Origin of the sequence: Acidocella facilis ATCC 35904 (genome assembly GCF_000687875.1) — a bacterium.
GTDB lineage: Bacteria > Pseudomonadota > Alphaproteobacteria > Acetobacterales > Acetobacteraceae > Acidocella > Acidocella facilis.
Map to the genome: position 1 here is coordinate 281,184 of NZ_JHYG01000001.1, position 56,592 is coordinate 337,775.

Consider the following 56,592-nt stretch of genomic DNA (forward strand, 5'->3'; position numbering starts at 1 on the left):
CCCCAGGATCGGGTGGCCGGCGAAGGGGCCGAAGCGGTGGCGATCGATCATGCCTTGCGGATGCTCGATGCGAAAGCCGATGGAGAAGGGCTTGGCCTCCATGAACACGCCGCGCTGATGCAGCCGGGCGAAACTGTCGCGCGCCGAATGGCCGATGGCGAGGATGACATGGTCGGTCTCGATCCGCTCGCCGCTCTCCAGCAGCACGGCGCGGATCTGGCCGTCCTGGATCTCGAAATCATCCACCCGCGTGTCGAACCGGTATTCGCCGCCCAGGGCGGTGACTTTCGCGCGGATCGCCTCGACCATGGAGACCAGCCGGAAGGTGCCGATATGCGGCTTGGCGATATAGAGGATTTCCTCCGGCGCTCCGGCCTCGACGAATTCCTCCATCACCTTGCGGCCGAGGAAGCGCGGATCCTTGATCTGGGAATAGAGCTTGCCGTCCGAGAAGGTGCCGGCCCCGCCCTCGCCGAACTGCACGTTGGAGGCGACGTTGAGCTCGCCGCGCCGCCACAGGCCCCAGGTATCCTTGGTGCGCTGGCGGACCAGCTTGCCGCGCTCCAGCACCAGCGGGCAGAATCCGGCCTCGGCCAGGATCAGCGCCGCCAGGATGCCGCAAGGGCCGGTGCCGATGATCACCGGGCGTTTCGCCGGGCGCGCCTGGGCGATGGCGGGGAATTGATAGCCCATATCCGGCGTCGGCATGCCGGTTTCAACCGCCCGGTCCAGCACGGCATCGACCGTATAGACCAACATCACCTGGGATTTCTTGCGGGCATCCCAGGCCCGCCTATGAACCTGCCAGGAAAGGATAGCGCTGTCCGGCACGCCGAACCCTTCAGCGATGGCGGCGATGAGCGCGGGCGGCTCATGGTCGATCGGCAGGCGCAATTCGGTGAGGCGGCGGGAGGGGAAGGATGTCGGGGCCATGGCAGATGTGGCGTCTAACCCGGCGCGGCGCATCCGCCAATCGTCCCGACGCGGATTTTATCCACAGCGCTCTTGATAAGCCTGTGGAGAAGCGTGTGGATGAAGCGCAAAGCGCGGCGCCTGGGCAGAGACCGGCACGGTTTGGCGCCGCGATGGTTGACCGGGATGCGGATCTGGGTTTCGGATAGGCAATAATCCGGAGGCCGCATGACGAAATTTCACTGGCCAGAGCTTGGACTTTGCGTGGGCGGGCGGGGGTGAGCCTGGTCATTGATCTGCGCTGCCTGCAGGACCCGGCCTACCGGGAGCGGGGCATCGGCAATCATGCGCGCAATCTCATCCGCCATGCGCCGCCGGGCTGGGTGGGGGTGTATGATCCCGCACTGCCCGCGTTGCCGGAGGCGGTGGCGGCGCAGGCGGGGCGGCTCTCGCCGCATGGCTACGTGCCGGGGGCGACTTTGTTCCTCAACCCCTCGCCCTTCACGCCGAACCAGGAATTCTGCGCCCGGCTGCTGACCGATGCGCGGGTGCGCAAGGCGGTGTGCGTGTATGATTTCATCCCGTTCGACGAACCGGGGCGCTATCTGCGCACGGCCGGGGCGCGGCTGGATTATTACGCCGCGCTTGCCTGGCTGCGGCAATATGATCTGTATTTTCCCATTTCGGTGCCCACCGAGGCGCGGTTGCGTGAGCTGTTCGGCGCGGTGGAAAGCGTGGTCACCGGCGTCGGGCTGCCGCCTTTTCTGCAGGCGCTGTCGCCGGCGGTGCCGCGCCATGTGCTGATGGTGGGCGGGGATGATCCGCGCAAGAACCCGGAGCTGCTGCTGCGCGCTATGGCGTCCAGGCTCCGCCTGAGCGAGGTCGAGCTGGTGATCACCGGCGGATATGACGAGGCCACCGCCGCCCGGCTGCGCGCGATCCGCCCGGTGGCGTTGCCGGGGCGGGTGAGCGATGCCACGCTGGCTCAGCTCTATGCCGGGGCTCTGGTGGTGGTCACGCCGTCCAGGGCTGAAGGGTTTTCGATGCCGGTGGTGGAGGCGTGCCGGGTGGGCGTGCCGTCCCTCGCGTCTGACATTCCCGCGCACCGGGCGCTGCTGCCGACGCGCTTCCTGTTCGGGCCGGATGACGTGGAGGGGCTGGCCGCGCTGCTGGAGGAGACGCTGCGGGCCCGCGAGGCGGCAATCGCCGCGCAAGCCGGGCTCGCGGCGCCCTTTGCCGAAGACGCGGTGGCGGCGACGCTGTTTGCCGCCCTGCCCGCGCCTGTGCCACCGACATCGCGGCGGCCACGCATCGCCTTGCTCTCGCCACTGCCGCCCACCCGCAGCGGGGTGGCGGACCATTCCGCGGCCTTGCTCGCCGCCTTGCGCAAGCTGGCGCAAGTCGATGCGTTTTGCGGCCCCTATTCGCGGCTGGCGGTGCAGGATGGCGCCTATGACGCGGTGCTCTGCGTGCTCGGCAATGCGCCGCTGCATGATGAGATTTATCAGCTCTGCCTGCGTTATGGCGCTGCCTGCCTGTGCCATGATGCGCGGCTGCTGGGGTTGGCGACCACAAACGGCCTCGCCCCCGCCGCCGTGCTGGCCAGCGAGGAGTTGGGGCGGGTGGTCAGCGAGGACGAGATCGCCGCCTGGGCGGCCGATGAGCGCCAACGTGAGGCGAGTTTTCTGGGGAGGCTGGCGCGCGCGGCGCGACCGCTGATCTTCCACGCGCCGCAGCCGGTGCGGCTCTGCCAGGAACGCTTCGACGTGCAGGCGCAGGCCCTGCCCTTCCCGATGATGCGGTCCCATGCGCCTGTCACGCCCGAAGAGCGCGAGGCGGCACGGGCGGGTCTGGGCATCGGTCCGGCGGAACAGCTCATCGTCTCTTTCGGGTTTCTGGTGCCGGCGAAAGCCATCGGCGCGGCGCTGGCGGCTTTCGCTGAGCTGAAACGCGAGCGCCCGGCGGCGCGGCTGGTCTTTGTCGGCGAGGTGGCGATGGATCTCGCCGCGCTGCGCGATGAGGCGGCTTCGTTGGGGGTGACGCTGGGCACCGGCTTTGTCACGCCTGCGGATTATCGCGCCTGGGCGGCGGCGGCGGATGCGGGGCTGCAGCTGCGCATCGGCCAGGCGGGCGGAGTTTCGGCGGCGTTGCAGGATGGCATCGGCGCCGGGCTGAACATGGTGGCGAGCCGGGATCTGGCGGAGACGATCAATGCACCCGATTACGTGCTGCGGGTGGCGGATATGCCTGACCCGGCGGAGATTGCCGGGGCGCTGGCGCGGGCCTTGGCGGCGCCTGGGCCCGATGAGGTGATGCGGGCCGCTTACTGCGCCGCGCATGACATGCAGGCTTATGCGGTGCGGTTGCTGGAGATGATTCTCTGAGCGACCAAGCTGCAACACCCAACAAACCGGGATCAACATGGATCCGTCAAATGTTTCGATCCCGAGTCTCCTCGTATTTTCTCTGTGATCGAAACATGGTGATCCCTCAAGGCAGGAGCGGCGATTTTGGAAACCGCCCCGGCGTTTCCCCGCTTTGTCTAGAGCGTCAAGCTTTTAGCTTGATGCTCTAAATTTTGTTTTAGCGAGCAATTTCATGTGTTTAGATTGACGCTGGCGCGTCAACCTAAAGACCTATTGCTCTAGGCCGGCTCGCGGTTGGCCAATGCGATGGTGAGCAAGGCGCCCTCCATCTGCTTCGCCAGCTCGTTATCCTTCGCCTGCGCCGCCGCCAGCTCGGCCCGCAGCGCCGCCAGCTCCTCGCGCAGCACCGCCAGCTCCGCCGCCATGCGGTCCTGCGCCGCCGTCACGTCGGCGGCCATGAACTGACGCAGGCGCTTAAGCTGGGCCTTAAGCATGGCGGCGCAGATCCAGGCAGCGAGGGAATTCCGGCCCCTCCACCGGCAGCGGCAACGGCGCTGGCCCCGGCGTATGGCCAAAGGCCCAGAAGCGCGAGCGCCGCCTGGCCTCGGCCGCGTTGGAGTTGATCGGGAAATCCTCATAAGCGCGCCCGCCCGGATGCACGGCGTGATGCGTCATCCCGCCGATCGAGCGGCCGGACCAGCTGTCATACACGTCGAACACCAGAGGAGTCTGCACGCCGATGGTCGGGTGCAAGGCCGAGTACGGCGCCCAGGCCTTGAAGCGCACCCCGGCGACATATTCGCCCTGTGTCTGGGTCCGCTGCATCGGCATCGCCGCGCCATTGCAGGAGAGGATATAGCGCTCATCCACCCAGCCATTCACCTTCACCTGCAGCCGTTCGGCGGAGCTGTCCACATAGCGGGCGGTGCCGCCGCTGCTCTGCTCCTCGCCCAGCACGTGCCAGGGCTCCAGCGCGTGGCGCAGCTCCAGCTGCATGTCGCGCACCGTCACATCGCCCAGCTTGGGAAAGCGGAATTCCAGATGCGGGGCGAACCAGTCCGGATCGAGCGGGAAGCCGAGCCCGGCCAACTCTTCCAGAGCGTCCTTGAAATCCTGCTCGGCATAGTGGGGAAGCAGGAATTCATCGTGCAGGCGCGTGCCCCAGCGCACCAGCCGGCGCTCATAAGGCCGCTCCCAGAAGGCGGCGACGGCGGAGCGCATCAGCAAAATCTGCGCCGCGGACATCTGCTCATGCGGTGGCATCTCGAAGGCGCGGAATTCCACCAGCCCGCGCCGGCCGGAGGCGCCGTCCGGCGAGTACATCTTGTCGATGCAGAATTCCGTACGATGGCCGTTGCCGGTCATGTCGCAGAGGATGTTGCGGAACAGCCGGTCCACCAGCCAGGGCGGGGTCTGGCTCTGGCGGCCGACCTGGCGGAAGGCGATTTCCAGCTCGTTGATGCTGTCCTCCCGCGCCTCGTCGATACGCGGATGCTGCGAGGAGGGGCCGATGAACAGGCCGGAGAACAGGAAGCTGAGGCTGGGATGGTTGTGCCAGAAGCCGAGCATGGATTTCAGCAGATCCGGCCGGCGCAGAAAGGGGCTGTCAGTGGGGGATTTCGCCCCCATCACCACATGATTGCCGCCGCCGGTGCCGACATGGCGGCCATCCAGCATGAATTTCTCCGCCGCCAGCCCGACCTCGCGCGCCGCCTCATAAAGCTGGGCGTTGCGGGTGGTCAGCTCGGCCCAGCTGGTGGAGGCGGGGATGTTGGCCTCGATCACGCCGGGGTCCGGGGTGACGGAGAAATTCACCACGCGCTCATCCTCGGGCGGCAGATAGCCTTCCAGCACCACCTTGCGGCCGAACTCGGCGGCGGTGGCCTCGATGGCCGCGGTGAGTTCCAGCCAATCCTCGACATCGTAAAGCGGCGGGTAGAAGATGTGGAGCTTGCCATCGCGGGCTTCCACGCACAGCGCGGTGCGCACCACACCCGGTTCCTCGCGCCCCACCACCGGCAGGCTTTGCGGCACCGGGCGGAAATTCTCGATCGCCCCCTGCCCTTCCGCGGCGTGCGGCCGGTAGCGGGCGAACTGCAAGGCATCGCGGCGCGGCAGCGGAGCTTTCGGGGCGAACGGGTCGGTTTCGTATTCCTGCTCGATGCTCGCATCATCCGCCCAGGGCAGGCTGTCCAGCGGCAGACGCAAGCCGATCGGGCTGTCGCCGGGGATCAGGAACATCACATCGTCCTTGAAGAACCAAGGGCCGGATTGCCAGCGGCGCTGGCCATCCATGATGACCCGGCGCAAAGGCAGCACCGAGCCGACATTCGAGGCCAGCCCCTGGCCGAAGACCTTGGCCAGGCGCGCGCGTTCCAGCGGGTCGCGCAGCTTGGCATCCTCGGTGACGACATTCGCCGGCAGGCGTTTTTCGCGCCAGAGGTAATAATGGATGTCCTCATGGGCGGCGTTGACCAGGTCCGGATCGACTTGCAGCCGCTCCGCCAAAGCGCGGGCGAAGATCGCGGTGTCGTCGGCATTGGCGTTGTCGGTATCGTCATCGGAAGCGAGCAGGGACGGGTCTTTCCAGACCGGCTCGCCATCCGCGCGCCAATGGGCGTGGATGGCCCAGCGCGGCAGCTGCTCGCCGGGATAATGCTTGCCCATATTGTAGGTCAGCGCCGCCCCCTTGCCCCAGAGCGGGGTGAGCTTGCGGATCAGCCGGCCAGCATAAGCGCGCTTGGTCGGCCCCAGCGCGTCGATATTCCATTCCGCGCCCTCATGGTCGGTGGCGGAGACGAAGGTGGGCTCGCCGCCCATGGTCAGGCGCACATCGTTGCGCAGCAGCGCATGGTCGACGCGCGCGCCACGGGCGAGAATGTCCTGCCATTGCTTGTCAGTATAAGGCTTGGTGACGCGCGGGGTTTCCTTCACCCGCTTCACCTCCATGTGGAAGTCGAACTCCGTCTCGGTGCCGTCCTCGGCGATGAAGCCGCCGGAGATGGGGGCGGCGGATTGCGGGGATGGGGTGGCGGCGAGCGGGATATGGCCCTCACCGGTGAGCAGACCGGAGGTGGCGTCCAGCCCCACCCAGCCGGCACCGGGCAGATAAACCTCGGCCCAGGCGTGCAGATCGGTGAAATCCGCTTCCGGGCCGGCGGCACCGCCATCGACGGGTTTCTGGTCGGCGGTGAGCTGGATCAGATAGCCGGAGACGAAGCGCGCGGCGAAGCCGAGATGGCGGAGCAGATTGACCAGCAGCCAGCCTGAATCCCGGCAGGAGCCCTTGCAGAGTTTCAGCGTTTCCTCGGGCGTGAACACGCCCGGTTCCATGCGCACCACGTAGGAGATGCGCTCACTCACCATGCGGTTGATCTCGACCAGCATGTCGGTGGTGCGCGGCTCCTGGTCCTTGAATTTCGCCTTCACCTCGGCGATCAGCGCCGCCAGCAACGGGCCGGGCTTGCTCAGCAGCCGGAAGGGCGCCAGCTCCTCGGCCAGCACCGGGTCATAGGCGAAGGGGAAGGTTTCCGCGTCCGGTTCCAGGAAGAAATCGAACGGGTTGATCGTCGCCATGTCAGCGACGAGATCGACGATCACCTCGAAGCTGGTGACGCGCTCGGGGAAGACGACACGGGCGAGGAAATTGCCTTGCGGGTCCTGCTGCCAGTTGAGGAAATGCGGCTTCGGCGCGATCCGCAGCGAATAGGAGATGATCGGGGTACGCGCATAAGGGGCGGGACGCAGCCGGATGGTCTGCGGCCCCAGCGACACCGGGCGGTCGTATTTATAGGAGGTGCGATGAGTGATGGCGGCGTGGATCGACATGCAGGCTCCTTGGATACGCTTTCAGCCCAGCATGCGCAGGGCTGTTTCGCAACGCAATAGCAACCAGAGGGGAAAGCGCGCATGACAGTGGCGTGATTGTCAGCAGCCGGGCGGGGTGCGAACATGAATCAGGCAAGCTGCTGATTTTGGTGGCAAAAGGCGTGTGGGAGCGCACGGGCATGGGCGAGCGCAAGGCGGTGTTTTTCGCGGCGGATGCGGCCTATCTGCCGCTGGCCTGGGTGGCGGCGCGGGATGTGGCGGCGCAACCCGGCCGGGATTTCGATGTCTGCCTGCTCTTGCCCGAGGATGTCGCGGCCCCGCCACCGCCGGGTGTGCGGGTGTTGCGGGTGCGCCTGCCGGAGGTGTTGGCGCATGTGGCGGGGCCGGCGCATATGTCGCCCTTCGCCTATGCCAGGCTGGCCGCCCCTGCCCTCTGGCTCAGCGATTATGACAAGCTGCTTTATCTGGATTCGGATATCAGGGTGAGCGGCGATCTTTCGCCTTTGTTCGCGCTGGAGATGGGCGAGGCGCTGGCGGCGATGGTGGAGGATTGCGGGCGCTATCTGGGCGCTGCCGGCGGGCGGGAAGATTGGGATGAGTACCGGACCCGCACCGGCTTGCGGCTCGACGCCCCTTATTTCAACAGCGGGGTGATTTTGATGAATGCGGCGCGCTGGCGGGCGGAGGCGCTGTGGGCGCAGGCGGCTTCCTTCATCGCGGCGCGGGGGGCGCAATTGCGGTTCATGGACCAGGATGCGCTGAATGTGCTGGGCGGGCGGATCCTGGAGCTTTCACCGCGCTGGAATTTCTGCACGCATTATATGGGGCTGGGGCTGGAAGGCGTGGTGGTGCCACGGGTGCGGCATTATCTGAACGTGCTGAAACCCTGGCGGGATCCTGAATGGGCGATTTTGTACGGTAAGGCGGATGTGAAGGTGTTTGGCGCGGCGTTTGCTCGCTCGCCCTGGCCGGGGTTTGTGCATCAGGGGCTGGTTTCGGCCCTGCCCTGGCGCAAACGCGCGGCGCTGGCGGCGGCCAAGGCGGCGCGGCATGTGCCGGAGGCGGCGCTGGCAGGGCATATGGAAAATTTCATCGGGCTGGCGCCGAGGCTGTGGCGCGACGTGCGCGCCGGCTTCGCCGAAGGCGCCAAAAGCTACGTGGATTTAAGCTCGGAAGAGGCAGCCGCATGGAAAGCGGCACTGACCTGAAGGCGCAAAAGTTTTTAGGGGGTCCAAGGGGGGATTTTTTCAAAAATCCCCCCTTGAGGTTCACCCTTCTCGTTTGATGAGAACGTGCTGCTTCTTGCCCACGGAAAGCTTCTGCTCAGCCTTGGGCGCGATCATCTGCGCCTCATCGGTGATGGCGACATCATCCAGCTTGGCACCGCCACCGCGAATGAGCCGACGCGCCTCGCCATTGGAAGCGGCCAACCCGGCCTTCACCAGCAGCGCGAAGGCCGGCAGACCCGCGCCAAATTCGGCGGCGGTGAGGGAGATCGACGGCAGGCTGCCGGCGGCAACACCTTCGATGAAGAGCTTGCGCGCGGTCTCGGCGGCGTCCTCCGCGGCGGTGCGGCCATGGGCCAGCGTCGTCGCCTCGGTCGCCAGGATGATCTTGGCGCTGTTGATCTCGGCCCCGCCCAAGGCTTCGAGGCGGGCGATTTCGTCCAGCGGCAGATCGGTAAACAGGCGCAGGAAGCGGCCGACATCGGCGTCCTCGGTGTTGCGCCAGAATTGCCAGTATTGGTAGGGGCTCAGCTTTTCGGCCGAGAGCCAGACCGCGCCCGCCGCGCTCTTGCCCATCTTCTGGCCCGACGCCGTGGTGATCAGCGGGGTGGTGAGGCCGAAGACGCTCTTCTGGTCGGTACGGCGCACCAGCTCGATGCCGGAGACGATATTGCCCCATTGGTCGGAGCCGCCCATCTGCAGCACGACGTTGTTGCGGCGGTTGAGCTCGCGGAAATCATAGCTCTGCAGGATGGAGTAGTTGAATTCCAGGAAGGTGAGGCCCTGCTCGCGGTCCAGCCGGCTCTTCACGGAATCAAAGGAGAGCATGCGGTTGACGGAGAAATGCACGCCGACTTCGCGCAGCAGGCCGATATAGGAGAGCTTGTCCAGCCAGTCGGCATTGTTGACCAGAATGGCGTCGTTCGGGCCGTCGCCGAAATTGATGAAGGCTTCCAGGTTTTTGCGGATGCCGATGAGGTTTGTGGCGATCTGCTCATCACCCAGCAGCTGGCGGGCTTCCTCGCGGAAAGACGGATCACCGATGCGGGTGGTGCCGCCCCCCATCAGCGCCACCGGGCGGTGGCCATGGCGCTGGAACAGGCGCAGCAGCATGATCGGGATCATGTGGCCGACATGCAGGCTGTCGGCGGTGAGGTCGAACCCGGCATAGCCGGCGATGGAACCGTTCGCGCAGGCCGCGTCGAGGGCCGCCTCGTCGGTGCATTGGAAGATGAAGCCGCGGGCTTTCGCCTCGGCCAGAAATGCGCTGTTCGCCATGGTTCTACTCCTGTGCCGGCGCGGGTAGCACAGGCGCAGGCCGGGGCAAAGCCGTGCGCCACAAGGCAGCGAGGACGACGAGCGGGGTGAGTTCATGCCCGGTGGCGATGGAGATGACCAGGCACAGGCCGGGCCAGAGGAAGAGCAACGCGTCCAGGATGCCGATGCGCCAGTGACGGTTTTGCGCGGATTGGGCGAGGATCACGCCATAGGCGGTCATGTAACAGGTATATTCATATGGTACGGCGATGAGGTTGAGGCAGACGGCGGCGGCGCAAAGCTGCGCTGGGCGCCATTTCACCAGCAGCATGGCGGCAAATGCCGCCAGCGTAGCCACGATCTGAAGCCCCCCCGTAAGCCCGGTGCCAACGCCGAAACTACGCAACATCCAATAAACCGAGGCGCCCCAGCCTTGCTCACCTGCGGCATCGAAGGGTGCGCCCAGCAGCGCAACACTCTGGGCTCGCCCTTGGACAAGATAAGCCCGCCAAGCCCCCTGACCAAAGCAGAGATAAGACAGCAGACAAAGCCCCAACCCCACCGCGCCGCACGCGGCAAACGCGCGCCAGCGACGCTGTCCCAACCATAGAACCGGCAAGATCAAGCCCAATTGCGGCTTGATGGCGAATAGCCCGGACAATGCGCCGCCCAGTACCGGGTAACGCTGTCCCAGGCGGATTGCGGCAAGCATCAATGCCCCGCCCAGCATGCCAAACTGCACTAGCTGATAATCGATAAGTGCCGCCGGGCTGAGCAGCCCGATGGCGATGACCGCCCAGCCATAGCCGGCAAGACGCAGCAGCAACAATGAGGCGATGATGCAGAAACCGATCCAGCTCAGCGCCGCGATCTCGAAGGGCAAATGCGAAAGCGGCGCCAGGGCAAGCAAGGTTGGCGGCATGTAGAAGAAGGTCTGGTAAGGGAAATGCGGGATCAGCATCTGCCCCGCGGCGTCGATGAAACGAGGTGGCGAATAAAGGGTGGCGAAATCATGCGCCTGAGCCAGCTTGCCGGCCGGCCAGAAGACGGAAAAATCGCATTCGGGCCGGTTGCAGGGGGCATCCAGCCCGATCGGTTTGCCGGCGAGATAACCCAGGCGCGGCGCCATGTGCTGGGCGAAGGCAACAAGGAAAATGCCCCAAAAGCCGAGCAGAATGGCGATCCCGCCGAAGCGGTCGATGAAGCGCAGATAGGCGCGGAGGCGAGACTTCAAGATCGATCACACTTCATATGGGAGATTGACGAAATTAATGTTTTCAAGCGTCGCGACGTCTCACCCCCATCCGCCTGATGTAGGCGAATATTTCCGGCCAGACCATTCGCCCCTCACATCCGAAATAAATCGGAAGACCGATTGAAAAGCCGAAAACGAGCCAGAGTAGCACGACGTTCGAGAGAAAGGCCTGAGGATATAAAATGGCGAAAACCCAAGATCCAAGAATGCCGAAGCCAGCGCTTAATCGTGGCAACCATCCGGATGAGCGCTCGATCGACAGCGTGATGGCGCGCGCGACCAGAACCACGCCCATAGCACCGGCCCAGTCCACGACATAATGCTCGCCAAATCCGATTGTCGCCACGAAAATTGCGACTGCATAGAAAATGGCAGCTAATCTGTGTGAGACGGGAGAGCGTTGAACCGCAATGCAGCAGAGCAGAGCCCAGCTCGCATGAAGTGATGGAAACGTGTTGCGGATAGAGGCGATCGGGGCCGATACGCTATGCAGCGGCAAAGTGACCGGTACCGGGAGATGCGCTGGGAAGGCAGAACCGAAAAAGAACGCTGGCGCCAAAGCCGGAACAAGGCAAAATATCGGAAAGACCAAAAAGGACGAGATCAGCAGTTCAAGAGGTAAGCCGGCAAGGCGCGCGCCCGAATAAAACGCCTCAGAAATGATGGCGGGGACCGCGAATACGAGGTTATATTTATAGAATATTAAAACACAGGTGTGGATCAAAGGATGATCGCGCAACAAAAAGCCAAGCTGATATAGGCTGTTGAGATCCAAGGCCGCGTCAAAACGGTAGAGGATCGGATCGTAAACGATTGGCAAATGGCGCACGGCTTCGTCCAGCAGGGACCATGCGAGAATGGCGCCGATAAACAGGCATGCACTACTAACCAGGCTGGAAAAAATCAGAATATAGGCACTTCCCCATTTCCTGATCCGCCAGAAGACCAGCAAGCAGCCCAGACCACACTCAAAAATGGCCGGAAAGCCTTGCCATAATCCTTTCAGGCCTCCGTTTCGCAGCGTCATCCAGGTAAACCCAAAATCGATCGCGCTGAGAAGGCAAATCAAGCCCACAACGCGACAATCCCGTCGACGATCGGATATTGTAATCGCTATCAATGCAATCGCCTCAATAGCGAGGACCTCCCCAGGCTGCAGCACGATGGGTAGATACCCAGCCAACGCGAAGATCTCACTCACAGCGAATCCGGTTACGGCGACACAACAAGCTAGCCAATGGCCGTCCAGCCTCCTCAGCCTATCCGCTCCCAGCACCACCCGTCTCTCCCCTCAAACCACGCGAGATTTTGACAAGGATTACGGCCTTTCACAATAAAGTTGTCTGCGAGATTGAGTTTTTGCGCCTGACCTTAGACAATTCGCCCATGAACGCTAAAATCTATCGCGCCATCGGGCTGATGTCCGGCACCTCGCTGGATGGGGTGGATGCCGCCTGGATCGAGACCGATGGCGAGCATGTCAGCGCCTTCGGGCCGGCGGCGACGTTGTTGTATGATGACGCGTTGCGCGCGCAGCTGCGGGGCCTGCTCGACCGGGCGCCGGGCCTACTGCCGGATGATCCGGCCGTGCTGGACGCCACCGCCCGGCTGACCCGCGAGCATGCGCTGGCGGTGGCGTTGCTGGGGCGCTCGGCCGATATTGTCGGGTTTCACGGCCAGACCATCCTGCACGCCCCGAAAGCCGGGCGGACCTGGCAGATCGGCGATGCGGCGCTGCTCTCCCACATCACCAGGCTGCCGGTGGCGTTTGATTTCCGCGCCGCCGATGTCGCCGCCGGCGGCGAGGGTGCGCCTTTGGTGCCGCTGTTTCATGCGGCGCTGGCGCGGGGGCTGGCAAAGCCGTTGCTGATCGTGAATATCGGCGGGGTGGCAAATGCCACCTGGCTGGGCGCTTCGGGCGAGATCATCGCCTGCGATACCGGGCCCGGGAATGGGCCGCTGGATGATCTGGCGCAGGCTCATCTCGGCACGCCTTATGACAAGGACGGCGCGCTGGCCGCCGCCGGGCAGGTTGACCATCAGCGGCTACAACAGCTGCTGGCGCATCCTTTTTTCGCGCAACCGGCGCCGAAATCGCTCGACCGGCTGAGTTTCTCCAGCCTCATCGCCCAGGCCACCCAGGGCCTCGCCCCGGCCGACGCCGCCGCCACGCTGGCCGCCTTCATCTGCGCCGCGATCGCCGAAACCAAATTTCCCGCCCCGCCGCAACAGGTGCTGATCACCGGCGGCGGCCGGCATAATGCCACGCTGATGGCGGGCCTCGCCGCGCGCTTCGCGGTGCCGGTGCGCCCGGTGGAGGCGGTGGGCTGGAATGGCGATGCGCTGGAGGCGCAATGTTTCGGCTTTCTCGCGGTGCGCACGCTGCGCGGCCTGCCGCTCTCTCTGCCCAGCACCACCGGAGTGCGCGCCCCGCAGACCGGCGGCCAGATTTACGGGACGATCTTGTAGAGCGTCCAGCCCGCCGCATCGCTGCCGACGGCGCGCAGCCAGGGCGGCACCGCGCCTTTGTTCAGCGCATCCCAGAGCGTGTCCGGCGGCAGGTCGGCGACCAGCAGATAGCGGCCTTGCATCGGGCAGAACAGCACATATTTGGCGCCGGTATCCACCACAGCTTGCGGTTCGCTGGTGCCGGGGACCGCGCGCCAGGCCGCGCGGTCCTTCATGAAGGCGGGCACGCCATGTTCATAGAGCGAGCCGACGGTTTCGATCTGGCTGCGATAGAGCAGCTCGGGCGTATCCTCGGCGCGGGCCAGCACCACCTGCCCCGCCGCCGGGGCCAGCAGCGGCGCGATATGGCGCAGGCTGCAGGAGGGATAGGACCGCCCGCCCGGCACCGGCTTCGGCGCCGCACCGGCCCGTGCCGCCAGGAACGGCACCAACAGGATCAACGCCAGCAGGCCGATCCGCTTCACCCCGGCCAGCGCCCCCTCCATCCCGCTCAACGCCACCGGCAGCAGGCAGGCGGCGAACAGAGCCGAGAAACAGGTGAACAGCAGATAGAAATACCCCAGCCCCAGCGCCACCAGCGCGCAGAGCGCGACATAAGCCCAGCCCAAAGGCGCGCGGCGCGGCGCGCCCAGCAGCTCCGGCGCGGCGAGGTCCGCCAGCCCCGGGCGCCGCTCCGCCCAGGCGCGCTGTGCGGCGTAGAGCAGCGCCCACAGGCCCGGGAGCAGGAACACGATCAGCTCGCGCCCGCGCGGGGGCAGCTGTTCGGTGATCACCCCAAACATCGCCTTCAGCTGATCCGGCGGCAACAGCCCGGACGGGCCTTCGATGACGCCGGGATAGGTCGCGATCCAGGCCGCCAGCGGCACCCCCAGCACCGCCAGCCCCAGCGGCCCGCGCAGCCGCGCCGGGGCGCGGGCCTGCACCCGTGTCAGCACCGCCGCACTCACCAGCAGCACCAGCGCCATGCTGAAATAGACAATTGAAAGCCGGTCGATCTCCGGATCGCCATAGCCGCCGGCGGGCGGGTCGATGAAGAAGGCGATGCCGATCACGTCGAAACACCCGGCCGCGGTGGCCAGGATGGTGGTGGCGTTGCGTGCATAGAGCCAGCGCAGAGCCAGCCCGGCATAGGCCATCAGCACGAAGGGCATCGTCTCCGGCGTCATCCAGATGCCAAAGCCCCCGGCCAGACCGGCCATGAAGCCGAGCCCGACATCCCCGCGCAGGGCGCGCAGCACGAAGCCAACGGTTAGCGCGATAAAGACCAGCAGGGCGATGTGATAATGCACCACGCCGGGCAGCGCGATCGCGGCCAAGGCGGGCAGGATGGCGGCGGCAGCGGCGGCGGCCCAGAGATGCCGGCGCAGCGCCAGCGGCTCCACCGCCCAGGCGCAGGCCGCCCCCAGCGCGCCCACCCCCAGCGGCCCCAGCGCCACCCCGGCGGCGAACAGCGCCTTATGCCAGCCGATCACCAGGCTCAGCGGGGCGGCCATCAGCCACAGAATGATATCCAGCAGCCGCGACCATTCCACCATCACCCCGGCGCCGGAATCATCGCGCGCGACAGTCGTGACCAGATGGCCGAGATGCACACCCTGCTCGATTCGCAGCAGCCGCATATAGGAATCCGGGTCCTGCAGGCTGCCCGCCAGCACGCTCGGCCATTGATGCAGGCCGAGCAGGATATTCAGCCCGGCGCTGAGCAGAAACAGCAGGCCGTAGATCAATTGGACTGCGCCCGGAACCCCGCCACGCCGCTCTCCAGCGCGGTGACATGCTTGGGCGCGAATTTGCTGGCATCGGTGACGCCGCAGCTATGGGCGATGATCTCGACCTCATCGCGCATCTTCAGCGCATAGCGCGAGACGCGCACCGCCTTGTCGGTCGGGTCCAGCCCGGCGATCAGCCTTTTGTCGGCGGCGGTGACCCCGGTGGGGCAATGGCCGGAGCCGCATTTCATCGCCTGGATGCAGCCCAGCGCGAACATGAAGCCGCGCGCGGAGGAGACGAAATCCGCCCCCATGCACAAAGCCCAGGCCACCTTGTCAGGGGTGATCAGCTTGCCGGAAGCGACGATGCGGATGCGGTGCTGCAGCCCATGCTCGTAACGCAGCGCCGCGACATAAGGCAGCGCCTGGGTGATCGGCAGGCCGACATAATCGGCCAGCGATTCCGGCGCCGCGCCGGTGCCGCCCTCGCCGCCATCGATCTGGATATAATCCGGGCAATGCTCCGGGTTGTCGGCGCAATCGCCGAACCATTCATCCAGGAAGGCCGGGTCGCCCAGCACGAATTTCACCCCCACCGGCTTGCCGGTGATGCTGCGCACCCGATGCACGAATTCGCCCAGCTCGGTGACGCTGCCGATATCGCGGTGGCGGTTGGGGGAGATGCTGTCCTGCCCCGGGGTGATGCCGCGGATCTCGGCGATCTCCTGCGTCACTTTCGCGCCGGGCAGAATGCCGCCTTTGCCGGGCTTGGCCCCTTGCGCCAGCTTCACCTCGAACATCTTCACCTGCGGATGCGCCGCCAGCTCGCGCAGCCGGGCTTCGGAGAGATTGCCCTGCGCATCACGCACGCCATATTTCGCGGTGCCGATCTGCATGACGATATCCGCCCCGCCCTCCAGATGATAGCGGCTCAAGCCGCCCTCCCCGGTGCTCATCCAGATCCCCGCCAGCTTCGCCCCGCGCGAGAGCGCGGTGACGGCATTATTGCTGAGCGCGCCATAGGACATGCCGGAGATATTGAAGAAGCTCGCCGCCGGATAAGGCTGCTCACAGGCGCCGGGGCCGTTGGCGATGCCGATCAGCTTGCCGCTGTAAGCCCGCTTATCCTCATCCAGCACCGGAAAAGCCGCGTTGCGGAACACGAAGCTGGGCACCGCCTCAGAGCCGAAGCTGATGAAATTGGAAACACCCTTGGCGGAGCGATAGACCCAGCTGCGCTCCAGCCGGTTGAACGGCCGCTCCACCCAGTCCGACAGATATTGGTACTGGCGCATATAGGTACCCCAGGTTTCCGCGAAATAACGGAAATGCCCGATGATGGGGAAATTGCGCAGCACCGTGTGCCGGGTCTGAAGCTTGTCATGGATATATAGCGCGACCAGACCGAGACTGATCAGCACGATGATGATGGCCAAGATGGTCATGCGGGGGTCCCCTCTCCTGCTGTTGGTTTCATTAACGGAGAAGGCGGGCAATGTCTTGGGGAGCGAAGTGAAGAAAGAGGTGGGGACTTTTTGAAAAAAGTCCCCACACCCCCAAAAACTTTTGCAAATTTTTTAGCGCGCGGGGCCGGGGAGCCAGACGGAGAAGCAGCTGCCCTGGCCAAGCTCGCTTTCGATCACCAGCCGGCCGCGATGGCGCGAGACCACATGTTTGACGATGGCCAGCCCCAGCCCGGTGCCGCCAATATGGCGCGACCGGCCTTTATCGACGCGGTAGAAACGCTCGGTCAGCCGCGGAATATGCTCGCGCGGGATCCCCGCACCTTCATCGGCCACCGAAACCAGCACCCCGCCCGCCGGAAAGCGCTCATCCTGGGCGATGCCGGCCGAGAGCGTCACCCGCCCGCCCGGCTTGCCGTATTTCAAGGCGTTTTCAAGCAGATTGGTGAAAACCTGGGTGAGCTGATCGGCATCGGCGGCCACCCGTGGCAGATCCGCCGGCACCTCCACCACCAGGGTGATTGCCTGTGCCCTGACCATCGGCTCCAGCCCGGCGACGATGCGCTCCAGCAGTGGCGGCAGATGCAGCAGCTCCTTCGGTGGCGAATGCTCGGAAATCTCGATCTTGGAGAGGGAGAGCAGATCACCGATCACGCGCTGCATCCGCGCCGCCTGTTCGGCCATGATGCCGAGGAAGGTTTCCTGCGCCTCGCGGTCATCGGCGGCAGGGCCGCGCAGCGTTTCGATGAAGCCGATCAGGCTGGCCAAGGGCGTGCGCAGCTCATGGCTGGAATTGGCGACGAAATCGGCGCGCATCTTCTCCAGCGCGCGCTCGCGGGTGCGGTCGCTGACCAGCATATAGACCGGCCCGCCGACCGGGATCATCGTCACTTCCAGATCCCGCTTCACCGGCGCGGCCAGCACGACCTCGCGGCGCACCGGCGCGGCGCTGGCCAGGACTTCGGCCAGGGCGTCGCGCACATCCGGGTGGCGCAGCAGGGCGGCGGTCTCGGTGCCGAAGGCGGTGATCGCGCTGTCATTGCGCCAGAGCATGGCGCCGTCCGCGTCGAGTTTCAGCAGCGGGTCCGGCAGGCGTTCAACCAGGGCGCGGTCTTCCGCCGCGCTGGCCACGTGGCGGCTGCGCAGCAGCCGTTCCGCATGGATCAGCCGCAGCGCCTCGGCCCCGAGATCGCTCATCCCGGGGATCAGCAAATGCCGGTCGGTCGGCAGCGATTCCGGGGCGGTGCGCAAGGCGCGCACCAGCCGCGTCATCGCCACCACATCCCGCCCCAGCAACAGCGCGAACAGCAACGCCACCAGCGTGCAGACCGCCCAGGCGGCGAAAGCCAGCAGCGGCCGCAGATCCCCCAGCGCCGCGAGCAAGGCAAAGACCAGGCTGGGCGTCAGCCCCAGCCCGAAAAACAAGGCGAGCGCGGCGGGGCCGGCCTTGTCCCAGCTGGTGCCTTCGGGGGGAGCCATCGGCGGGGTCAGGGGTTGTTGAGGCTGGCGGGCGCTGGCGAGGTGATGGTCGGCTGCCCCGGCGTGATCGAGAACACCGCCAGGCCACGCTTCACCGTGCCATCCGGCTCCAGCACCAGCAGCCCGTCAGTGCCGGTGAAGCCGGCGGGGGCGCTCAGCGTCTGTACCGTATAGCCGCCATTGGACGCGGCCAGCTTGGCCAGGGCGGCGGCATCGAAGGCGACATCCGCGATCGCCGGCGGCGCGCTGCCATAGGCGGCGCTATATTTGGCATCGAAGGACGCGGCGGCGGCGGGGTCCGGGGCGGCATAGATGGCGCCGCGCAGCGCGCTCTGCCCGGCCATGGCGCTGGCCAAGGGCGCCCAGAGCGAGGGGCCCATCAGCAATACCTGCGGCGCCGAAACATCGTAATAAGGCAGGAAATTCGCCAGCTCGGCCAGGGTGTTGCCATCGGTGGCGCCGATGAAGAGGGCGTTGAAGCTGGGCGGCGCCACCTGCTGGCGGCGCAGTTCGCGGGCCTTGGCCAGCCCTTCCGGCGTGTTGCTGTCCTTCGCCGCCTTGATCTGCGCCATCAGCGCCTCACCGCGGCCGCTCCAGTCCGACAGCGTGCGCACGGCGTTGTTCAGGCTGGAGAAGCCCGGCTCATAGAACTGGATCTGCGGCGCCGGTTCGCTCAGCTTGGCGGCTTCCTGCTGCAGCGCCTGGCCGAGGCGATGGCCGAAATCCGTATCCGGCAGCAGCCCGGCGAGCTGGGTATGGCCGGCATCGGAGGCGGCCTGCACGACGCGGCGGACCTGCTGCCCGGGCGAGATGCCCAGCGGCCACACGCCCGGCTGCGCCACCGTGCCATCATTAGTGAAGGCCAGGACATTCACCCCGGCCTGCTTGGCGATGGGGGCGACCGCCTGGGTCTCGGCGGCGGTCAGCGGCCCGAGGATGATGCCATCCCCCGCCGCCAGCCCGGCCTGCGCGGCGCTCACCGCCCCGGCGGCGGTGCCGCCGGTATCGCGAATATCCAGGGCCGGGGTGCTGCCGGCGGGGAAGGCGATCTTGGCGGCATTGGCCAGGGCCTGGCCCACCGGGGCCAGTGGCCCGCTCAGCGGCACCAGCAGCATGACATTGCCGGATGTCTTGCCTGTGTTATTCGGGGTGCCGGCATTCGGCGTCAGCGCCGCGGGCAAAGACCCGCTGCCGTTGATCTGAGGGGCTTGCCCCGCGCAGCTGGCAAGCGCCAACATGCCGCCAAGGAGTAGAGATGAGCGAAGAGACGGCACCAGGCGCAATGATTGATCCTCCAACGCAAGCCCCGCCCACGGCGATGGCCGGGGCGTCCCTGCCCGCTCTTGTGATGGTTTCGACGCCAATCGGCAACCTTCAAGATTTATCGGACAGGGCCAGATCGACTTTATCTGGGGTGAACGCGATCCTGTGTGAAGATACGCGAACCAGCGCGGTGCTGCTGCGCGCCCACGGAATCAGCGGCAAATGCGTCGCCTTGCACGAACATAATGAATCCGCCGCGATTCCCCGGCTTGTGGCGGCGATGCAACAGGGCGAGCGTTACGCCTTGATCTCGGATGCCGGCACGCCTTTGGTCTCGGACCCCGGCTACCGGCTGGTGCGCGCGGTCATCGAGGCGGGGCTGCCGGTCTCCGGCGTGCCGGGCGCGAATGCGGCGGTGCTGGCCCTCACCCTCTCCGGACTGCCGCCGCAGCCTTTTCTGTTCACCGGCTTTCTGCCGCCCAAGGCCGGTCCGCGCCGGGCCGCCTTCGCCGGGCTGCGCGGCGCCGAGCTGGCCGGGCTCAGCGCCACCCATATTTTCTACGAGGCGCCGCACCGGCTGGCGGAATTCCTGGCCGATGCCGCCTCTGCATTCGGGGAGCGCCCGGCCGCGGTGTGCCGGGAGCTGACCAAACATTATGAGGAGGTGCGCCGCGACACGCTGCCGGCCCTGGCGGCGCATTACGCCGAGCACGCGGCGCGCGGCGAGATCGTCGTGGTGGTCGGCCCGGCGCCAGCGGAGGAGACCGGAGCGGAGTCGTTGGATCAGGCGCTGCGCGCGGCGCTGAAGAGTCTCAGCGTGAAGGATGCCGCCGCCGCCGTGGCCGCCGCCACCGGGCTGCCGAAAAAACAGGTCTATAAGCGTGCTCTGGAGATGGCGCAGGGGGAGGATTAGCCCCACCTGCGCGTTGCTCTTACGGGTAGAGCCGGCCGCTGCTCCAGCCATCTTCCGCCTTGCTGAAGATCAGCCGGTCATGCAGGCGGAAATCGATCCCTTGCCAGAACTCGAAATAATCCGGGCTCAGCCGCCAGCCGGACCAGAAGTCCGGGCGCGGCACGCTCTGGCCGGCGAAGCGCGCTTCCATCTCCTGCAAGCGGCTCTCGAACAGGCTGCGCGAGGCCAGCGGGCGGGATTGCTCGGAGGCCCAGGCGCCCAGCTGCGAGCCGCGCGGGCGGGTGGCGAAATACTCATCGGCCTGGGCCGGCTCGACCGGCGCGATCGCGCCTTCGATGCGGATCTGCCGCTGCAGGCTCTTCCAATGGAACAGCAGCGCCACATGCGGATTGCCCGCCATATGCTGGGCCTTGCGTGAGCCGAGATTGCCATAGAACACGAAGCCGCGCTCATCCCAGGCTTTCAGCAGCAGAATCCGCGCCGCCGGGCGGCCCTCGGGGGAGACCGTCGCCACGGTCATCGCGTTCGGATCGTTCGGTTCGGTGCGTTGCGCCTCCGCGAACCAGAGACCGAACTGGCGGAAAGGATCCTCACTCATCGTCACTTATGCTCCTGCGCGTCTTGTGAGCCTTGATTGGCGCTGTCCTCTATGCCACCAACCGGACCCTCAGACGATAGCAGCACGGAGATGAGCCGCGATGGCCGACACCGATACCGAATCCGCCCTGCCCCAGGGCACGTTGATGCAGGGCAAGCGCGGCCTGATCATGGGCGTGGCGAATAACCGCTCCATCGCCTGGGCCATCGCCCGCGCTGTTGCCGCCCAGGGCGGCGAGCTTGCTTTCACCTATATGGGCGAGGCGCTGGAGAAGCGGGTGCGCCCGCTGGCCGCCTCCGTCGGCTCCGATATCCTGATCCCCTGCGATGTCGGTGACGATGCCGCCATCGATGCCGCCTTCGAGACCTTGAAGACGAAATGGGGCAAGATCGACTTCCTGGTGCATGCCATCGGCTTCGCGGACAAGAATTTTCTGCGCGGGCGCTATGTGGACACCCCCCGCGCGGTGTTCCAGCAGGCGCTCGATATCTCCGCCTATTCCTTCGCCGCCGTCTCCCAGCGCGCCGCCGCGATGATGCCCGATGGCGGTTCGCTGCTCACCCTCACCTATCTAGGCGGTGAGCGCTGGATGCCGCATTACAACGTGATGGGCGTGGCCAAGGCCGCGCTTGAGGCCTCGGTGCGCTACATGGCGGCGGATCTCGGCAAGGATAAGATCCGCGTCAACGCCATCTCCGCCGGGCCGATCAAGACGCTGGCGGCGTCGGGCATCGGCGATTTCAGCTATATTCTGAAATGGAACAAATATAACGCGCCGCTGCAGCGTAATGTGGAGCTGGAGGAGGTCGGCATGTCCGGCCTGTATCTGCTCTCTGATCTCGGGCGCGGCGTGACCGGCGAGACCCATCATGTCGATTGCGGCTATCATGTCGTCGGCATGAAGCACCCGGACGCGCCGGACTTCACCATCGCCAGCGAGTAACCATGTCCTTCAACACATTCGGGCAGCTGTTTCGCGTCACCACCTGGGGCGAGAGCCATGGGCCGTCGATCGGCGCGGTGGTGGATGGCTGCCCGCCGGGGATCGAGCTTTCGGAAGCGGATATCCAGCCTTTTCTGGATCGCCGCCGCCCCGGCACCTCGCGCTTCACCACCCAGCGCCAGGAGCCGGACCAGGTGAAAATCCTCTCCGGCGTGCATGAGGGCAAAACCACCGGCACGCCGATTTCGCTGGTGATCGAGAATACCGATCAACGCTCGAAGGATTACGCGAATATCACGGCGCGCTACCGGCCCGGCCATGCGGATGTGGCCTATGACATGAAATACGGCCATCGCGACCCGCGCGGCGGCGGCCGCTCCTCCGCCCGCGAAACCGCGATGCGGGTGGCCGCCGGCGCCATTGCCCGCAAGGTGCTGGGCGCGGGCGTGGTGATCCGCGGCGCGATGGTGGCGATGGGCGCGCATGGCATCAACCGCGCCAACTGGGATTGGGCGCAGGTGGAGCAGAACCCGTTCTTCTGCCCGGATGCGACCGCCGCGCAGGCCTGGGAAGCCGAGCTGGATGCGGTGCGCAAGGCCGGTTCCTCCATCGGCGCGGTGCTGGAGGTCATCGCCGAGGGCGTGAAGCCGGGCCTGGGCGCGCCGCTTTACGGCAAGCTGGATGCGGACATCGCCGCGGCGCTGATGAGCATCAACGCGGTGAAGGGGGTTGAGATCGGTGATGGCTTCGCCGCCGCCGCCTTGCGCGGCGAAGAGAATGCCGATGAGATGCGGATGAAGGAGGGGGAGATTGAGTTCTTTTCCAACCATGCCGGCGGCATCCTCGGCGGCATCGCCACCGGCCAGCCGATTCTCGCCCGATTCGCGGTGAAGCCGACCAGCTCCATCCTGATCCCCAAGCGCTCGGTAAGCGCCGATGGCGAGGAGGTGGAGGTGATGACCAAGGGCCGGCACGACCCCTGTGTGGGCATCCGCGCCGTACCGGTGGGTGAGGCGATGCTGGCCTGCGTGCTGGCCGACCATCTGCTGCGCCATCGCGGCCAGACGGGACGCTAGAGCGCGCTGACCGTAGACGGTCAGCGCGCTCTAGCGCGTATTCCGTTCACGCTGGTGTACGGAATACGCTCTAGCTTTTTGTTCGAGCGAGCAACTTTATCCGATCAAACGAGTCCGTTTGATCGGATGTTGCTCTAGCTCTTTGTTTTGGCGAGCAACTTTATGACCCTGACTGAGTCCAGTCAGGATCATGTTGCTCTAAACCGCCCGGCGGGTGGGCTTAAAACGCTGTTAAGCGTCGGGTCTTAAGAGCTTCTTATGACCCGTTCGCCGTTTTTTCCTCCCGCCGGCGCGCGTCTGGCGCCGACCTCCTGGCTTGCCGTCGGCGCCACGCTCGCGGATTTCGCCTTCGAGACCGATCCGCTCGGCCGCTTCACCGCCTTTGGCCCCGGCCGCGCTTTGGGCCGCCCCACGGCGGCGCTGATGGGGCAGGAATTCACCATATTGCTGGCTGGCGGCAACCAGGAAGAGGCGGCGGTGAGCGCCAACGAGCTACGCTCGATCATCACCACCATCTGCGTGGAATGTGTCGCCTGGCATGGGCGGCTGCGCCTGGCCGGACCGGACGGCGCCCTGCGGCTCTACCGGCTCTCGCTGGCGCCGCGCCGGGAGGGCAGCGAGATCGCCGGCACTTACGGGCTGCTGTTCGATCTGGAAACGCCCGACCTGGTGTTGCCGGACCGCCATGCCGAACGCGCCGCGCGCCCCGGCTTCAGCCCGGGCACGATGCTGGATGTGGAAACCGGGCTGTGGAGCCGCGCCACCTTCGCCACCGAAATCACCCGGCGGCTGGACCGGCTCGATGTCGAGGAGCAACCGGGCACGCTGCTTTATATCGGCTTCGGCCCGTTGAATGCGAAGCTGCGGCCGGCGGTGGCGTTGCGCCTCGCCGAGGAGCTGCGCGACATCATGCGCCCGACAGACCTGCTGGGCCGGGTGGGGGACCTGGTCATCGGGCTGTGGTGTGATGGGATGGACCATCTCACCGGCGGCGAACGGGCGGCGAAATTCTGCACGACCTTGCCGGCTTTGCTGCCAGAGCGGACAGTGTTGAATGTAGGGGTGGTGCCGCGCTGGCCGGGCAGAGGCGAGGATGCGGAAACCGTGATGGAACATGCGGCCATGATGCTGCGCCAGCTGCAGAATGAAGACGCCCCCGCGCCCGGCGCTCCCAGCCCGCCGCTCTGGCGGGTCTGGCAGAGCGATTAGGCGCCTACCCAGACCGAACGCCCAGGCAGGACGAGCCGCGGACAGGCAACAGGGTGGGCACCAAGACTGGCAACAAGACTGGCAACAAGACTGGCAACAAGACTGGCAACAAGACTGGCAACAAGACTGGCGCGCGTTCCAGCTGCGTGCAAATCGGCTTGCCGCCCTGCAAGCCTGGCGCAATGATGGGGCTACGACCACGGAGCCCGCTCAGTTGAAAATTCTGCCCACCGCCCTTCTGGCCTGCCTCGCCGCCTGCCCGGCCCTGGCGCGCCCGCTGCCCAACCCACCGCCTTCGGGAATCACCGTGCATCTGTTCGGCCCGGGTTCCATCGGCTCTCAAATCCTGCCGGATGGCAGCACCAAGACGGGCGGCGCAAAACCCGCCGGCGGCGGCCCGGAGGCGGCACCCGTTTCGCAGGCGCGGCCAGAACCGACATGGGGCCAGATCGCGCACGAAATGTTCGTCACTGGCGATCCGGCGCAGGAAGCAGAGCCGCGCTTTGCCACCGGACGCGCCGGGCAGCATGCCGGCCAGCTGAACCAATAGAGCATCGGACTTTTGTCTCGGCCCGCAATTCCTTGCAGTTGAGAAAAATGTTTTGGGGGCAGCTCTTTTAAAAAGAGCGGCGAAGCGATGTGGGGGCTTTTTGTAAAAAGCCCCCACGCCCCGAAAAACTTTTATAACTTTTTCAGATGCTTACCTTCAAATTACCTCTAGCTGTCCCGGGCGCGCAGCTTGGCCGCGTCGTCCTGCAGATGCTTGGCCATCTCATCCATGTGCCAGGCTTCGATGTCGTAGAAGGTGACATAGCCGCGCTTGGCGGTGTCGATCTGGCTAAAATGATCGACCACCGGCTTGAAATTGGCGGCCTTGGCCTGGGCCAGGGTCAGATGGCCGTCATGGCTGGTATTGGCCGCATAGAAATCCGTCAGGAAACGCTGCGGGCCCATCCGGTGATGGTGCCAGGGGCCGTTATGCGGGCCCATCGGGCCGGGGCCCATACCCCCCATCCCATCCCCCATCCCCGGCGGGGGCGGCGGCGGGTTGGCGCCGTTATCGGCGGCTTGCGCAAAAGCGAGGCCAGGTGCCAGCGCCAGCAAAGAGGCAAAAAGAATACGACGCATCGGATACTCCATGGAAAACTGTCGATGCGCTCTTTCTAAAGCCAGCGTGTAACAGCCGCGTCTCGTCCTTGTGACCAAAAAAAACGGCGCCCGAAGGCGCCGTTTTCCTGGAAGATCCAGATCTTAGCGGGAGTAGAACTCGACCACCAGATGCGGTTCCATCTGCACCGGGAAGGGCACATCGGCCAGCTTCGGGGCGCGCAGGAAGCGGCCCTTCATGGCGCGGTGATCCACCTCGACATATTCCGGCACGTCGCGCTCGCCGCTCTGCGCGGCATCGAGCACCACGGCCAGCTGCTTGGACTTTTCGCGGACTTCGATCACGTCCTCATCCTTTACCTGGTAGGAGGGGATGTTGACGCGCTGGCCGTTGACGGTGACGTGACCATGGGAGACGAACTGACGGGCCGCGAACGGGGTGATCGCGAATTTGAGGCGGTAGATGACCGCATCCAGGCGGCGCTCCAGCAGCTCGATCAGGTTCTCGGAGGTGTCGCCCTTACGGCGCACGGCCTCTTCATAATACTTGTAGAAAGCCTTCTCGGAGATATTGCCGTAATAGCCCTTGAGCTTCTGCTTGGCCATCAACTGCACGCCGAAGTCGGACGGCTTCTTGCGGCGCTGGCCATGCTGGCCCGGGCCGTATTCGCGCTTGTTCACCGGGGACTTCGCACGGCCCCACAGATTCACGCCGAGACGGCGATTGATTTTATATTTGCTTTCAGTGCGCTTGGTCATGGCGCAGGTACCCTTCTTGTTAAAACCGCCAGTAGTCTCTTCCGTTCAGCCACAATATCCTGTGGGCAAAACAGAGAGCGGGCGCGAGCGACCACCGCTCGTCCACGTTCCCGGCAACGAGGCGCGCGTCTATCCTGTTGCGCCGGGGGCGTCAATGGCCGGGTGCGGCCAAAATCCTGGAGGGCTGCCCTGCGCGCGCTGCCAGCTTTGCGGCAAGGCGGCGATGGCCAGCGCCCAGTGCCGGCGCGGCCGGGGGCTGAGCAAGGTGGCGCGGCTGCCCATCCAGTCCCCGATATCACCCGGCGCGCGCGCCAGCCAGCCCGCGCCCAGCCGCAGCCCTGGCGTATCCCCCAAGCAAAGCCCGAGCGCGCGCCGATCCTCCGAATCCGGGTCGGTCTCCGCCGGGGCGCAGGCGGGGGCGAGCAGGATCAGCTCGCGCGCCGGCTGCGCCAGGCTGAACCGGGCCTGGCGCCAGCCATCGGGGCCGGAAAAGCGGGGCAGCACATCCTGCCCCGCCGCCATGGCGCGCAGCCGGGGCAGGAAGCCGGGGGTGAAGCCGGAATGCAGCGCCTGCTCGTGCAGCATCCGGCGGATGGCGGCCAGACGCGGCCCGCCGCTCACGGTGGCGGCGAAGGGGCGGCGCGCCGGGCTGCGCCGCCCCAGCTCATGGCTCAGCCAGTCCCGGTTGCCGTCGCAGAAATAGGATTCGCAGGCCAGCCCCTCGGCCAGCAGCGCGTCATGGCGGTCCAGCTCCAGATGGTAATAGGTGATGGCCGGCATCGCCGTATCGCGCAGGATGGTGGCGCCGTTGACCAGACATGAGGCCGGCACCAGCACCCCCTCGACATGGACGCCATGCGAGGGCGAGAGCCGCACCGGCCGGGCCGGCTTGCCAGGGCCGAAGGCGCCGGGGCGGATCAGCACCGGGCGGGCCTCCTGGCCGGGGCCATAATTCAGGTCCAGCACGCTCCAGCCCAGCCAGCGCACCGGCCTTCGCTCGCCACGGGCGGTGATCACCGGATCGCCCGGGCGCAGCGCCTCGATCGGGCGATAGCCGTGCGGGGTGAGGATGCCGGTGCCGCGGGCGAAGCAGGGCAGCTCGCCGCCCAGCGTAAGCAACGCCCCGCCGCTGCCATCCGCGATCACGCTCACCGCCGGCAGCGCCCCGGCGGCGGTGCCCAGCGTGAAGGCGGCGGTGAGGCTGCCCTGGGCGTTGCGGACATCGATGGTGTTGCCCCCCAGCCCGACCAGAGACGGGGCGACGCCGACCAGATCCACCGCATCGAAGCTGGACATGTTGGCGATGCCCGGCATCCCGGCGGCTACATTATCCAGGACCAGCAGGCTGGAGGTGCCGGTGAAGCTGATTGGCGTGGTGGCCAGATCGGCGCTGTTCAGCTCCAGCGTCGCCTGGCTGCCGATCTCGACCACGCCGCCGCCGATCAGGCTGCCCCCGGCCAGCAGCAGAGCCCCGCCCTGGACGGCGAACGTGCCAGTATCGATGAAGGTGCCGGCATCGATGACGCCATAACCCGCCAGCGTGCCGGCGAGGCTGAGCGTGCCCGCCTGCACCCAGCCATCATTGAGCTGCGCATTGGACAGGCTCATCGCCCCGGTGGCGGCAAGCGTCCCGGCGAGGCTGAGCTGGCCGGCAGTTTCCACCAGGCTGGCCGCCTGCAGGCTGGTGCCCACCCCCAGGCTGACAAGGCCGCCGCTGAGACTGGCGGTGCCGGCGATATTCATTACCGCCGTGCCGCCCAGTGTCAGCCCGCCCGCACCGGCATAATTCGCCGCATCCAGCAGCGCGCCGCCGGCCAGGGTGACACCGCCGCGATTGCTGAGGCTGCCCAGGGACAAGGTCGCCGCACCGGTGGCCTCCAGCACGCCGCCGCTGCCCAGAGTCAGGCTGCCCGCCGCCAGATCGCCGGAGGCGTAGAGAGTGGCGTTGCCCGCGACGCCCACCAGCGCCGCGCCGCCAATGCTCATCGTCCCCAGCACGGCCAGGCTGCCCGCCCCGGCGCCGGAGGCGGCCATGGTCAGCGTGCCGGCCAGGCTGACCGCCTGGCTCAGCACCTCCAGCGCCCCTGCCCCGCCGGCATCGCCCAGCGTGGCATTGCCGGCCATCGCCACCTGCGCGGCGGCGCCGAAGATCGCCAGCCCGCCATGGTCCACCTCCAGCGCGGTGCCGGAATAGCCGCTGGCCTGGAACGGGTCCTCGAAATCCACCGCGCCGGTGATCAGCGCCCCGCCCAGCGCATGCGCCACATGATCGGTATAGAGCCCGCCACTATTGCCGAAGGAGACGAATTCGCCGGTGGTCAGCCCCAGGCCGGAATAGCCATCCACGGTGCCGGTGCTGCCTTTGCCAATCCCTTCATAATCGATCAGCCCAGAGAGGATGCCCGACCCGCTGCTGATGGTGAGCACATCCAGCGCCCCGGTGCCGGTATAAAGCAGGGAGGCCAGCTGCGCGTTCATCAGCTGCAGATTGATCGCGCTCAGCGTCAGCGCGCTGCCCACGCTGTCCCCGACGCTGAGGCTGCCATGGGCGGTGGTCAGGGTCAGGGAGAGCGCCTGGGTCGTCGGTGCCGCCAAGGCCAGGCTGAGCCCGAGCAATGGCTGGCTCACCCCGGCGCTGGCGGCGAACAGCCCGCCATTGCTGATCGTCGCCAGGCTGGAATGTAGCACCACCTCCGGGTCCCCGGCGGAATCGAAGCTGGTGGCGGGAAACAGCCCGGCGGGGATATTGGCGGCAATCGTATAGCTGTCGGTGACGCCGTTGCTGTCCACCCCGGTGACGACGAAGCTGGAGGTGCCGGCGAGGGTGTTCACATCCTTCACCGTCAGCCCGGTGAGGCCGGGGAAGATCAACGCGTCGCCGACCGCGAAGCCGGTGACGGTGCCGGAGAAATCCTGCGGCCCGGTGATCACGAAGGCGCCGCCGCTGCCGCCCAGCGTACCGGCAAAGCCGCCGCCGATCGTCGCCACACCCGGCCCGCCAAAGGCCAAAGTCACGCCGCTGGCGATGGTCAGCGGGGTGGTGTTGAAAATTCCGAAGAGCGGGGTTTGCGGGCCGAGCACCATGACCCCGCCGCCGGCGACATCCAGATGCACGCCCGTCGCGACCAGCCCGGCATCGATTTCCAGCGTGCTGCCGCCCAGCGCCAGCAGCGTGCCGCTGCCATCGATCATGCCGGATTGGGAAAAATCCCCGACGCTGAGCGTGCCACTGCCCTCCAGGATCGCCCCGGCGGCAAGGCTGATCCCTTCCTGGTAGTCATTCGCCGCCCCGGCACCGACCACCAGCCCGTTGGCGAAATTCGCCACCGCATTGGTCCCCAGCACCAGCTCGCCCTGCAAGCTTGCCGCATTGCCGATGAGCAGCTGCCCGCTCTCGATTACCGATTGCGCCGCCAGCCCCCCGAAATCATAGGCGGTGCCGCTGAGCAGCAGCGAATTGGCCGCCACCTCCAGCATGCCCCCGGCGGCGATCGACAGCCCGCCGGCGGTGAGATTGCCCATCAGCGCGGTCAGCCCGGTGACGGCGAGCGTGCCGGCCAGGCTTTCCCCGCCGGTTACCAGCGTTTGCCCACCCAGCGTATAGCTCGCACTCGCCGGGGCGAGGCCAACATTATACAGGAACAGATTGCCGTACGTGACCTCCTGCGGCAGCACGCCGCTGAGGTTCCACAGCTCATACTCAAGATGCTGGCCGCCGGAGATGGTCGGCCCGGCAAATTCCAGACCGGTCAGCAGCGTGTTGAGCGCGCCGATCTCGTTCGCCGCCAGGGTCAGCTCGATGGTGCCGCTGCCGATACCGCTGGCCGCGATCCCCGAGAGGGTGGAGTAGCCGGGCAGCATCAGCACGCCCTCGGACACGGACAAAGTGAGCTGCAGCGTCTCCTGCGCGCCCAGCCCCATCGCCGCCAGGGCGCTGGCGGCGGGGTCGGCGAGCAGCAGATCGGGCAGGAGCTGCGGCTGGTTGGGCGCGATCGTCACCAGCAAGGTCGGGTCGACAAAGGCCGGAGGGCTCTGCGGCACCAGCGTCAGCGCCAGCGTGCTGCTGGCCAGGCTGCCATAATTATCGGCGGCGAGCAGCGAGATCAGGTCAGAGCTTGTCCCGGCCGCCTCGCTGATCTGCAGGCTGGAGAGGGCCGCATTCACCTGCGCCTGCGCGCCTGAAATCACCAGCGTGTTGCTGTTGGCCGACACCGTGGCGCCGCTGGTGGCGCTGGCACTCATCGCCGCCGCCGCGTTCGCCGCGACCAGCTTGAGCGTGATATTCGCGCCCGCATTGGGATCGTTCACCGCCAGGCCATAGGGCAGCCCGGCCAGGGAGGAGAGCGTGGGCTGTCCCTCGATGGCCGTGATCGTCGCGGGAACCTTGATGCTGATGATGCCGCTCACAACTCCAGGTTACATGATTCGGTATCGCAATCAATCCTCAATTTGCCCGCAAACAGACATGGCCGGAAACCGCTCCCGGCCCCATACTAAGAGTCATGAAGACCAGGACGAAGCAGACCGAGCCGAAAGCCCCCAAACCGCACCGGGAAACGCCGCACACCGCGCTGCCCAGCCGCGACTCGGTGAAGCGCTTCCTGGCCGAGGCCGCCAGCCCGCCGCATTTTCGCGACGTGGTGCGCGCCTTTTCCGTTACCCCGGAGAACCGCAAGGGGCTGCGCGGCATCCTGAAATCGCTGGAGGCGGAAGGCCATGCCGAGCGCGCCGGGCGCAAGCGCTTCACCGAGGCGGGCCGGCTGCCGGAAAACGCGCTGGTCGAGGTCACCGGCATTGACCGCGATGGCGAGGCCATCGCCAAGCCGGTGCTCTGGGAAGGCCCGGGCCGCCCGCCGGTGATTTTCATGCAGCCCGAGCGCGCCGGCGCCGCCGCTCTGGCGCCGGGTGCGAAGGTGATGGCCAGGCTGCGCCAGATCGGCCCCGACAAATATGAGGGCCGCACGCTCAAGCGTGTCGAGGGCCAGAGCGGCAGCATTGTCGGGCTGTTTCATAAAACCCCTCAAGGCGGGCGGATCGAGCCGACGGAAAAGCGCCAGAAGGGCGAATGGGTCGTCCCCGCCGGCGAAACGATGGAGGCCGAGGAAGGCGAGATCGTCCGTGCCGAACCGCTGCCCGGCAAGCCCTTCGGCCCGAAGCCGGCGCGCATCACCGAGCGGCTGGGCAATGCCAGCGATGCCCGTAATGTCAGCCTCATCGCCATCGCCCAGCACGGCATCCCGATGGAATTTTCCGAAGCCGCGCTGAAGGAGGCGAAGCGGGCGAAGAACGTGGCGCTGGGCAAGCGCACGGATTTGCGCGACCTGCCGCTGATCACCATCGACGGCGCCGATGCAAGGGATTTCGACGATGCCGTGTTCGCCGCCCCGGAGCCGCATGGCTACCGGCTGATCGTCGCCATCGCTGATGTTGCGCATTATGTGAAGCCCGGCAGCGCGCTGGACAAGGATGCCAAAGAGCGCGGCAATAGCTGCTATTTCCCCGACCGCGTGGTGCCGATGCTGCCCGAGGAACTCTCCAACGGGCTCTGTTCGCTGAAGCCCGACGAGGAGCGCGGCTGCCTGTTCGTCGAGATGCATATCGACGTGCATGGCAACAAGCTTCGCCATCAGTTCGGGCGCGGGCTGATGCGCTCGGCGGCGCGCAAGACCTATGAGCAGGTGCAGGAAGAGTTCGAGGATAATCCCGAAAACCACGCCCATCTCTACGCCGCCTATCACGCGCTGAGCGAGGCGCGGGAGCGGCGCGGCACGCTGGATCTCGATCTGCCGGAGCGCAAGGTGAGTTTGGGCGCGGATGGGCAGGTGCAGTCCGTGGCGCCGCGCCCGCGCTTGGCCAGCCACAAGCTTATCGAGGAATTCATGATCCTCGCCAATGTCTGCGCGGCGGAGGAGCTGGAACGGCTGAAACTGCCCTGCATGTACCGCGTGCACGCCCCGCCGAGCCCGGAGAAGCTGGATAATCTGCGCAGCTTCCTTTCCACGCTGGATATTTCGCTGAAACCCAGTGACCAGCTGCATCCGCGCGATCTGGACGGGATCCTGCGCCTCGTCGCCGGCACGCCCGCCGCCACCATGGTGAATGAGACCATGCTGCGCGCCCAGAGCCAGGCGGAATATGCGCCGGACAATATCGGCCATTTCGGGCTCGCCCTTGGCCGTTATGCGCATTTCACATCGCCGATCCGCCGCTATGCGGATCTGCTGGTGCACCGCGCCCTCATCAAGGGGCTGAAGCTCGGCCGCGACGGGCTGCAAGACGATGAAATCGCAGGGTTTGCGGACATCGCCGAGCACATCACCGCGACCGAACGCCGCGCCACCATGGCCGAGCGCGATTCCTCGGACCGTTATCTTGCGCTGTATTTGCAACACCGCGTCGGAGAGTTGTTTGCCGCCCGGATTTCGGGGGTGACGAAGTTCGGTCTCTTCGCCACTTTAACGGAAAGTGGTGCGAGCGGGTTCTTGAGTATGGCTAGTCTGCCGGACGATTTCTGGATGTTTGACGAGCGCACCCAAACCCTGTCCGGCCGCCGCAGCCGGGCGGTGTTTTCCCTGGCGCAGGAGATCGAGGTGAGGCTGAACGAGGCAAAGCCCGTGACTGGCGGCTTGCTGCTGGGGCTGGCCGGGCTGCCGGAGGGGGCGGCTGGGCCAGTGCGCCGGCGTGCCGGCGGGCGCGTGACCCCGATGAAACCCACAAAAGCGAAGCAGAAGCGGCGCAAGTGAAGCGCGCTGGGCTGTTCTTGCTGATTTGCCTGCTGCTGCCGCCGGGGCTGTGGTGCCGCACGGCTGACGCCGCGGCCGCCACCGCGAGTTTCGACAGCGCCGCGGCCGCCAGCGTGTGGTCCGCCGCCCTCACTTACATTGCCCCGCGCGCGCTCAACCCCGTCACCATCCCGCAAATGACCATGTGGGGGCTGAACGGGCTGGCGGCGCTGGACCCCAATCTGAATACCGCCTTGCAGGATGGCGAGGTCCGTCTGTACGGACCAGACCGGCTGCTGGCCGCCCTGCCCGCCCCGCCGCCGACCGACGCCGCCGGTTGGGGCCGGGTGGCGGCCCAGGTGGCGCTGGCCGCCTATAACGCCTCCCCGGCCCTGCGCATGGCCGGCACGCAAGGCATCATCGGCAATTTCTTCGACGAGCTGTTCAACCATTTCGACCCTTATTCGCGCTATGAAAGCCCGGTGCAGGCGGCGCAGGACCAGCTGATGATCACCGGGCTGGGCGGCACCGGCCTGACCTTGGCGGCGAAGGGCGGCCGGGTGGTGATCGGCGCGGTGGCGGCCGACAGCCCGGCGGCGGATATCGGGCTGCAGCCGGGCATGCTGGTGACACAGGTGAACGGTCGTGCCGCCTATCCTTCGATGGTCGAGGCGCTGAACAACGCCATGCCGGGCCTGCCCGGCAGCAAGCTCAGCCTCTCGGTGGCCGAGTCCGGTCAGGAGGCGCAAGCTCTCACCCTCACCCGCGGCTTCATCCCGCCGCAGACGGTGTTCACCGAACCGGATCTGGCCCCGGGCATCGCGATGCTGAAAATCAGCGGCTTCAACAAGGGCACGGGCGATCAGTTCGCCCAGGCGCTGGCCGGGGTGATGGCGCAGACGCCGCCGCCCTCGGCCCTGGTGCTGGATTTGCGCGGCAATCGCGGCGGGGTGCTGCGCCAGGCGGTGCTGGTCGCCGATTCGCTGCTGCAATCCGGCCCGATCGCCGAGACCAACGGGCGCGACCCGGATGCCGACCAGGCCTTCAAGGCCGAGGGGGCTGACCTCACCGACGGCGCCCGCCTGGCCGTGCTGGTCGATGGGCAGACCGCGAGTGCCGCCGAAATCCTCTCCTCCGCCTTGGCCGATGATGGCCGGGCGGTGGTGATCGGCTCCGAAACGCTGGGCAAGGGGCTGGTGCAGACCGTGACCGCCCTGCCGGATGGCGGCGAGCTCTACGTGACCTGGAGCCGGGTGCTGGCGCCGCGCGGCTGGCCGCTGCAGGGCATGGGGGTGATGCCGCAGATCTGCACCAGCAACGGCCCGCAGGCGCTGAACCAGCAGCTCGCGGCGCTGGCGCAGGGCCGCAACCTGCAATCGCCGGTGCTGGCGCAGGCACGTGCGGTGCGCGCGCCGGTCAGCATCGACCGGATTCTGGCCCTACGCAGCGCCTGCCCGGCGGATATTGGCGGCGGGCTGGACGAGCAGGCCGCCATCGCCCTGCTCAGCAACCCGGAAATGTACCAGGCCGCACTGCTGCATTGAACGGAAGCGCTTGACGACGCGTGCAAAGCTGGGCCATACGGCCCGCTCTGGAGATTCTTAACATGGCCAAATCAAACGTCGTTCAAATCAAGCTCGTTTCCACCGCCGACACCGGCTACTTCTACGTGACGAAGAAGAATGCCCGCGCGCAGACTCAGAAGCTTGAGATGAACAAGTATGACCCCGTCGTGCGTAAGCACGTGAAGTTCAAGGAAGCGAAGATTAAGTAATCTTCGCGGGCGTAAGCACGTGAAGTTCAAGGAAGCGAAGATCAAGTGATCTTCGCCCCGGGCGATCGCCCGGGGTTGGCTTAGCCCACGCGGCTGCCAGATAATTTGGATATGGCGGAGATTTCACACGAAATCCCGCCCGCTTCACCTAAATACCCTTCGAACCCAACAAGGTTAGAGGGGTATTTTCGTGCGTCTATTTTCCTGCAAATCCTGCGCCCAGACGGTGTTCTTCGAGAACATCTCCTGCGAGCGTTGCGCGCACCAGTTGGGATTCGATTCAGAGACCCTGACCCTGCTGACATTGGCGCCAGACGATGACGCGCTGCGCCCGCTGGGCCACCGGACTCGCTATCGCTATTGCGAGAATGCCCAGTACGGCGCCTGCAACTGGCTGGTGCGCGACAACGCCGAGGATGGCCTCTGCGCCGCCTGCCGGCATAACCGCACCATCCCCGACCTCTCCGTGCCGGAAAATCTGGCCGACTGGCGGAAGATGGAAATCGCCAAGCACCGGCTGTTCTACACGTTGATGCGCCTGGGCCTGCCCCTGCAGAGCATCGCCGAGGCCCCCCAAAGCGGGCTGGCGTTCGATTTCCTGGCCGACCCGCCGAGCGGCCCACGCATCCTCACCGGCCATGATGAAGGCTTGATCACCATCAACCTGAAAGAGGCGGATGACGCGATGCGCGAGAGATTCCGTGCCGAGATGGGCGAGCCCTACCGCACTTTGCTCGGCCATTTCCGCCATGAAATCGGGCATTATTACTGGAACGTACTGGTGCGCGATGCCGGGCGCTTAAATGAATGCCGCGCGGTGTTCGGCGATGACAGCATCGATTACGGCCAGGCGCTGCAGGCCCATTACGAACAGGGCGCGCCCGCCAACTGGGCGCAGAGCTACATCTCCGCCTACGCCACCATGCATCCCTGGGAGGATTTCGCGGAGAGCTGGGCGCATTACCTGCATATCGTCGACACGCTGGAGACCGCCACCGCTTTCGGTCTGCGCATCCATCCGCGCCGGACGGAGAATGAGCTGCTGCATGCGGATATTGATTTCGACCCGCACCGGGCGGAGAGCGTCGAGCAGCTGATCGAGGCCTGGCTGCCGCTGACCTTCGCGATGAATTCGCTGAACCGCTCGATGGGGCAGCAGGATCTCTACCCGTTTGTGATTTCCGAAGCAGTGATCCGCAAGCTCGGCTTTATCCATGAGCTGGTGCATGGGCGTGTGGGCGGCAGCGCCACGGCGGCCGGGCCGATGCCGGCGGGGATCATCCTGCCGCGGACGCCACCCGAGCGGGACGAGCCGCCGCCCGATGGTGACGAGCCGCCGCCGGTGGACGAGCCCCCTGCCGACGCGCCGCCGATGCCACCGCCGCATGTGCCGGTGACCCCGCCGCTCAACGTGGGAATGATTTAAAAAGTTTTTGGGCGAAGGCGCCAAAGGTTCCGGCGCTGCGTAGCAGCGTTGGAAAGGCGCCGGAGGGTGCAGCCCTTTTTTCAAAAAGGGCTGCAAAACGTTGGGGCTTTGGCAACGCCGGCGCCACCACCCCAGACGTTTGTGGGGACTTTTTGAAAAAAGTCCCCACACCCCCAAAAACTTTTAGAAATGTTTCCAGCCGGCCCCGGACAAGGCCATGGGCTCACCATCGGCATCCAGAACCACCACGCCTTCACCCGGCTGGAAGCTGCCGATGCGCGTAACCGGCACCGCGCCGCAGGCCGCCCGCAATGCCGCCTCATTCTCCGGTGCCACCGCCAGCAGCAGCTCATAATCATCGCCGCCGGTCAGCCGCTGCTCCAGAACCGCATCGCCCAAAGCCGCCGCCTCAGCCGAGGCCGGCACCTGCTGCGCATTGATCACCGCCCGCAACCCGCCCGCCCGGCAGAGATGCCCAAGATCCTGCACCAGACCGTCCGAGATATCGATGGCGGCATTCACAATCCCCGCCAGCGCCAGCCCCACGCGCGGGTCCGGCAATTCCGAGCGCCGGCGCAGAAACCCGGTCGGGTCCGCCAGCTTGCCGCGCCGGACCTCCAGCCCGAGCATGGCATCGCCAATAGTGCCGGTCACGAATATCTCGTCACCTGCCCTGGCCCCGCTACGCCGCAGCGCCTGGCCCGGCGCGACATGGCCGATCAAGGTGGCGCTCAGCGCGATATCGGTGCGTGTGGAGGAGGAATCGCCCCCCAGCAGCCCGATGCCGAATTCCGCCTGATCCTGCCCCAGCCCCTTGGCGAAGGCTTCCAGCCAGGCCTCATCCACCCGCTTCGGCAGCGCCGTGGTCAGCAGATAGCCCAAAGGCACCGCGCCCATCGCCGCCAGATCGGACAAATTCCGCCGCAACAGCTTGCGGGCGATCAAAGCCGGATCGTCATCGGAGAAGAAATGCACCGTCTCCAGCATCTGGTCGACGGTGAAAACCAGCTCTCGCCCCTTTGGTGGGGCGAGAATGGCGGCGTCATCTTTCAGGCTCAGCCCCGCCTCGGCGGCGAGCGGGGCGAAGAAGGTTTCGATCCGGCTGAATTCGTCCATCAGCCAGCGTTGGACTTGAACTCGGCCGGGCGCAGCAGATGCGCCAGACGGTCCAGCACGCCGTTGAGCATGCGCGGCTCATCGCCGGAGAAGAAGCCGTGCGCGACGTCGAGATATTCGTTCATCACCACCTTCGCCGGCGGCCCGTCGCTCATCCACAACTCCGCCCCACCGGCGCGCAGCGCGGCGCGCAGCACCGGGTCCAGCCGGGTCATCGGCCAGTTCTCAGGCAGCGCCTGCGCGATCATGCCGTCCACCACATCCTGCTGTTCGGTGGCCGTGCGCACGATGCGGGTGAAGAGCGGCACATCCGCCTCCGGCATCTTGCCGTCCTCCAGCCCGCCCTGCCAGGGCAGGCGGCCGAGGCGATGGCGCACGAACTGGTCGATCACCATCTCCGAACTCACCTGGGCATGTTCGGACTGATACAGCGCCTGCACGGCGGCGACGCGCGAGAGGGTGCGGGGGCGGCTCATGCGGCGAACCGGCGCTTCAGCGCGATCTGCTTCAGGCAGGCCACGGCGGCTTCGGCGCCCTTATTGGCGCCGGTCTCGCGCGAGCGGGCATGGGCCTGGGCCAGCGTATCCACGGTCAGCAGCCCGGTGCCGAGCGCCAGGCGCTGGCTCACCGCCACATTGATCATCCCGGTCATCGCGGCATCGCAGACGAACTCATAATGGTCGGTCTCGCCACGCACCACGCAGCCGAGCGTGACATAGCCGTCAAATCCGTCCTTGCCCCCGGCCGCGATGGCGAGTGCCTGCGGCAGCTCATAGGCGCCGGCGATTTCAATGATTTCCACTTCGGCCTTCACCTGGGCGAAAATCTCCTGGGCGGCGTGTAGCATGCCCTCCACCACGTCGCGATAATAGGGCGCGCTGATGACGAGGATGCGGGGTGCCGGGCCGCCAATCTGCGGGGCCACCGGCAAGGGTGCGTCGGCTGTGCTCATGAATTTCTGCTTTGAACTCTTTGAAAATATTACTTATTATCGCAATCGGCGAGGCCGCGCTGCTCAACCACGTTGAGCCCGTACCCCTCCAGACCGATGATGTTGCGCTTATGGTTGGAGAGCAGGATCATGTTCTTGACCCCGAGATCCAGCAGGATCTGCGCGCCGATGCCGTAATCACGCAGATCGCGCCCGCCATGCGTGCCCTCGATCAGCGCCCGCAGGCCGGTGGACATCGCCTTCTGCCGCGCATCGCGGACGATGACGACCACGCCGCGCCCTGCCTTGCCGATCTCCTGCATCGATTCATGCAAGGCCGCCATATGGCCGTTGCCCAGCACATCGCCGATCAGCTCCATGCCGTGCATGCGCACCAGCACCGGATCTTCGCCGGAGAGATCACCCTTCACCAGGGCCAGATGCTCCACCCCATCCACCTTGCTCTCGAAGGCGATCATCTTCCAGGCGCCGCCATCGCGGGCGGTGACATTGCCCTGCTCGACGCGCTTGACCAGGCGCTCATTGGTGCGCCGGTAAGCGATCAGGTCGGCGATGGTGCCGAGCTTGATATTGTGGCGCTGGGCGAAGGCCACCAGCTCCGGCAGCCTGGCCATGGTGCCGTCATCATTGATGATCTCGCAGATCACCCCGGCCGGGATCAGACCGGCGAGGCGGGCGATATCCACCGCCGCCTCGGTATGGCCGGCGCGCACCAGCGTGCCGCCATCGCGGGCCATCAGCGGGAAGATATGGCCGGGCGAGACGATATCCTCGCGGCCCAACTCCGGGTTGATCGCCACCGCCACGGTGCGGGCGCGGTCGGCCGCGGAAATGCCGGTGGAAATGCCCTCGCGCGCCTCGATCGAGATGGTGAAGGCGGTCTCGTGTCGGCTGCCATTGGCCTGGGTCATCAAGGGCAAGCCGAGCGTGTCGCAGCGCGACTTGGTCATCGCCAGGCAGACCAGGCCGCGCGCATGCTTGATCATGAAATTGATCGCATCCGGGGTGGCGAACTGGGCGGGGATGACCAGATCGCCCTCATTCTCGCGGTCCTCGTCATCGACCAGGATGAAGATGCGCCCGGCGCGGGCTTCCTCGATGATCTCCGCCGGCGGGGAGATATAGTCATGCAGCCCGGAGCTGGAGAGGGTCTTCAAGCCGTCCATGATACGCAATCCTTTCGCACCGGTCCGCGGGGCCGGCGGATATAAGCCTAGTTCGTCTTAAAGCTTAGCTGACGGGCGAGATAGCGCGCCAGCATGTCGATTTCCACATTCACCTTATCACCAGGGCGCAGGGCAGAGAAATTCGTGTGCGCGGCGGTGTGCGGGATGATGTTGACGCCAAAGCGCAGTCCCTCGACCTCGTTAACGGTCAGCGAGACGCCATTGATGGCGATGCTGCCCTTGGCCGCGACGAACGGCCCCAGCGCCGCCGGCAGCTCGAACAGCCAGCGCACCGAGCCGTTTTCCGGGGTGGCGGAGATCACCTCGGCCAGCCCGTCGACATGGCCGGAGACCAGATGCCCGCCCAGCTCATCGCCCAACCGCAGCGAACCTTCGAGATTGACCAAGGTGCCTTCGCGCCAGTCGGCGAGATTGGTCTTGGAGAGCGTCTCGGCCGAGACCTCGACGGTGAACCAGTCATCCCCAGCCTCGATCACGGTCAGGCAGACGCCGGAACAGGCGATGGAGGCGCCCAGCTTCTTCTGCGCCCCGGACCAGACCTCGTTGGCGGGGGTTTCGATGGTGAAACGGGCATCCTGCCCGTTGCCGATGGCGCTGACGGCGCGGATGCGCCCGACGCCGGTGATCAATCCGGTAAACATAATCGGGTCCTTAAACGGGCTGGCGGATGAAATCCGTCAGCATATCCGCGCCGAGGCGGCGCGATGAGATCTGGGTGAAGCGCGGCATCTGCGCAAGGCTGGCGATGCCGAAGGCCTGGGCGGCGGGCAGCCCGTCGCCGCCGATGACGCAAGGGGCGTGAAACCAGGAGAGACGATCGACCAGATTGGCCCGCAGCAAGGCCGCCGCCAAGGTGCCGCCGCCCTCGGCCAGCACGCTGGTAAGGCCGTTCTGCGCCAGCGCCTTCATCGCCGCGACCAGATCGACCCCGATGCTGGCCGCCGGCAATTCGATCAGCTTCACCCCGGCCTGGACCAGCGCCTTGGCGCGCAATTTATCCGCGCCGTTCCGGTGCAAGATCCAGAGCGGATGCCGCGCCGCGCCGCGCACCAGTTTGGAGAGCAAGGGGGTGCGCAAATGGCTGTCCACCACCACCCGGACCAGATCCGTGCGGCGATAGCCCTCAATCCTGCAGGTCAGCTCGGGATCATCCTCCAGCACGGTGCCGACGCCGACCATGATCGCGTCATGGGTGCCGCGCAGCATATGCGCGGCCTGGCGGGCCGGCTCACCGGTGATCCATTTCGCCTCCCCCTTGGCGGTGGCGATGCGCCCGTCCAGCGAGCTGGCAAGCTTGAGGCGCAGCAACGGCCGCCCCTGGCGCTGCACCATGGCGAAACCGGCGATCGAGGCCTCGCATTCCGCCGCCAGCACGCCCTCGGAGACGCTGATGCCAGCCGCGCGCAGCCGGGCGATGCCAGCGCCGTTCACCTTCGGATGCGGATCCTGCGCGCCGAGCACCACGCGGGAGATCCCAGCTTGGATCAACGCCTCCGTGCAAGGACCTGATTTTCCGGTAAAGTTGCAAGGTTCCAGCGTGACATAGGCGGTGCCGCCACGAGCCGCATTGCCGGCCTGGGCCAGCGCGTTCACCTCGGCATGCGGCCGCCCGCCAGCTGAGGTAAAGCCCCGCCCGACCACCCGGCCCTGTTTGACGATGATGCAACCAACCGACGGGTTGGGCGCGGTCTGCCCCAATCCGCGCCGGGCCATGGCCAGCGCGGCACGCATGAAATCCTGGTCGCTCATTCCTGGTCCGGCTGAGCCAAAGGCGCACCGTCCATACCGCCTAGAAAAGCTTCAAAATCACGAGCTTCGCGGAAATCCCTGTAAACCGACGCGAAGCGCACATAGGCCACCGCGTCGATCGCCTTCAGCGCTTCCATCACCGCCTCGCCAATCGCCTCGCTCTTCACCTCGCCCTCGCCGCTGGCTTCCAGCTTGCGGACGATGCCGTTGACGATACGCTCCTGGCGCTCCTCATCCACCGGGCGCTTGTTCAACGCCACGCGGATGGAACGGGCGAGCTTGTCGCGGTCGAAGGCGACGCGCTTGCCATCGGCCTTCACCACGGTGAGCTCGCGCAGCTGCACGCGCTCCACGGTGGTGAAACGCTGCCCGCATCCCGCACAGAAACGCCGGCGCCGGATGGCGCTGTTATCATCTGTCGGGCGGCTATCCTTCACCTGGGTGTCGGCATCGCCGCAGAACGGGCAGCGCATCGCGGCGGCTTAGCGATAGATCGGGAAGCGCGCGCAGAGCGCCTTCACCCGCGCCCCCACCGCCGCTTCCGCCGCGTCGTTGCTGCCGTCATTGGACTTCGCCAGACCATCCAGCACCTCGCCGATCATGATGCCGATCTGCTTGAACTCCTCGGTGCCGAAGCCGCGCGTGGTCGCCGCCGGGGTGCCGAGGCGAATGCCGGAGGTGATGGCAGGCTTCGCCGGGTCGAACGGGATGGCGTTCTTGTTGGCGGTAATATGGGCGCGCTCCAGGCTCGCCTCGGCCGCCTTGCCGGTGGTGTTCTTCGGCCGCAGATCGACCAGCAGCAAATGGCTGTCCGTGCCGCCGGAGACGATCGCAAGCCCCTGCTCCACCAGCGTTTCCGCCAGAACCTTGGCATTCGCCGCAACCTGCTTCTGGTAGGCGACGAAGTCCGGGGTCAGCGCCTCGCCGAACGCCACCGCCTTGCCGGCGATCACATGCATCAGCGGGCCGCCCTGCAGGCCGGGGAAGGTCGCGGAGTTGATCTTCTTGGCGATGTCCTCGTCATTGGTCAGCACCATGCCGCCACGCGGACCGCGCAGGGTCTTGTGGGTGGTGGTGGTGACGACATGGGCATGCGGGATCGGGCTCGGATAGATCCCGGCCGCGACCAGGCCGGCGAAATGCGCCATATCGACCATGAAGAAGGCGCCGACCTCATCCGCCACGGCGCGGATGCGGGCGAAATCGATGAAGCGCGGATAGGCGGAGCCGCCGGCAATGATCAGCTTGGGTTTATGCTCGCGGGCCAGGCGCTCCAGCTCCTCATAATCCAGCAGCCCGTCCTCACGGCGCACGCCGTACTGCACGGCGTTGAACCATTTGCCCGACAGGTTGGGGGCGGCGCCATGGGTGAGATGCCCGCCGGCGGCCAGTGACATGCCCAGGATGGTGTCACCCGGCTTCACCAGCGCCAGCAGCACGGACTGGTTGGCCTGGCTGCCGGAATTGGCCTGCACATTGGCAAAGCCACAGCCGAACAGCTTCTTGGCGCGCTCAATCGCCAGCGTCTCGACCTCATCGGAGGGGCCGCAGCCGCCATAATAGCGCTTGCCGGGATAGCCCTCGGCATATTTGTTGGTGAACACCGAGCCCTGGGCGGCCAGCACCGCGGCGGAGACGATATTCTCGGAGGCGATCAGCTCGATGCCATCCTGCTCACGCACCAGCTCGCGGCCGATGATCGCCGCCACATCCGGGTCGACTTCGGCAAGCGGGGCATTGAAGAAGCGCTGCAAACGCGGGGCGAGGCTCTGATCGTTCATGGCGTGGATTCCGTCGTCTGGTTGAGTTTGTCGAGCCGGCGCTGGTGCCGCCCGCCTTCATAAGGTGTGGAGAGGAAGGCGCCGAGAATATCCAGCGCCACTTCCTCGCCAATGATGCGCGCGCCCAGCGCCAGCACATTGGCGTCGTTATGGGCGCGGGTCAGGCGGGCGGTGGTGACATCATGCACCAGCCCGCAGCGAATGCCGGCATGACGATTGGCCGCGATCGACATGCCGATGCCGGTGCCGCAGACCAGAATGCCGAAATCGGCACGTTTTTCGGTAACCGCGCCGCAGACCGCCTGGGCGAAATCCGGATAATCGACGGAGGCCGGGCCGTCCGTGCCATAATCCTGCACCTCGTGCCCGGCTTCGATCAGCACGGCGGCAAGACGGTTCTTCAGGGTTACCCCACCATGATCGGCGCCGAGCGCCACTGTCAAAGACCGAGTCATGGCGCCCCCTTACCATGCGCGCCGCGCTGTTGAAACCGTTGCTTTTTCATGCCTGCCGCAACGGCGCGGCGGTTCAATTTCTGGACGGCGTGATCATGGCGATGGCGGCCTTGGCCTGGGGCACGCCCTCCTGCTCGGCGAGCAGGAAATCCCGCGCCGCCTGCGGCACATCCTGGGCCATGCCCAGCCCCTGCGCGGCGCAATAACCCAGCGCCAGAAACGCCGGGCCATATTGCGCGCTCGCCGCCTGGCCGAACAAGTTTACCGCCCGTTGCGGATCCTTCGCCACACCCTGGCCGTACAGGTAAAGATAACCGAGATCGGTCTGCGCCGCTGGGTCATTCTTCGCCGCGGCCCGGGCGAACCAGTGTGCCGCCTGGGCATTGTCCCGCGCGATGCCAAGGCCGGTCTGGTAAGCGAGGCCAAGGCTGGTTTGCGCCGGGGCGTAGCCGCTCAGCGCCGCGGCGCGGTACCAGGCGGTGGCCAAAGCCGCATCCCGCACGCCGCCGCGCCCGCTTTCATAGAAGCGCCCCGCCTCATATTCGGCCTGGACATTGCCCGCCTGCGCCGCCTGTAAATAGAGGCCAAAGGCGGCCTTATCATCCTTCGGCAAGGTGATCTCGTCCTGGGTCTTGCGTTGGTCCAGCAAGCTGGCCAGCGCGAAGGCGGCGTCCTGCTCGCCGGTCGCCGCCCGGCTTTGCAGAAGCGCCAGCGCCGCGCCATTCTGCCCCGCCTGCGCCAGCAGACTGGCCACGGATTCAACCGGCACCGCCAAGGGCGACGGGGGCGGCAACGGGGCGAGCCGCGTCGGCATCACCGCCACCACCGGCGCGGGGTGCAGCACCGGCGCAGTCACAGGCTGGCGATGCGCGATCGTCGCCAGCACCAGGCAGGCGGTGACCAACGCCGCGCCCAGGCCCGCCAGCCTCTGCCCGAAGGCGCCGCGCGGCCTCGCCACAACCGCCGCCCGAGGCGCCGGCGCGGTGCGGAAATGCTGCCTGATCTGTTCATAAATCCGCGCCTGGGCGGCGGGCTCCAGCGCCAATGCCGCGCGCAGATCTGCCCGGCTCAGCCCGGCCGGCAATTTCGCGGCGCCACCTGCGAAAGCCTGGGCGAACAAAGCGGCCAGCACCTCCTCCGGCCCGCGATACTGCATCATGCTGTCCGACATTCCGCCTTCGCCAAACCCCCGCCCGCCAAACCCTCGTCGACTCAACCCTTACGCGAACCGTACAATCCGCTTTATCTGACGACTCGTATCATAAACTTTAACAAACCGTTTCGCATCTCCGTTTTTCCACAGATCGCCTTGCGTGCTGGCATCGCCCGCAGCCCAGCCATGAGCGCGATCAGCCGTCGCCTGCCGCGCCGCTTTGGGCTACAAGCCTGTCATGCTTGGACAAAATTTCCCCCTGACGCGGCTGCGCCGCAACCGTTTCGATGCCGCCACCCGCCGGCTGGTGGCCGAGCACAGCCTCAGCGTCGATGATCTGATCTGGCCGATCTTCATCCGCGACGGCGGCGGCGATCCGGTCGAGGTGCAGGCGATGCCGGGGCAGTTCCGCGTCGGGCTGGATGGCCTGGCCAGGCATGTGGAGCAGGCGGCGAAGCTGGGCATCCCCGCCCTGGCACTGTTCCCCGTCACCCCGGCTGAGCTGAAAACCCCCGAGGGCCGCGAGGCGCTGAACCCGGACAACCTGATCTGCCGGGCCGCCATGCTGTTGAAAAAGGAGTTTCCGGATTTCGCCCTGGTCGGCGATGTCGCGCTCGACCCCTATACCGACCACGCCCATGACGGGCTGCTGCGCGATGGCTATGTGGTGAATGACGAGAGCGTGGAAATCCTCGCCAAACAGGCGGTGAACCAGGCCAATGCCGGGATCGATTTCATCGCCCCCTCCGACATGATGGATGGCCGCATCAAGGCGCTGCGCGAGGCGCTGGATGGCGCCGGCCACATTCATACCCGGATCATGAGCTACGCCGCCAAATACGCCTCGGCCTTCTACGGCCCCTTCCGCGACGCGCTGGGCAACCAGGGCGCGCTGCAGGGCGATAAGAAAACCTACCAGATGAACCCCGCCAATTCGGACGAGGCGCTGCGCGAAGTGGCGATGGACATTGCCGAGGGGGCGGATATGGTGATGGTCAAGCCCGGCATGCCGTATCTCGACATCATCCGCCGGGTGAAGGACGCGTTCGGCGTACCGGTATTCGCCTATCAGGTCTCCGGCGAATACGCGATGATCGAGGCCGCCGCCCGCAATGGCTGGATCGACCATGACAAAGCGATGATGGAGGCGCTGATGTGCTTCAAGCGCGCCGGCTGTTCCGGTATCCTCACCTACCATGCGGTGCAGGCGGCGAGGCTTCTGCACGGCTAACCGAACGGAGGGATCAATGAGCCTGTGGCCCGGCGCCCATATGCCGAAGCTGAACGACCGGTTGGCCATCGTCACCGGGGCGAATAGCGGCATCGGCTATTATGCCGCCCTTGAGCTGGCCCGGGCCGGGGCGAATGTGATCCTCGCCTGCCGCAACCCTGCGCGCGGGGCGGCGGCGGTGGCGCAAATCGAGGCCGTTGCCCCCGGCCGCGCCCGGCTGGAGCTGCTGGACCTTTCGGATTTCGCCGCGGTGCGGGATTTCGCCGCGCGGGTGAAGGAACGCCATGGCAGCCTGGATATCCTGCTCAATAATGCTGGGGTGATGGCCCCGCCCACCCGCCAGACCACCGCGCAAGGGTTCGAGCTGCAATTCGGGGTGAATTTCCTCGGCCATTATCTGCTCACCGCCTTGCTGCTGGAGCCGATTTTGGCGGCGCGCGCCCCGCGCATCATCCAGGTGTCCTCCATCGCCCATCGCCAGGGCAGGATGGCCTGGGACGATCTGCAATCCGAAACCAACTACCATCCCTGGAACGCCTACCGGCAGAGCAAGCTCGCCTGCCTGATCTTCGCGCATGAGCTGGGCCGGCGCGCCGCCGCCGGGGGTTGGGGGGCGCTCTCGCTCGCGGCCCATCCGGGTATCGCGGCGACGGAGCTGGTCGCCAACGGGCCGGGCCCGGGCAGCCGCATCGCCTGGCTGCAGAAACTCGCCGCCCCCTTCATCCAGCAATCCGGCGAGGCCGGGGCCTGGCCGCTGATCCTGGCCTGCATCGACCCTTATGCCCGTGAGGGAAATTATTATGGGCCGCGCCATCTGTTTGAATGCAAGGGCCCGCCCGGCCCGGCGAAATCCGAGCCGCAGGCGTTGGACCCGGAAGCCGGCCGCCGTCTGTGGGAGATTGCCGAGAGGCTGACCGGCGAGGCGCTGCGCCCCGCGTCTTAAAAATCAGAAGTTTTTGGGGGTGTGGGGGCTTTTTTCCAAAACTCCCCACGTCTTTCGCCGCTTTTTTGAAAAAAAGCGGCACCAAAAAACTTTTGCAAACTTCAGGCCCTGCCCCGTACCCGCGCCCGCAGCACCGCCAGCCGGTCCCAGACATCGCGCGGCGCATAATCGCGCCCGAGATCCCGCCTGACAAAGGCCGCCGGCGCCCAGGCCGCGAACGCCCCCCGTGGCGGCCGTGCCGCCAGCAGCCCCAGCGCCTCTTGACGCAGACGCGCAACCGGCGTGCCATCCGCCGGCAGCAGCGAACGCTCCTGGCGGGCCAGAAACGGCGCCGCCCGCAAAATCCCCGAAATCGCATAGGCGGTGCCGAGATCCTCGATCGCGGCACTATCCTGCCCCAGAACTTGCCCCGCCACCCGCGCCAGCCGCCCGCCCGTGTTGCGCGCATAGGCCAGAAACGCCGGCAGATCCGGGATTTCATCATCCGCATCGCTCTCGCGCGCGCTCACCAGCGCCAGCAGCCCGTCACGGGGCAGCAGCCCGGCCTCGATCGCCGCCAGCAGCGGTGTCGCCAGCTCATGTTTCTTGGCACTGCCCTCCACCACCTCCCGCCACCATTGCAGCCGGATCAGCGCCAGCATGGCATTGCTGGCCACCTCCCTGGCGCGGGCCAGCTCATGGTTGAAAAGATATAAAAGACAAAGCCTCTCGCGCATCTCAGGCGGGGCAAAGAGGGTTGCGAAATGCCGGTCCGGATCGGCCCGGCGCAGGCGGGATAAAAGGCTTTCATCGCTTGACGCAGGCATGATCACTCCATAGCTAATCGACGCGGCGAAACAAATTGGAGTAATCCACAATGGCGTTTGAACTGCCTTCCCTCCCTTATTCCACCAATGCGCTGGCCGAAGCCGGCATGTGCCAGGAAACCCTGGAGCTGCATCACGGCAAGCACCATCAGGCCTATGTGACGGCGCTGAACGGCTTCGTCGAGAAGAACGCCGACCTGCAGGGCAAGTCCCTCGAGGAGATCGTCAAGCTCTCCTACAACAAGCCGGACATGGCGCCGGTCTTCAACAATGCCGGCCAGCACTGGAACCATATCCTGTTCTGGGAAAATTTGGCGCCGACCGGCGGCAAGATCCCCGGCAAGCTGGAGACCAAGCTGGTTGAGGATTTCGGCTCCGTTGACGCCTTCAAGGACGCCTTCAAGGCTGCCGGCGTTGGCCAGTTCGGCTCCGGCTGGGCCTGGCTGGTGCTGGCCTCCGACGGCAAGCTGAAGGTCACCAAGACCCCGAACGGCTCCAACCCGCTCGCCACCGGCGAAGGCAAGGTGCTGCTGGGCCTGGATGTGTGGGAGCACTCCTACTATCTGGACTTCCGCAACCGCCGTCCGGACTACATCACCAATTATCTGAACAAGCTGGCGAATTACGAATACGCCGCGGCGCAGCTCTGATTGCAAAAGGGTGGGGGGCTCCTGCTCCCCACCCCTGAATTTTTTTGCGGCTTAGTCTGGTTTCTTCAGGCGGTCGCGGAAGCTTTTGCGCAGCTTGGCGATTTTCGGCGCCACCACCGCCTGGCAATAGCCCGAACCGGGATTACGCTCGAAATAATCCTCATGCTCCGCCTCGGCGGGCCAGAATTTGCCAAGCTCCGTCACCTCGGTGACAATCCTGCCCCAGACCGGGGTGAATTCCGCGATCGCCGCCTCCGCCGCGGCCTTCTGTGCGGCATCCACATAATAGATCGCCGAACGATATTGCGTGCCGATATCATTGCCCTGACGGTTCAGCGTCGTCGGGTCGTGGATGGTGAAAAACACCCGCAGCAGATCCTCATAGGAAATCACTGAAGGATCATATTCCACCCGCACCACCTCGGCATGGCCGGTGGTGCCGGTGCAGACCTGCTTGTAACTTGGATGCTCCACATGCCCGCCGGCATAGCCGGACTGCACCTTGCCCACCCCCGCCAGCGAATCATAGGCCGCTTCCAGGCACCAGAAACAGCCGCCGGCCAGAACCGCGTAAGCGCTCATTTCACCCCTCCCATCTCACACAGCATGGCCCAATGTTCGGCCCCCACCGGGGCGACCGACAGCCGCGAATATTTCAGCAGAGCCAGATCATGGAATCTGGGGTCGGCCTTGATCGCCGCAAGGGTGACGGGCGTTTTCAGGGGCTTCACCGCCTGCATATCCACGCAGACCCAGTCGCCGCTCTCAGCGCTCGGATCCGGATAGGCCTCGCGCGCGACTTTCACAATGCCGACGATCTCGCGGCCGATATTGGAATGGTAGAAGAAGGCGAGATCGCCCTTGCGCATCTCTTTCAGGTGCCGTTTGGCCAGGTGGTTGCGCACCCCGGTCCAGGGTTCGATGCCGTTTTCCACCTGCTGCGCCCAGGAAAACGCGTCCGGTTCAGATTTCACAAGCCAATACTGCATGGGCGCGAGTGTAACCAATTTTCACAACGCTTCAAATTCACCTGAACAAGTCGTAAGTACTTCCACATGAAGGAAAGCGCCCTCTCGACGGCCAGCCCCGCCCGCAGCGGCGGCTGGTTTCACTATCTCGCCAATCCTGGGCGCTTTCAGCGCATTGCGCGGCCGACCTTGCCGTGGCTTGCGGTTTTTTCATTGATCCTGACCGTCACCGGCATCGTCTGGGGCTATTGGTTCGCCCCGGCGGACTGGCAGCAAGGCGATGCGGCGCGGATCATGTATGTGCATGTTCCCGCCGCCTGGGTGGCGATGGCGGGCTATGCGGCGCTGGCTTTCTGCTCCTTCCTCTCGCTGGTCTGGCGGCATCCGCTGGCGGATATCGCGGCGGAGGAGATCGGCCCGGTGGGGGCGGGGTTTACCGCTGTCTGCCTGGTGTCCGGCTCGCTCTGGGGCAAACCGATGTGGGGCGCCTACTGGGTCTGGGATGCGCGGCTGACCTCAGTGCTGATCCTGTTCTTTCTGTATCTCGGCCATATCGCGCTGATCCGCGCCTTCGATAACAAGGCCCATGCCTATCGCGCCGCCGCCATTCTGGCGCTGGCCGGGGCGGTCAACCTGCCGATCATCGTGTTCTCGGTGCAATGGTGGAACACGCTGCACCAGGGCAACACCATTTCCATCTCCGGTGGCTCGAAGATCTATATCACCATGCTCTACCCGCTGCTGATCGCCTCGGTGGGATTCTATCTTACTTTCATCACCATGGTGGTGGCGCGGATGTCGGCGGCGATCTCGGAACGCAAGACCACCGCCCTGCTGCGCGCCGCCGCGGAGCGCACGCCATGAACCCGGCCGCAATTCAAAGCATCAATGTCTGGCCCTTCATCAACGGGGCCTATGGGGTGACGGTGCTGTTCCTGATCGGCGCCGCCTGGCTGACGCTGGCGCGGCTGCGCCGGGCGCGGGCGCGTCTGGCCCAGGCTGAACAGCTCTAACCATGCGGGCTCCGAAAAAGCGGCGGCTTTATCTCGTGCTGGCCAGTCTTGTGTGTCTGGGCGGCGCGGTGGCGTTGAGCCTGGCGGCCTTCTCCTCCTCCCTCACCTATTTCCTCTCGCCCCGCCAGGTGGTGGCCAAGGCCCCGGCGCCGGGGCAGAATTTCAGGCTGGGCGGCATCGTCGAGATGGGCAGCGTCAAGACCACCCTCTCCGGCGACAAGCCGACCACCAGCTTCGCCATCACCGATGGCCGCGCCGCCGTGCCGGTGACCTTCACCGGCGTACTGCCGGACCTGTTCCGCGAGGGCCAGGGGGTGGTGACGATCGGCGCGATGGGCCCGCACGGCACATTTGTCGCCGATGAGGTGCTGGCCAAGCACGGCGCCGATTACATGCCCAAGGATGTCGAGGAGGAGCTGAAGAAGAGCGGCGAATGGGATCCGCGATTCGGCCCGCCGCCTAATGCCAGCGCCTGGAACGATATGAAAGTGAAAGGCAGCGGCACATGATCCCCGAACTCGGCCATTTTCTCCTGGCGATGGCGGTGGTGCTGGCCTGCGTGCAGGGCATCATCGGCATTATCGGCCCGACGCTGAAGGACCCGCGCGCCCTGGCGGCGGCGCCGCTGCTGACGCTGCTGCATTTCACCGCCATCGCCTTATCTTTCCTCGCCTTGGTCTGGGCCGGCGTGGTCTCGGATTTCACGGTCGAGAATATCGCGGATTTCTCCTCATCGATCGTGCCGCTGATGTATCGCATCACCGGGGTCTGGGGGAATCATGACGGTTCGATCCTGCTCTGGTGCCTGATCCTGTCGCTTTGCGGTGCCGCCGTGGCACTGGGCGGGCGGCAGCTTCCCGCCACCTTGCGCGCCCGCGTGCTCGGCGTGCTGGGTCTGGTCTCCTGTGGCTTCCTGCTCTTCACCTTGTCGGTCTCGGACCCGTTCACCCGTATCTGGCCGCCGCCGCTGGAGGGGGCAGGCATGAACCCGATCCTGCAAGACCCCGGCTTGGCCTTCCATCCGCCGGTTCTCTATACCGGCTATGTCGGCTTCTCGGTCGCCTTCGCCTTTGCCATCGGGGCGCTGCTGGAAGGCCGCATCGACGCCGCCTGGGGCCGCTGGGTGCGCCCCTGGGCGCTGATCTCCTGGTGCTTCCTTACCGCCGGCATCACGCTGGGCAGCTGGTGGTCCTATTACACGCTGGGCTGGGGCGGTTACTGGTTCTGGGACCCGGTGGAAAACGCGGCGCTGCTGCCCTGGCTCACCGGCACGGCGTTGCTGCATTGCGCCATCGTGGTGGAAAAGCGCGAGGCGCTGAAGGCCTGGACGGTGCTGCTGGCCATCGCGACCTTCTCGCTCTCGCTCTCCGGCACCTTCCTGGTGCGCTCGGGCATTCTGAATTCCGTGCACAGCTTCGCGGCGGCACCTGATCAGGGGCTGTTCATCCTGGCTTTGCTCGGCATCACCATTGGCGGTTCGCTGTTGCTCTTTGCCATCCGGGCGCCCATTCTGGCCGGGGCCGGCATCTATGCGCCGATCAGCCGGGAGAGCGCGCTGGTGCTCAACAATATCTTCCTCTGCGCGATCGCGGCGGTGGTGTTCACCGGCACGCTCTATCCGCCGTTCGCCAATCTGCTGTTCGGGATTCAGCTCTCCGTCGGCGCGCCGTTCTTCAACCAGACGGTGCTGCCCTTGGCCGGGCCGATCATTCTGGCGATGGGGGTGGGGCCGCTTTTGCGCTGGAAACGCGCGGACATGCTGCCGGTGCTGCAGCGCCTCTGGCTGGCCGGCGGCATCGCGCTGCTGGTGCTGATCATCCTCACCGCGACCAAGCATCTGATCGCCGCCCTCGGGTTGGCGGGCGGGGCCTGGGTGGTGCTGGCTGGGCTGACCGACCTCGCGGACCGCATCCGGCTGTTCCGCGTCCCGCTGGGCCAGGCGCTGGGGCGGCTGTTCAGCCTGCCGCGCGCGGCCATCGGCGCCGCTTTGGGGCATATCGGCTTTGGCGTGTCCGTGCTTGGCATCGCCGGGATGACGCTGGCCCAGCAGAGCGTCGTCGTGCTCAAGCCCGGCCAATCGACCGAGCTTGGCGGGTACAGCTGGACGCTAAATGATATTCATGATGCGCCGGGGCCGAATTATTCCCAGCGCGTCGCGGATGTCAGCATCGGCGAAGGCGGCCACACCTTCCTCACCCTGCATCCGGCGCGGCGCATCTTCACCGCCCAGGGCACGACCACCAACGATGCCGCCATCCATACCAACGGGCTGCAGGATATCTACGTGGTGTTCGCCGATGAGCAGAATGGCGGCGCGGAGCTGCGGCTGAACTGGCATCCCGGCGCGCCGCTGATCTGGTTTGGCGGGTTGATCATGGCGCTTGGCGGGTTCTGCTCGCTCTCCGATCGGCGGCTGCGCGTCGGCGCGCCCAACCGCAAGCGCCTGCCGAAAGGGGCGGCGGCCTGATGTCGCCTTTGCGTCGGCGTCTGCTGTTCGGGGTGCCGCTCGCCGTCGTGGTGGCGGGCGGGGCCGGGTTCTACACCATCCTGCGCCGCATGCAGGTGGATGATTACGACCCGCACGCCCTGCCCTCGCCCTTGATCGGCAAGCGCCCCCCGGCTTTCACCCTGCCCGGCACCGATGGCGCCCAAGGCTTTGCCAACACGGATATCGAGGCCCCGGCCAAGCCGATGCTGGTCAACTGGTTCGCCAGCTGGTGCCTGCCCTGCCAGCAAGAGACGCCGATGCTGGCGAAGCTCGCGGCCAGCGGCATCACCATCTGGGGCATCGCCTATCAGGACCATCCGGACGCCACCGCCGATTATCTGGCCCGGTTCGGCAACCCGTATCAGCGCATCGCCGCCGACGCCTCCGGGCTCACCGCGATCAACTGGGGGGTTTACGGCGTGCCGGAGACCTATTTCATCGACAAGACCGGCATCGTGCGCTGGCGCTATCCCGGCGCGTTGACCCAGCAGGTGGTGGACAGCCAGCTGATGCCGCTGTTCCGGAAATATTCATGAGCGCGCGCCGGCTGCTTCTGGCCTTGCTGCTGCTGCCCGGTCTGGCGCTGGGGCAGGATATGGTGGTGCGCGACGGCGTCACCCTCACCCCGGCCCAGGAAAAGCGGGCCGAGGCGGTGGGCGACCAGCTGCGCTGCCTGGTCTGCCAGAATGAGAGCATCGAGGCCTCCTCCGCCAAGCTGGCGCATCAGCTGCGGGTGATCATCCGCCAGCAGGTGGTGCAGGGCGTGCCGAACAAGCAGATCATGAACTACATGGTCCAGCGCTACGGCATTTTCGTGCTGCTGAAGCCGCCGATCTCGCCGCTGACCTGGCTGCTCTACGCCTCGCCCTTTATCGCGCTGATTCTGGGTTTTTTCGCGGTCTGGTTCGGCCGGCGCGCCCGCCAGCCCGCCACCGCCCCGCTGAGCCAGGCCGAGCAGGCCAGGCTGGATGAATTGCTGAAATGATCCTGATCTATATGGCGCTGCTGGCGCTGGCTTTCTCCTTGCCGCTGCTGCTGTGCCTGCGCGCCCCGCGCAATCTGCCGGAGCGGCGCGACGCGGCCCTGGCGCTGCACCGTGCCCAGCTGGTCGAGCTTGAGCGCGACCTCGCCGATGGCCGCATCAGCCGTGCCGAGCATGATGGCGCGCGGCTGGAAATCGAACGCCGGGTGCTGGCGGCGGATGCCTTCCCCGCCACCGCGAAAGGCGGCAGCGCCAAAATGCTGCTGATTGTCGCCACGCTGGCGCTGCCGCTGGGGGCGTTCTCGCTCTATCTGCCAGACGCCACCTGGAATGTGCCCTCCGAGCCGCATGCGAAGTGGCTCGCCCAGCAGGAATCGGCGCAGGCGAAGCTGGCCCAGCTGATCGCGCTGCTACGCGCGCATCTGGCCAGCGTGCAGCCCGGCACCGCGGATGCCAGCCAGGGCGAGGCTTATCTTGCGGAGGCGCTGAGCGAGCAGGCCGGCGCCATCACCCCGGAAGCCTTGGGGCTGTTCAAGCAATCGCTCGCCAGCGCCCCGGCCAACGCCACCTGGCGCCAGCTCGACCAGCAGCGGATCATGCAGGCCGGGGTGCAACCCGGCCAGTAGCCGCAATACCCTTCCCTTCCCCGGCGGATCGCCTAAATTACCGGGCATGGAAGACACCAAACCCGCCCCCGCGGCGCAGCCCCCGAAAAAGCCCGAGGCTCCGAAACTGCCGAAAGAGATCGGTGGCCCCACCGGGCCGGAGCCGACCCGTTATGGCGACTGGGAGAAGAATGGCCGCTGCTCGGATTTCTGAGCCTTGGCCTATCTCTTTCTGGCGATCGCCATCCTCTCTGAGGTCACCGCCACCTCGGCGCTGAAAGCCTGTGCCGGCTTCACCCGGCTGGGGCCGTCCGTCCTCGTGCTGGTCGGCTATACCGTGAGCTTCTTCATGCTCTCGCAGGTGGTGAAGGTGATCCCGCTCGGCTATGCCTATGCGCTCTGGTGCGGGTTCGGCATCATCCTCATCGCCGGGGTGGGGTTTTTCTATTACCGCCAGCCGGTGGACTGGCCGGGTGTGGCTGGCATGGCGCTGATCATGGCGGGCGTGCTGGTGATCAATCTGTTCTCGAAGATGGCGGTGCGCTGAACACAGCCAACGCCCCCTGGTTAACGCCCCTGGTTAACACCATTGTCAGAACATTTTTAATTGCCTCCTCCGCCCTGCTCCCCAAATCCCTGAAGCTTAAGGCGCGTCAAAGACTTGGCGCATCTTCTTAAATATTCAGGAGAATGATACGTGAAAGCAGGGATTGGGATTATCGGGGTCATCGTGGTTCTATTGGTGATTTTCTTCGGCGTGCCGATGGCCGCCGGCGGCAGCACCAATGTCTGTCAGGCGCTGGAGAAGCATAATGTCAGCCAGACGGCCCAGAACATCACCGGCACGTCCAACGGGCCGGTGCATAATATCATCAATTCCGTTGGCCAGAGCTTCGCCACCGGCGAGGGTGAGCAGCAGAAGCAGGCAGCGGAGCATCCGAATACGCCGAGCGTGGTGAGCTGTGCGGCCGCCTATTGGAAGACGCTGTAAGCGAAGACTCTTGGGGGGATTTTTGAAAAAATCCCCCCAAACCCCCTAAAAACTTTCGCGATTTCAGGCCTCGGGGGTTTTCACCAGCTTGACCAGATTGGTCAGCAAATCGCGGGCGTAGGCCATGCGGGCCGTCACATCCATGTCGCGCACCATCGCCAGCTTCTGGTCCGGGCGCAGCTTCACCAGCCCGCCTTTTGTGCCGATCCAGCGGATTAGCCCGGCGGGGTTGGAGAAATCATTCTTGCGGAAGCTGACCACCATGCCTTTCGGCCCGGCATCCAGCTTCTCCACATTCGCCTCCCGGCAGGCGCGCTTCAGCGCCACCACCGAGAGCAGGTTTTCCACCTCCGCCGGGATCGGCCCGAACCGGTCCACCAGCTCCGCCGCCAGCGCCTCACTCTCGGCATCCGAGGCAAGCCCGCCAATGCGCCGGTACAGCCCGAGCCGGATCGGCAGATCCGCCACATAGGTTTCCGGGATCAGCACCGGCAGGCCGAGATTGATGTTCGGCGTCCAATCCCGCTCGATCTTCTGCGCATCCTTATGCTGGGCGCGCAGATCATTCACCGCATCCTCCAGCATCTGCTGATACAGCTCAATACCGACCTCGCGGATATGGCCGGATTGCTCATTGCCGAGCAGATTGCCCGCCCCGCGCAGATCCAGGTCATGCGACGCCAGGGTGAAGCCCGCCCCCAGCGTGTCCAGCGTCTGCATCACCTCCAGCCGCTTCTCGGAGGCGGCCGAGAGCCGGTGATGCGGCGGCCAGGTGAGATAGGCATAGCCGCGCTGCTTGCCACGTCCCACCCGCCCGCGCAGCTGATACAGCCCGGCCAGCCCGAACATATCCGCCCGGTAAATGATCAGCGTGTTCACCGCCGGCATGTCGAGGCCGGATTCCACGATGTTGGTGGCCAGCAGCACATCGTACTTGCCTTCGCCGAATTCGGTCATCACCCGTTCCAGCTCGGTCGGCGCCAGGCGCCCATGCGCCATCACCGTGCGCAGATCCGGAACGATCTCGCGTAGCCGCGCCGCCATCGGCTCCAGATCCTCGATCCTGGGCACCACGCAGAAAATCTGCCCGCCGCGGAATTTCTCGCGGGCGATGGCTTCTTTGATCACCAGTGAATCAAAGGGCATGATGAAAGTGCGCACCGCCAGCCGGTCCACCGGCGGGGTGGTGATCAGAGAGAGGTCGCGCACCCCGGTCAGCGCCAGCTGCAGCGTGCGCGGGATCGGCGTGGCGGTCAGCGTCAGCACATGCACATCGGCCTTCAGCTCCTTCAGCCGTTCTTTGTGCTTCACCCCGAAATGCTGCTCCTCATCGACGATCAGCAGGCCGAGATCCGAGAAGGAAATGCCCTGCGCCATCACCGCATGGGTGCCGACGACAATGGAAATTTCGCCCGAAGCCAGCCCGGCTTTCACCTGCGCCGCTTCCTTGGCCGTCACCAGCCTTGAGAGCTGCGCCACCTTGATCGGCAAGCCCTCGAAACGCGCGGAGAAGGAGCGGAAATGCTGGCGCGCCAGCAGCGTGGTCGGCACCACCACCGCCACCTGCGAGCCTGCCATCGCCGCGATGAAGGCGGCCCGCAGCGCCACCTCGGTCTTGCCGAAGCCGACATCGCCGCAGATCAGCCGGTCCATCGGCCGGCCGGTGGCGAAATCCTCCATCACGTCGGCGATCGCCTTCGCCTGGTCCTCGGTCTCGGTATAAGGGAAACGCGCGCAGAATTCCGCAAAGGCGCCATCATCGGCGGCC

The 56,592-nt window shown here is 65.9% G+C and carries 53 protein-coding genes (2 of these 53 running past the window's edge); 25 read left to right on the top strand and 28 right to left on the bottom strand.

Annotated features, from left to right (window positions below; translation table 11 throughout):
• A protein-coding gene (locus T331_RS0101425; RefSeq protein WP_026438747.1) for an NAD(P)/FAD-dependent oxidoreductase crosses the window boundary here: on the bottom strand, positions 1-933 show its 5' portion. It extends 663 nt beyond the left edge of the window; 933 of the gene's 1,596 nt are visible here — the first part of the coding sequence; the start codon lies at positions 931-933; the stop codon falls past the left edge of the window.
• Between the two features lie 257 nt (positions 934-1,190).
• On the opposite strand from T331_RS0101425, the gene T331_RS0101430 reads away from it, so the two are divergent.
• Complete coding sequence (locus T331_RS0101430) at positions 1,191-3,296, top strand: glycosyltransferase (protein ID WP_026438748.1); 2,106 nt, start codon at positions 1,191-1,193, stop codon at positions 3,294-3,296.
• A 260-nt stretch (positions 3,297-3,556) separates the two neighbouring features.
• Here the strand turns inward: T331_RS0101430 and T331_RS0101435 are convergent, their stop codons facing one another.
• Together T331_RS0101435 and T331_RS0101440 are read right to left on the bottom strand one after the other, a co-directional pair.
• Positions 3,557-3,772, bottom strand: a complete 216-nt coding sequence (locus tag T331_RS0101435; RefSeq protein ID WP_026438749.1) for a hypothetical protein — start codon at positions 3,770-3,772, stop codon at positions 3,557-3,559.
• Positions 3,765-7,106 carry a transglutaminase family protein gene (locus T331_RS0101440; RefSeq protein ID WP_026438750.1) on the bottom strand — a complete coding sequence of 1,114 codons (3,342 nt, stop codon included), beginning with the start codon at positions 7,104-7,106 and terminating at the stop codon, positions 3,765-3,767. Before T331_RS0101440 ends, T331_RS0101435 begins: the two co-directional genes overlap by 8 nt.
• 92 nt (positions 7,107-7,198) lie before the next feature.
• Between T331_RS0101440 and T331_RS18970 the strand changes: the two genes are divergently transcribed.
• A complete protein-coding gene (locus T331_RS18970) occupies positions 7,199-8,314 on the top strand; it encodes a glycosyltransferase family 8 protein (protein WP_155992560.1) in 1,116 nt (371 codons plus the stop codon).
• A 60-nt stretch (positions 8,315-8,374) separates the two neighbouring features.
• Here T331_RS18970 and tyrS read toward each other — a convergent pair whose 3' ends face one another.
• Genes tyrS through T331_RS0101460 form a run of 3 tightly spaced genes read right to left on the bottom strand, consistent with a single transcriptional unit; the run spans position 8,375 to position 12,045 of the window.
• Positions 8,375-9,610 carry a tyrosine--tRNA ligase gene (gene tyrS, locus T331_RS0101450; RefSeq protein ID WP_026438752.1) on the bottom strand — a complete coding sequence of 412 codons (1,236 nt, stop codon included), beginning with the start codon at positions 9,608-9,610 and terminating at the stop codon, positions 8,375-8,377.
• A 4-nt stretch (positions 9,611-9,614) separates the two neighbouring features.
• A complete protein-coding gene (locus T331_RS0101455) occupies positions 9,615-10,823 on the bottom strand; it encodes a glycosyltransferase family 87 protein (RefSeq protein ID WP_026438753.1) in 1,209 nt (402 codons plus the stop codon).
• A gap of 43 nt (positions 10,824-10,866) precedes the next feature.
• Positions 10,867-12,045, bottom strand: a complete 1,179-nt coding sequence (locus tag T331_RS0101460) for a phosphatase PAP2 family protein (protein ID WP_026438754.1) — start codon at positions 12,043-12,045, stop codon at positions 10,867-10,869.
• Positions 12,046-12,230: 185 nt separating this feature from the next.
• Here T331_RS0101460 and T331_RS0101465 point away from each other — a divergent pair, with 185 nt between their 5' ends.
• A complete protein-coding gene (locus T331_RS0101465) occupies positions 12,231-13,313 on the top strand; it encodes an anhydro-N-acetylmuramic acid kinase (RefSeq protein ID WP_026438755.1) in 1,083 nt (360 codons plus the stop codon).
• Here T331_RS0101465 and T331_RS16960 read toward each other — a convergent pair.
• From T331_RS16960 to T331_RS0101485, 4 genes are all read right to left on the bottom strand, one after another.
• A complete protein-coding gene (locus T331_RS16960) occupies positions 13,295-15,040 on the bottom strand; it encodes a hypothetical protein (protein WP_051621995.1) in 1,746 nt (581 codons plus the stop codon). The two genes, T331_RS0101465 and T331_RS16960, sit on opposite strands and share 19 nt — an antisense overlap.
• Positions 15,037-16,467: an FMN-binding glutamate synthase family protein gene (locus T331_RS0101475; RefSeq protein WP_026438756.1), complete on the bottom strand. Its 1,431-nt coding sequence runs from the start codon at positions 16,465-16,467 to the stop codon at positions 15,037-15,039. Before T331_RS0101475 ends, T331_RS16960 begins: the two co-directional genes overlap by 4 nt.
• A 132-nt stretch (positions 16,468-16,599) precedes the next feature.
• Positions 16,600-17,964, bottom strand: coding sequence for an ATP-binding protein (locus T331_RS0101480; protein ID WP_081822083.1), 1,365 nt, complete (start codon positions 17,962-17,964; stop codon positions 16,600-16,602).
• Between the two features lie 8 nt (positions 17,965-17,972).
• Entirely contained in the window at positions 17,973-19,202 is a 1,230-nt protein-coding gene (locus T331_RS0101485) for a penicillin-binding protein activator (protein ID WP_026438758.1), read from the bottom strand.
• Between the two features lie 44 nt (positions 19,203-19,246).
• On the opposite strand from T331_RS0101485, the gene rsmI reads away from it, so the two are divergent.
• Complete coding sequence (gene rsmI / locus T331_RS0101490; RefSeq protein ID WP_035178734.1) at positions 19,247-20,140, top strand: 16S rRNA (cytidine(1402)-2'-O)-methyltransferase; 894 nt, start codon at positions 19,247-19,249, stop codon at positions 20,138-20,140.
• A 19-nt stretch (positions 20,141-20,159) separates the two neighbouring features.
• Here rsmI and pdxH read toward each other — a convergent pair whose 3' ends face one another.
• Positions 20,160-20,738, bottom strand: a complete 579-nt coding sequence (gene pdxH, locus T331_RS0101495) for a pyridoxamine 5'-phosphate oxidase (RefSeq protein WP_008493071.1) — start codon at positions 20,736-20,738, stop codon at positions 20,160-20,162.
• Between the two features lie 100 nt (positions 20,739-20,838).
• Between pdxH and fabI the strand changes: the two genes are divergently transcribed.
• The 4 genes from fabI (at position 20,839) to T331_RS0101515 (ending at position 24,516) form a co-directional block, all read left to right on the top strand.
• Positions 20,839-21,681: an enoyl-ACP reductase FabI gene (fabI, locus tag T331_RS0101500; RefSeq protein ID WP_008493072.1), complete on the top strand. Its 843-nt coding sequence runs from the start codon at positions 20,839-20,841 to the stop codon at positions 21,679-21,681.
• 2 nt (positions 21,682-21,683) lie between these two features.
• Positions 21,684-22,757, top strand: a complete 1,074-nt coding sequence (aroC, locus tag T331_RS0101505; protein ID WP_026438760.1) for a chorismate synthase — start codon at positions 21,684-21,686, stop codon at positions 22,755-22,757.
• Positions 22,758-23,015: 258 nt separating this feature from the next.
• Positions 23,016-23,966 (top strand): GGDEF domain-containing protein, encoded by a 951-nt coding sequence (locus tag T331_RS18975; protein WP_051621997.1) that lies wholly within the window; start codon positions 23,016-23,018, stop codon positions 23,964-23,966.
• Positions 23,967-24,180: 214 nt separating this feature from the next.
• Positions 24,181-24,516 (top strand): hypothetical protein, encoded by a 336-nt coding sequence (locus tag T331_RS0101515; RefSeq protein WP_026438761.1) that lies wholly within the window; start codon positions 24,181-24,183, stop codon positions 24,514-24,516.
• A 167-nt stretch (positions 24,517-24,683) separates the two neighbouring features.
• On the opposite strand, the gene T331_RS16975 is transcribed toward T331_RS0101515, so the two are convergent.
• From T331_RS16975 to T331_RS0101530, 3 genes are all read right to left on the bottom strand, one after another.
• On the bottom strand, positions 24,684-25,094 hold the full coding sequence (locus T331_RS16975; protein ID WP_211248659.1) for a hypothetical protein: 411 nt from the start codon (positions 25,092-25,094) through the stop codon (positions 24,684-24,686).
• Between the two features lie 123 nt (positions 25,095-25,217).
• Positions 25,218-25,832 carry a 30S ribosomal protein S4 gene (gene rpsD, locus T331_RS0101525; RefSeq protein ID WP_026438762.1) on the bottom strand — a complete coding sequence of 205 codons (615 nt, stop codon included), beginning with the start codon at positions 25,830-25,832 and terminating at the stop codon, positions 25,218-25,220.
• 129 nt (positions 25,833-25,961) lie between these two features.
• A complete protein-coding gene (locus T331_RS0101530; RefSeq protein WP_026438763.1) occupies positions 25,962-30,239 on the bottom strand; it encodes a Hint domain-containing protein in 4,278 nt (1,425 codons plus the stop codon).
• Positions 30,240-30,334: 95 nt separating this feature from the next.
• Between T331_RS0101530 and rnr the strand changes: the two genes are divergently transcribed.
• The 4 genes from rnr (at position 30,335) to T331_RS0101550 (ending at position 35,754) form a co-directional block, all read left to right on the top strand.
• Positions 30,335-32,575 carry a ribonuclease R gene (gene rnr, locus T331_RS0101535; RefSeq protein WP_035178739.1) on the top strand — a complete coding sequence of 747 codons (2,241 nt, stop codon included), beginning with the start codon at positions 30,335-30,337 and terminating at the stop codon, positions 32,573-32,575.
• Positions 32,572-34,098, top strand: coding sequence for a S41 family peptidase (locus T331_RS16980; protein ID WP_051622000.1), 1,527 nt, complete (start codon positions 32,572-32,574; stop codon positions 34,096-34,098). Before rnr ends, T331_RS16980 begins: the two co-directional genes overlap by 4 nt.
• Positions 34,099-34,160: 62 nt before the next feature.
• Positions 34,161-34,328: a 50S ribosomal protein L33 gene (gene rpmG / locus T331_RS0101545; RefSeq protein ID WP_008493085.1), complete on the top strand. Its 168-nt coding sequence runs from the start codon at positions 34,161-34,163 to the stop codon at positions 34,326-34,328.
• A gap of 190 nt (positions 34,329-34,518) precedes the next feature.
• Positions 34,519-35,754: a zinc-binding metallopeptidase family protein gene (locus T331_RS0101550; protein ID WP_026438765.1), complete on the top strand. Its 1,236-nt coding sequence runs from the start codon at positions 34,519-34,521 to the stop codon at positions 35,752-35,754.
• A gap of 183 nt (positions 35,755-35,937) precedes the next feature.
• On the opposite strand, the gene thiL is transcribed toward T331_RS0101550, so the two are convergent.
• The 10 genes from thiL to T331_RS18980 form a co-directional block, all read right to left on the bottom strand.
• Positions 35,938-36,870, bottom strand: a complete 933-nt coding sequence (thiL, locus tag T331_RS0101555) for a thiamine-phosphate kinase (RefSeq protein WP_035178741.1) — start codon at positions 36,868-36,870, stop codon at positions 35,938-35,940.
• Positions 36,870-37,346, bottom strand: coding sequence for a transcription antitermination factor NusB (gene nusB / locus T331_RS0101560; protein WP_026438767.1), 477 nt, complete (start codon positions 37,344-37,346; stop codon positions 36,870-36,872). The genes thiL and nusB overlap by 1 nt, the downstream gene beginning before the upstream one ends.
• A complete protein-coding gene (ribH, locus tag T331_RS0101565; RefSeq protein WP_008493089.1) occupies positions 37,343-37,822 on the bottom strand; it encodes a 6,7-dimethyl-8-ribityllumazine synthase in 480 nt (159 codons plus the stop codon). The genes nusB and ribH overlap by 4 nt, the downstream gene beginning before the upstream one ends.
• 29 nt (positions 37,823-37,851) lie before the next feature.
• Positions 37,852-38,988 (bottom strand): 3,4-dihydroxy-2-butanone-4-phosphate synthase, encoded by a 1,137-nt coding sequence (ribB, locus tag T331_RS0101570; protein ID WP_008493090.1) that lies wholly within the window; start codon positions 38,986-38,988, stop codon positions 37,852-37,854.
• Positions 38,989-39,035: 47 nt separating this feature from the next.
• Positions 39,036-39,650 carry a riboflavin synthase gene (locus T331_RS0101575; RefSeq protein ID WP_026438768.1) on the bottom strand — a complete coding sequence of 205 codons (615 nt, stop codon included), beginning with the start codon at positions 39,648-39,650 and terminating at the stop codon, positions 39,036-39,038.
• 10 nt (positions 39,651-39,660) lie between these two features.
• A complete protein-coding gene (ribD, locus tag T331_RS0101580; RefSeq protein WP_026438769.1) occupies positions 39,661-40,758 on the bottom strand; it encodes a bifunctional diaminohydroxyphosphoribosylaminopyrimidine deaminase/5-amino-6-(5-phosphoribosylamino)uracil reductase RibD in 1,098 nt (365 codons plus the stop codon).
• The gene (nrdR, locus tag T331_RS0101585; RefSeq protein ID WP_008493093.1) at positions 40,755-41,231 is read right to left on the bottom strand and encodes a transcriptional regulator NrdR; all 477 of its coding nucleotides are present in this window, start codon (positions 41,229-41,231) and stop codon (positions 40,755-40,757) included. The genes ribD and nrdR overlap by 4 nt, the downstream gene beginning before the upstream one ends.
• A gap of 9 nt (positions 41,232-41,240) precedes the next feature.
• Positions 41,241-42,539: a serine hydroxymethyltransferase gene (gene glyA, locus T331_RS0101590; protein ID WP_026438770.1), complete on the bottom strand. Its 1,299-nt coding sequence runs from the start codon at positions 42,537-42,539 to the stop codon at positions 41,241-41,243.
• Positions 42,536-42,994: a ribose 5-phosphate isomerase B gene (rpiB, locus tag T331_RS0101595; protein WP_026438771.1), complete on the bottom strand. Its 459-nt coding sequence runs from the start codon at positions 42,992-42,994 to the stop codon at positions 42,536-42,538. Before rpiB ends, glyA begins: the two co-directional genes overlap by 4 nt.
• Positions 42,995-43,067: 73 nt before the next feature.
• Positions 43,068-44,165, bottom strand: a complete 1,098-nt coding sequence (locus tag T331_RS18980) for a tetratricopeptide repeat protein (RefSeq protein WP_026438772.1) — start codon at positions 44,163-44,165, stop codon at positions 43,068-43,070.
• Between the two features lie 220 nt (positions 44,166-44,385).
• Here T331_RS18980 and hemB point away from each other — a divergent pair, with 220 nt between their 5' ends.
• Both hemB and T331_RS0101610 read left to right on the top strand, forming a co-directional pair.
• Entirely contained in the window at positions 44,386-45,378 is a 993-nt protein-coding gene (gene hemB, locus T331_RS0101605; protein WP_026438773.1) for a porphobilinogen synthase, read from the top strand.
• Positions 45,379-45,394: 16 nt separating this feature from the next.
• Positions 45,395-46,321: an oxidoreductase gene (locus tag T331_RS0101610; RefSeq protein ID WP_026438774.1), complete on the top strand. Its 927-nt coding sequence runs from the start codon at positions 45,395-45,397 to the stop codon at positions 46,319-46,321.
• A 101-nt stretch (positions 46,322-46,422) separates the two neighbouring features.
• Here T331_RS0101610 and T331_RS0101615 read toward each other — a convergent pair whose 3' ends face one another.
• Entirely contained in the window at positions 46,423-47,127 is a 705-nt protein-coding gene (locus T331_RS0101615) for a squalene/phytoene synthase family protein (RefSeq protein ID WP_026438775.1), read from the bottom strand.
• A 50-nt stretch (positions 47,128-47,177) separates the two neighbouring features.
• Here T331_RS0101615 and T331_RS0101620 point away from each other — a divergent pair, with 50 nt between their 5' ends.
• Positions 47,178-47,777 carry a superoxide dismutase gene (locus T331_RS0101620; protein WP_026438776.1) on the top strand — a complete coding sequence of 200 codons (600 nt, stop codon included), beginning with the start codon at positions 47,178-47,180 and terminating at the stop codon, positions 47,775-47,777.
• 51 nt (positions 47,778-47,828) lie between these two features.
• On the opposite strand, the gene msrA is transcribed toward T331_RS0101620, so the two are convergent.
• Positions 47,829-48,359: a peptide-methionine (S)-S-oxide reductase MsrA gene (gene msrA / locus T331_RS0101625; protein WP_026438777.1), complete on the bottom strand. Its 531-nt coding sequence runs from the start codon at positions 48,357-48,359 to the stop codon at positions 47,829-47,831.
• A complete protein-coding gene (locus tag T331_RS0101630) occupies positions 48,356-48,766 on the bottom strand; it encodes an EVE domain-containing protein (protein WP_008493105.1) in 411 nt (136 codons plus the stop codon). Before T331_RS0101630 ends, msrA begins: the two co-directional genes overlap by 4 nt.
• A gap of 66 nt (positions 48,767-48,832) precedes the next feature.
• Here T331_RS0101630 and ccmC point away from each other — a divergent pair, with 66 nt between their 5' ends.
• The 10 genes from ccmC (at position 48,833) to T331_RS0101680 (ending at position 54,824) form a co-directional block, all read left to right on the top strand.
• The gene (gene ccmC / locus T331_RS0101635; RefSeq protein ID WP_026438778.1) at positions 48,833-49,609 is read left to right on the top strand and encodes a heme ABC transporter permease CcmC; all 777 of its coding nucleotides are present in this window, start codon (positions 48,833-48,835) and stop codon (positions 49,607-49,609) included.
• Positions 49,606-49,758: a heme exporter protein CcmD gene (gene ccmD, locus T331_RS19735; protein WP_144052657.1), complete on the top strand. Its 153-nt coding sequence runs from the start codon at positions 49,606-49,608 to the stop codon at positions 49,756-49,758. Before ccmC ends, ccmD begins: the two co-directional genes overlap by 4 nt.
• A gap of 2 nt (positions 49,759-49,760) precedes the next feature.
• A complete protein-coding gene (ccmE, locus tag T331_RS0101645) occupies positions 49,761-50,267 on the top strand; it encodes a cytochrome c maturation protein CcmE (protein ID WP_026438779.1) in 507 nt (168 codons plus the stop codon).
• Positions 50,264-52,225 (top strand): heme lyase CcmF/NrfE family subunit, encoded by a 1,962-nt coding sequence (locus T331_RS0101650; RefSeq protein ID WP_026438780.1) that lies wholly within the window; start codon positions 50,264-50,266, stop codon positions 52,223-52,225. Before ccmE ends, T331_RS0101650 begins: the two co-directional genes overlap by 4 nt.
• A complete protein-coding gene (locus T331_RS0101655; RefSeq protein ID WP_026438781.1) occupies positions 52,225-52,782 on the top strand; it encodes a DsbE family thiol:disulfide interchange protein in 558 nt (185 codons plus the stop codon). Before T331_RS0101650 ends, T331_RS0101655 begins: the two co-directional genes overlap by 1 nt.
• Positions 52,779-53,231, top strand: a complete 453-nt coding sequence (locus tag T331_RS0101660; RefSeq protein ID WP_008493110.1) for a cytochrome c-type biogenesis protein — start codon at positions 52,779-52,781, stop codon at positions 53,229-53,231. Before T331_RS0101655 ends, T331_RS0101660 begins: the two co-directional genes overlap by 4 nt.
• On the top strand, positions 53,228-53,854 hold the full coding sequence (gene ccmI / locus T331_RS0101665) for a c-type cytochrome biogenesis protein CcmI (protein WP_008493111.1): 627 nt from the start codon (positions 53,228-53,230) through the stop codon (positions 53,852-53,854). Before T331_RS0101660 ends, ccmI begins: the two co-directional genes overlap by 4 nt.
• A 46-nt stretch (positions 53,855-53,900) precedes the next feature.
• The gene (locus T331_RS19355) at positions 53,901-54,047 is read left to right on the top strand and encodes a DUF1674 domain-containing protein (RefSeq protein WP_008493113.1); all 147 of its coding nucleotides are present in this window, start codon (positions 53,901-53,903) and stop codon (positions 54,045-54,047) included.
• 3 nt (positions 54,048-54,050) lie between these two features.
• Positions 54,051-54,380 carry a DMT family transporter gene (locus T331_RS0101675; RefSeq protein ID WP_026438782.1) on the top strand — a complete coding sequence of 110 codons (330 nt, stop codon included), beginning with the start codon at positions 54,051-54,053 and terminating at the stop codon, positions 54,378-54,380.
• Between the two features lie 150 nt (positions 54,381-54,530).
• On the top strand, positions 54,531-54,824 hold the full coding sequence (locus tag T331_RS0101680) for a hypothetical protein (RefSeq protein WP_008493115.1): 294 nt from the start codon (positions 54,531-54,533) through the stop codon (positions 54,822-54,824).
• 63 nt (positions 54,825-54,887) lie between these two features.
• Here T331_RS0101680 and mfd read toward each other — a convergent pair whose 3' ends face one another.
• Positions 54,888-56,592: the final stretch of a transcription-repair coupling factor gene (mfd, locus tag T331_RS0101685; RefSeq protein WP_026438784.1), read on the bottom strand. It continues 1,727 nt past the right edge of the window; only the last 1,705 of its 3,432 coding nucleotides appear in the window; its start codon lies off the right edge, out of view — the gene reads right to left on this strand; its stop codon occupies positions 54,888-54,890.

What these genes read in the sequence shown, in the direction of transcription:
- T331_RS0101435 (WP_026438749.1), bottom strand. Translation starts at nt 3,772, where the DNA reads ATGCTTAAGGCCCAGCTTAAGCGCCTGCGTCAGTTCATGGCCGCCGAC.
- T331_RS0101440 (WP_026438750.1), bottom strand. Translation starts at nt 7,106, where the DNA reads ATGTCGATCCACGCCGCCATCACTCATCGCACCTCCTATAAATACGAC.
- tyrS (WP_026438752.1), bottom strand. Translation starts at nt 9,610, where the DNA reads ATGGCGAACAGCGCATTTCTGGCCGAGGCGAAAGCCCGCGGCTTCATC.
- T331_RS0101465 (WP_026438755.1), top strand. Translation starts at nt 12,231, where the DNA reads ATGAACGCTAAAATCTATCGCGCCATCGGGCTGATGTCCGGCACCTCG.
- T331_RS0101475 (WP_026438756.1), bottom strand. Translation starts at nt 16,467, where the DNA reads ATGACCATCTTGGCCATCATCATCGTGCTGATCAGTCTCGGTCTGGTC.
- T331_RS0101480 (WP_081822083.1), bottom strand. Translation starts at nt 17,964, where the DNA reads ATGGCTCCCCCCGAAGGCACCAGCTGGGACAAGGCCGGCCCCGCCGCG.
- T331_RS0101485 (WP_026438758.1), bottom strand. Translation starts at nt 19,202, where the DNA reads ATGTTGGCGCTTGCCAGCTGCGCGGGGCAAGCCCCTCAGATCAACGGC.
- rsmI (WP_035178734.1), top strand. Translation starts at nt 19,247, where the DNA reads ATGATTGATCCTCCAACGCAAGCCCCGCCCACGGCGATGGCCGGGGCG.
- pdxH (WP_008493071.1), bottom strand. Translation starts at nt 20,738, where the DNA reads ATGAGTGAGGATCCTTTCCGCCAGTTCGGTCTCTGGTTCGCGGAGGCG.
- fabI (WP_008493072.1), top strand. Translation starts at nt 20,839, where the DNA reads ATGGCCGACACCGATACCGAATCCGCCCTGCCCCAGGGCACGTTGATG.
- aroC (WP_026438760.1), top strand. Translation starts at nt 21,684, where the DNA reads ATGTCCTTCAACACATTCGGGCAGCTGTTTCGCGTCACCACCTGGGGC.
- T331_RS18975 (WP_051621997.1), top strand. Translation starts at nt 23,016, where the DNA reads ATGACCCGTTCGCCGTTTTTTCCTCCCGCCGGCGCGCGTCTGGCGCCG.
- T331_RS16975 (WP_211248659.1), bottom strand. Translation starts at nt 25,094, where the DNA reads ATGCGTCGTATTCTTTTTGCCTCTTTGCTGGCGCTGGCACCTGGCCTC.
- rpsD (WP_026438762.1), bottom strand. Translation starts at nt 25,832, where the DNA reads ATGACCAAGCGCACTGAAAGCAAATATAAAATCAATCGCCGTCTCGGC.
- rnr (WP_035178739.1), top strand. Translation starts at nt 30,335, where the DNA reads ATGAAGACCAGGACGAAGCAGACCGAGCCGAAAGCCCCCAAACCGCAC.
- rpmG (WP_008493085.1), top strand. Translation starts at nt 34,161, where the DNA reads ATGGCCAAATCAAACGTCGTTCAAATCAAGCTCGTTTCCACCGCCGAC.
- thiL (WP_035178741.1), bottom strand. Translation starts at nt 36,870, where the DNA reads ATGGACGAATTCAGCCGGATCGAAACCTTCTTCGCCCCGCTCGCCGCC.
- nusB (WP_026438767.1), bottom strand. Translation starts at nt 37,346, where the DNA reads ATGAGCCGCCCCCGCACCCTCTCGCGCGTCGCCGCCGTGCAGGCGCTG.
- ribH (WP_008493089.1), bottom strand. Translation starts at nt 37,822, where the DNA reads ATGAGCACAGCCGACGCACCCTTGCCGGTGGCCCCGCAGATTGGCGGC.
- ribB (WP_008493090.1), bottom strand. Translation starts at nt 38,988, where the DNA reads ATGGACGGCTTGAAGACCCTCTCCAGCTCCGGGCTGCATGACTATATC.
- T331_RS0101575 (WP_026438768.1), bottom strand. Translation starts at nt 39,650, where the DNA reads ATGTTTACCGGATTGATCACCGGCGTCGGGCGCATCCGCGCCGTCAGC.
- ribD (WP_026438769.1), bottom strand. Translation starts at nt 40,758, where the DNA reads ATGAGCGACCAGGATTTCATGCGTGCCGCGCTGGCCATGGCCCGGCGC.
- nrdR (WP_008493093.1), bottom strand. Translation starts at nt 41,231, where the DNA reads ATGCGCTGCCCGTTCTGCGGCGATGCCGACACCCAGGTGAAGGATAGC.
- glyA (WP_026438770.1), bottom strand. Translation starts at nt 42,539, where the DNA reads ATGAACGATCAGAGCCTCGCCCCGCGTTTGCAGCGCTTCTTCAATGCC.
- rpiB (WP_026438771.1), bottom strand. Translation starts at nt 42,994, where the DNA reads ATGACTCGGTCTTTGACAGTGGCGCTCGGCGCCGATCATGGTGGGGTA.
- T331_RS18980 (WP_026438772.1), bottom strand. Translation starts at nt 44,165, where the DNA reads ATGTCGGACAGCATGATGCAGTATCGCGGGCCGGAGGAGGTGCTGGCC.
- hemB (WP_026438773.1), top strand. Translation starts at nt 44,386, where the DNA reads ATGCTTGGACAAAATTTCCCCCTGACGCGGCTGCGCCGCAACCGTTTC.
- T331_RS0101610 (WP_026438774.1), top strand. Translation starts at nt 45,395, where the DNA reads ATGAGCCTGTGGCCCGGCGCCCATATGCCGAAGCTGAACGACCGGTTG.
- T331_RS0101615 (WP_026438775.1), bottom strand. Translation starts at nt 47,127, where the DNA reads ATGCCTGCGTCAAGCGATGAAAGCCTTTTATCCCGCCTGCGCCGGGCC.
- T331_RS0101620 (WP_026438776.1), top strand. Translation starts at nt 47,178, where the DNA reads ATGGCGTTTGAACTGCCTTCCCTCCCTTATTCCACCAATGCGCTGGCC.
- msrA (WP_026438777.1), bottom strand. Translation starts at nt 48,359, where the DNA reads ATGAGCGCTTACGCGGTTCTGGCCGGCGGCTGTTTCTGGTGCCTGGAA.
- T331_RS0101630 (WP_008493105.1), bottom strand. Translation starts at nt 48,766, where the DNA reads ATGCAGTATTGGCTTGTGAAATCTGAACCGGACGCGTTTTCCTGGGCG.
- ccmC (WP_026438778.1), top strand. Translation starts at nt 48,833, where the DNA reads ATGAAGGAAAGCGCCCTCTCGACGGCCAGCCCCGCCCGCAGCGGCGGC.
- ccmD (WP_144052657.1), top strand. Translation starts at nt 49,606, where the DNA reads ATGAACCCGGCCGCAATTCAAAGCATCAATGTCTGGCCCTTCATCAAC.
- ccmE (WP_026438779.1), top strand. Translation starts at nt 49,761, where the DNA reads ATGCGGGCTCCGAAAAAGCGGCGGCTTTATCTCGTGCTGGCCAGTCTT.
- T331_RS0101650 (WP_026438780.1), top strand. Translation starts at nt 50,264, where the DNA reads ATGATCCCCGAACTCGGCCATTTTCTCCTGGCGATGGCGGTGGTGCTG.
- T331_RS0101655 (WP_026438781.1), top strand. Translation starts at nt 52,225, where the DNA reads ATGTCGCCTTTGCGTCGGCGTCTGCTGTTCGGGGTGCCGCTCGCCGTC.
- T331_RS0101660 (WP_008493110.1), top strand. Translation starts at nt 52,779, where the DNA reads ATGAGCGCGCGCCGGCTGCTTCTGGCCTTGCTGCTGCTGCCCGGTCTG.
- ccmI (WP_008493111.1), top strand. Translation starts at nt 53,228, where the DNA reads ATGATCCTGATCTATATGGCGCTGCTGGCGCTGGCTTTCTCCTTGCCG.
- T331_RS19355 (WP_008493113.1), top strand. Translation starts at nt 53,901, where the DNA reads ATGGAAGACACCAAACCCGCCCCCGCGGCGCAGCCCCCGAAAAAGCCC.